The 57671-nt window shown below is 57.8% G+C and carries 50 protein-coding genes and 1 riboswitch (1 of these 51 running past the window's edge); of the genes, 35 read left to right on the top strand and 15 right to left on the bottom strand.

All coding sequences use genetic code 11. The features are described 5' to 3' along the window. A protein-coding gene (locus tag HX773_RS22900; RefSeq protein WP_176973453.1) for an MFS transporter crosses the window boundary here: on the top strand, positions 1–526 show its 3' end. It extends 707 nt beyond the left edge of the window; the window shows 526 of its 1233 coding nt (coding positions 708–1233); its start codon lies beyond the left edge, outside the window; it ends in the stop codon at positions 524–526. Positions 527–743: 217 nt separating this feature from the next. Here the strand turns inward: HX773_RS22900 and HX773_RS22895 are convergent, their stop codons facing one another. After that, positions 744–1619 carry a LysR family transcriptional regulator gene (locus HX773_RS22895; protein ID WP_176973452.1) on the bottom strand — a complete coding sequence of 292 codons (876 nt, stop codon included), beginning with the start codon at positions 1617–1619 and terminating at the stop codon, positions 744–746. Positions 1620–1742: 123 nt separating this feature from the next. On the opposite strand from HX773_RS22895, the gene HX773_RS22890 reads away from it, so the two are divergent. Together HX773_RS22890 and HX773_RS22885 are read left to right on the top strand one after the other, a co-directional pair. Further along, complete coding sequence (locus tag HX773_RS22890; protein ID WP_176973451.1) at positions 1743–2468, top strand: pirin family protein; 726 nt, start codon at positions 1743–1745, stop codon at positions 2466–2468. Between the two features lie 187 nt (positions 2469–2655). After that, complete coding sequence (locus tag HX773_RS22885) at positions 2656–3969, top strand: MFS transporter (RefSeq protein WP_176973450.1); 1314 nt, start codon at positions 2656–2658, stop codon at positions 3967–3969. Between the two features lie 94 nt (positions 3970–4063). Here HX773_RS22885 and HX773_RS22880 read toward each other — a convergent pair whose 3' ends face one another. Further along, the gene (locus tag HX773_RS22880) at positions 4064–4501 is read right to left on the bottom strand and encodes a 6,7-dimethyl-8-ribityllumazine synthase (RefSeq protein WP_101761750.1); all 438 of its coding nucleotides are present in this window, start codon (positions 4499–4501) and stop codon (positions 4064–4066) included. A 187-nt stretch (positions 4502–4688) separates the two neighbouring features. After that, positions 4689–4808, top strand: a riboswitch (TPP riboswitch). Positions 4809–4937: 129 nt separating this feature from the next. On the opposite strand from HX773_RS22880, the gene HX773_RS22875 reads away from it, so the two are divergent. From HX773_RS22875 to fepB, 8 genes are all read left to right on the top strand, one after another. Next, a complete protein-coding gene (locus tag HX773_RS22875) occupies positions 4938–5882 on the top strand; it encodes an FAD-dependent oxidoreductase (RefSeq protein WP_176973449.1) in 945 nt (314 codons plus the stop codon). Further along, the gene (gene thiS, locus HX773_RS22870; protein ID WP_110866723.1) at positions 5866–6063 is read left to right on the top strand and encodes a sulfur carrier protein ThiS; all 198 of its coding nucleotides are present in this window, start codon (positions 5866–5868) and stop codon (positions 6061–6063) included. Before HX773_RS22875 ends, thiS begins: the two co-directional genes overlap by 17 nt. A gap of 3 nt (positions 6064–6066) precedes the next feature. Next, entirely contained in the window at positions 6067–6825 is a 759-nt protein-coding gene (locus HX773_RS22865; protein WP_176973448.1) for a thiazole synthase, read from the top strand. Positions 6826–6836: 11 nt separating this feature from the next. After that, positions 6837–7802, top strand: a complete 966-nt coding sequence (locus HX773_RS22860; RefSeq protein ID WP_176973447.1) for a HesA/MoeB/ThiF family protein — start codon at positions 6837–6839, stop codon at positions 7800–7802. Then, positions 7799–8515, top strand: a complete 717-nt coding sequence (locus HX773_RS22855) for an ABC transporter ATP-binding protein (RefSeq protein ID WP_176973446.1) — start codon at positions 7799–7801, stop codon at positions 8513–8515. The genes HX773_RS22860 and HX773_RS22855 overlap by 4 nt, the downstream gene beginning before the upstream one ends. Continuing rightward, positions 8499–9233, top strand: a complete 735-nt coding sequence (locus HX773_RS22850) for an ABC transporter permease (protein ID WP_176973445.1) — start codon at positions 8499–8501, stop codon at positions 9231–9233. Before HX773_RS22855 ends, HX773_RS22850 begins: the two co-directional genes overlap by 17 nt. 9 nt (positions 9234–9242) lie before the next feature. Beyond that, positions 9243–10172 (top strand): ABC transporter substrate-binding protein, encoded by a 930-nt coding sequence (locus HX773_RS22845; protein WP_176973444.1) that lies wholly within the window; start codon positions 9243–9245, stop codon positions 10170–10172. 211 nt (positions 10173–10383) lie between these two features. Further along, a complete protein-coding gene (fepB, locus tag HX773_RS22840; protein WP_218168338.1) occupies positions 10384–11334 on the top strand; it encodes a Fe2+-enterobactin ABC transporter substrate-binding protein in 951 nt (316 codons plus the stop codon). Here the strand turns inward: fepB and entS are convergent. The 4 genes from entS to fes form a co-directional block, all read right to left on the bottom strand. Continuing rightward, a complete protein-coding gene (gene entS, locus HX773_RS22835) occupies positions 11331–12593 on the bottom strand; it encodes an enterobactin transporter EntS (protein ID WP_176973443.1) in 1263 nt (420 codons plus the stop codon). The two genes, fepB and entS, sit on opposite strands and share 4 nt — an antisense overlap. Before the next feature lie 106 nt (positions 12594–12699). Next, complete coding sequence (locus HX773_RS22830) at positions 12700–21105, bottom strand: non-ribosomal peptide synthetase (protein ID WP_176973442.1); 8406 nt, start codon at positions 21103–21105, stop codon at positions 12700–12702. A 51-nt stretch (positions 21106–21156) separates the two neighbouring features. Continuing rightward, the gene (locus HX773_RS22825) at positions 21157–21378 is read right to left on the bottom strand and encodes an MbtH family protein (protein ID WP_176973441.1); all 222 of its coding nucleotides are present in this window, start codon (positions 21376–21378) and stop codon (positions 21157–21159) included. Next, positions 21371–22729 (bottom strand): enterochelin esterase, encoded by a 1359-nt coding sequence (fes, locus tag HX773_RS22820; protein WP_176973440.1) that lies wholly within the window; start codon positions 22727–22729, stop codon positions 21371–21373. The genes HX773_RS22825 and fes overlap by 8 nt, the downstream gene beginning before the upstream one ends. 278 nt (positions 22730–23007) lie before the next feature. On the opposite strand from fes, the gene HX773_RS22815 reads away from it, so the two are divergent. Beyond that, positions 23008–25194 carry a TonB-dependent siderophore receptor gene (locus HX773_RS22815; RefSeq protein ID WP_176973439.1) on the top strand — a complete coding sequence of 729 codons (2187 nt, stop codon included), beginning with the start codon at positions 23008–23010 and terminating at the stop codon, positions 25192–25194. Between the two features lie 173 nt (positions 25195–25367). Continuing rightward, entirely contained in the window at positions 25368–25853 is a 486-nt protein-coding gene (locus tag HX773_RS22810; RefSeq protein ID WP_176973438.1) for a hypothetical protein, read from the top strand. A gap of 232 nt (positions 25854–26085) precedes the next feature. Here the strand turns inward: HX773_RS22810 and HX773_RS22805 are convergent, their stop codons facing one another. From HX773_RS22805 to HX773_RS22790, 4 genes are all read right to left on the bottom strand, one after another. Beyond that, positions 26086–26715 (bottom strand): LysE family translocator, encoded by a 630-nt coding sequence (locus HX773_RS22805; protein WP_176973437.1) that lies wholly within the window; start codon positions 26713–26715, stop codon positions 26086–26088. 25 nt (positions 26716–26740) lie between these two features. Continuing rightward, a complete protein-coding gene (locus HX773_RS22800; protein ID WP_176973436.1) occupies positions 26741–27277 on the bottom strand; it encodes a GNAT family N-acetyltransferase in 537 nt (178 codons plus the stop codon). Beyond that, a complete protein-coding gene (locus HX773_RS22795; protein ID WP_008110139.1) occupies positions 27258–27569 on the bottom strand; it encodes a DUF1778 domain-containing protein in 312 nt (103 codons plus the stop codon). Before HX773_RS22795 ends, HX773_RS22800 begins: the two co-directional genes overlap by 20 nt. A gap of 217 nt (positions 27570–27786) precedes the next feature. Further along, entirely contained in the window at positions 27787–28098 is a 312-nt protein-coding gene (locus HX773_RS22790) for a PTS lactose/cellobiose transporter subunit IIA (protein ID WP_061719101.1), read from the bottom strand. 167 nt (positions 28099–28265) lie between these two features. Between HX773_RS22790 and HX773_RS22785 the strand changes: the two genes are divergently transcribed. The 11 genes from HX773_RS22785 to HX773_RS22735 all read left to right on the top strand — a co-directional run bounded on the left by HX773_RS22785 (position 28266) and on the right by HX773_RS22735 (position 41167). Continuing rightward, positions 28266–29600, top strand: a complete 1335-nt coding sequence (locus HX773_RS22785) for a PTS sugar transporter subunit IIC (RefSeq protein WP_176973435.1) — start codon at positions 28266–28268, stop codon at positions 29598–29600. A gap of 9 nt (positions 29601–29609) precedes the next feature. Further along, entirely contained in the window at positions 29610–31037 is a 1428-nt protein-coding gene (locus HX773_RS22780; RefSeq protein WP_176973434.1) for a glycoside hydrolase family 1 protein, read from the top strand. Between the two features lie 9 nt (positions 31038–31046). Continuing rightward, entirely contained in the window at positions 31047–31364 is a 318-nt protein-coding gene (locus HX773_RS22775) for a PTS sugar transporter subunit IIB (RefSeq protein WP_176973433.1), read from the top strand. A gap of 78 nt (positions 31365–31442) precedes the next feature. Continuing rightward, positions 31443–32216, top strand: a complete 774-nt coding sequence (locus tag HX773_RS22770) for an FCD domain-containing protein (RefSeq protein ID WP_061719402.1) — start codon at positions 31443–31445, stop codon at positions 32214–32216. Positions 32217–32702: 486 nt separating this feature from the next. Next, positions 32703–33335, top strand: coding sequence for a methyltransferase (locus HX773_RS22765; RefSeq protein WP_061719104.1), 633 nt, complete (start codon positions 32703–32705; stop codon positions 33333–33335). 55 nt (positions 33336–33390) lie between these two features. Beyond that, on the top strand, positions 33391–34731 hold the full coding sequence (locus HX773_RS22760) for an MFS transporter (RefSeq protein ID WP_176973432.1): 1341 nt from the start codon (positions 33391–33393) through the stop codon (positions 34729–34731). 42 nt (positions 34732–34773) lie between these two features. After that, positions 34774–36861: a hydantoinase/oxoprolinase family protein gene (locus HX773_RS22755; protein ID WP_176973431.1), complete on the top strand. Its 2088-nt coding sequence runs from the start codon at positions 34774–34776 to the stop codon at positions 36859–36861. After that, a complete protein-coding gene (locus HX773_RS22750) occupies positions 36861–38543 on the top strand; it encodes a hydantoinase B/oxoprolinase family protein (RefSeq protein ID WP_176973430.1) in 1683 nt (560 codons plus the stop codon). The genes HX773_RS22755 and HX773_RS22750 overlap by 1 nt, the downstream gene beginning before the upstream one ends. A 3-nt stretch (positions 38544–38546) precedes the next feature. Beyond that, positions 38547–39353 carry an SDR family oxidoreductase gene (locus tag HX773_RS22745; protein WP_176973429.1) on the top strand — a complete coding sequence of 269 codons (807 nt, stop codon included), beginning with the start codon at positions 38547–38549 and terminating at the stop codon, positions 39351–39353. 11 nt (positions 39354–39364) lie between these two features. Then, a complete protein-coding gene (locus HX773_RS22740; RefSeq protein WP_176973428.1) occupies positions 39365–40516 on the top strand; it encodes a pyridoxal phosphate-dependent aminotransferase in 1152 nt (383 codons plus the stop codon). A gap of 30 nt (positions 40517–40546) precedes the next feature. Continuing rightward, a complete protein-coding gene (locus HX773_RS22735; RefSeq protein ID WP_176973427.1) occupies positions 40547–41167 on the top strand; it encodes a TetR/AcrR family transcriptional regulator in 621 nt (206 codons plus the stop codon). Positions 41168–41337: 170 nt separating this feature from the next. Here the strand turns inward: HX773_RS22735 and HX773_RS22730 are convergent, their stop codons facing one another. Next, complete coding sequence (locus HX773_RS22730) at positions 41338–42246, bottom strand: LysR family transcriptional regulator (RefSeq protein WP_176973426.1); 909 nt, start codon at positions 42244–42246, stop codon at positions 41338–41340. 142 nt (positions 42247–42388) lie between these two features. On the opposite strand from HX773_RS22730, the gene HX773_RS22725 reads away from it, so the two are divergent. Together HX773_RS22725 and nfsB are read left to right on the top strand one after the other, a co-directional pair. Then, positions 42389–43390, top strand: a complete 1002-nt coding sequence (locus tag HX773_RS22725) for a zinc-binding alcohol dehydrogenase family protein (RefSeq protein ID WP_176973425.1) — start codon at positions 42389–42391, stop codon at positions 43388–43390. A 115-nt stretch (positions 43391–43505) separates the two neighbouring features. Next, positions 43506–44159, top strand: coding sequence for an oxygen-insensitive NAD(P)H nitroreductase (gene nfsB, locus HX773_RS22720; RefSeq protein WP_176973424.1), 654 nt, complete (start codon positions 43506–43508; stop codon positions 44157–44159). A 73-nt stretch (positions 44160–44232) separates the two neighbouring features. Here the strand turns inward: nfsB and HX773_RS22715 are convergent, their stop codons facing one another. Genes HX773_RS22715 through HX773_RS22705 form a run of 3 tightly spaced genes read right to left on the bottom strand, consistent with a single transcriptional unit; the run spans position 44233 to position 47053 of the window. Beyond that, positions 44233–45597 carry a heavy metal sensor histidine kinase gene (locus HX773_RS22715; protein ID WP_176973423.1) on the bottom strand — a complete coding sequence of 455 codons (1365 nt, stop codon included), beginning with the start codon at positions 45595–45597 and terminating at the stop codon, positions 44233–44235. After that, a complete protein-coding gene (locus HX773_RS22710) occupies positions 45594–46268 on the bottom strand; it encodes a heavy metal response regulator transcription factor (protein ID WP_176973422.1) in 675 nt (224 codons plus the stop codon). Before HX773_RS22710 ends, HX773_RS22715 begins: the two co-directional genes overlap by 4 nt. Before the next feature lie 23 nt (positions 46269–46291). Further along, positions 46292–47053 carry an alpha/beta hydrolase gene (locus HX773_RS22705; RefSeq protein ID WP_176973421.1) on the bottom strand — a complete coding sequence of 254 codons (762 nt, stop codon included), beginning with the start codon at positions 47051–47053 and terminating at the stop codon, positions 46292–46294. A 274-nt stretch (positions 47054–47327) separates the two neighbouring features. On the opposite strand from HX773_RS22705, the gene HX773_RS22700 reads away from it, so the two are divergent. The 8 genes from HX773_RS22700 (at position 47328) to HX773_RS22665 (ending at position 55877) form a co-directional block, all read left to right on the top strand. Beyond that, entirely contained in the window at positions 47328–48308 is a 981-nt protein-coding gene (locus HX773_RS22700) for a TIM barrel protein (protein WP_176973420.1), read from the top strand. A 50-nt stretch (positions 48309–48358) separates the two neighbouring features. Continuing rightward, positions 48359–49399 (top strand): substrate-binding domain-containing protein, encoded by a 1041-nt coding sequence (locus HX773_RS22695; RefSeq protein ID WP_176973419.1) that lies wholly within the window; start codon positions 48359–48361, stop codon positions 49397–49399. Between the two features lie 16 nt (positions 49400–49415). After that, positions 49416–50918 carry a sugar ABC transporter ATP-binding protein gene (locus HX773_RS22690; RefSeq protein ID WP_176973418.1) on the top strand — a complete coding sequence of 501 codons (1503 nt, stop codon included), beginning with the start codon at positions 49416–49418 and terminating at the stop codon, positions 50916–50918. Positions 50919–50942: 24 nt separating this feature from the next. Next, on the top strand, positions 50943–51914 hold the full coding sequence (locus HX773_RS22685) for an ABC transporter permease (RefSeq protein WP_176973417.1): 972 nt from the start codon (positions 50943–50945) through the stop codon (positions 51912–51914). Further along, positions 51914–52771, top strand: coding sequence for a MurR/RpiR family transcriptional regulator (locus HX773_RS22680; protein WP_176973416.1), 858 nt, complete (start codon positions 51914–51916; stop codon positions 52769–52771). Before HX773_RS22685 ends, HX773_RS22680 begins: the two co-directional genes overlap by 1 nt. Before the next feature lie 2 nt (positions 52772–52773). Beyond that, the gene (locus tag HX773_RS22675) at positions 52774–53637 is read left to right on the top strand and encodes a PfkB family carbohydrate kinase (RefSeq protein ID WP_176973415.1); all 864 of its coding nucleotides are present in this window, start codon (positions 52774–52776) and stop codon (positions 53635–53637) included. A 173-nt stretch (positions 53638–53810) separates the two neighbouring features. Then, positions 53811–54581, top strand: a complete 771-nt coding sequence (locus tag HX773_RS22670; RefSeq protein ID WP_176973414.1) for a transporter substrate-binding domain-containing protein — start codon at positions 53811–53813, stop codon at positions 54579–54581. Between the two features lie 222 nt (positions 54582–54803). Next, positions 54804–55877 (top strand): DUF2817 domain-containing protein, encoded by a 1074-nt coding sequence (locus tag HX773_RS22665; RefSeq protein ID WP_176973413.1) that lies wholly within the window; start codon positions 54804–54806, stop codon positions 55875–55877. On the opposite strand, the gene HX773_RS22660 is transcribed toward HX773_RS22665, so the two are convergent. Further along, on the bottom strand, positions 55872–56642 hold the full coding sequence (locus tag HX773_RS22660; RefSeq protein ID WP_176973412.1) for a 2OG-Fe(II) oxygenase: 771 nt from the start codon (positions 56640–56642) through the stop codon (positions 55872–55874). The two genes, HX773_RS22665 and HX773_RS22660, sit on opposite strands and share 6 nt — an antisense overlap. 99 nt (positions 56643–56741) lie before the next feature. Between HX773_RS22660 and HX773_RS22655 the strand changes: the two genes are divergently transcribed. Next, positions 56742–57656 carry a LysR substrate-binding domain-containing protein gene (locus HX773_RS22655; RefSeq protein ID WP_176973411.1) on the top strand — a complete coding sequence of 305 codons (915 nt, stop codon included), beginning with the start codon at positions 56742–56744 and terminating at the stop codon, positions 57654–57656. The last annotated feature ends 15 nt before the right edge of the window (positions 57657–57671 follow it).

Raw genomic sequence — 57671 nt, 5'->3', positions numbered from 1 at the left:
GTTCTCAGTGTTTAGCTACGTGAAACCCACCATGACCGAACTGGCGCAGATGCCGGTGAGCTGGATCCCGGCGGTGCTGGCGTTGTTTGGTTTAGGCATGATCATCGGTAACATCGCCGGCGGTCGTCTGGCCGATCGCGGCATTGAAAAGACCATCCGCATCTTGCTGATCTGGTCATTCCTGGTGCTCAGCGCCTTCGTGTTTGCCGCGCACTATGCGCTGGCAGGTGCCATCAACGTGATGCTGGTCGGCACCATGGTGGCGCTGGCGGCGGTGCTGCAGATCCGTTTGATGGATGTCGCCGGTGACGCGCAAACCATGGCGGCGGCGATGAACCATTCGGCGTTTAACCTCGCCAACGCGCTTGGCGCATGGCTGGGCGGCGTGACCATTTCTGCTGGTCTGGGATGGCAATCCACCGGTTGGGTGGGCGCGATTCTGGCGGTGTTGGGTCTGCTGATCCATGCGGTGGCGATGCGCGATGCACGCCGTAAATCGATTACCTTCGCGCACGAAAGTCATTAAAAGGTTGCGGTCGCCATGAATGGCGTAATGCCGATCAGTTAAGCGCCGTATCAAATCACCGCACCTTCCGTAGCGGCGCGATTTATCGCGCAATGAATTGCGCCGCTACAGTGTGTGCTCTCGGTAATTACGGGTTTTCATGTCTTAACTGACGAGCATTACGCCATAAATGGCGACCCTACAAAATCGTGCGATGCGCGATGCGCACCTGGTCCAATCACGCCAACTTCTGCTGCAAAAACGTCATAAACACCCGATTGATCTCACTGCGCTGACGATGTTGCGGATAGAGCGCATTAAGATGCAGCGAGGTCGGCTGCCACTCTTCTAATACCGTCACCAGCTCACCGCTTGCCAGCGCTGGCGCCACAATAAACTCCGGCAGCAGAATCAAACCCAACCCGGCCACCGCCGCGTCGCGCAGCATTTCCCCGTTATTACTCACCATCGGCCCATGCACGCTAATCACTTTGCGCTGGTCGCCGTTAAACAGTTCCCAGCCGGTCTGGCTTTCGCGTCCATAGCGCAGGCACAAATGCTCGCTCAGCTCCTCCGGCGTACGCGGCGCGCCTGCGCCCTGCAGGTATGATGGGCTGCCGCAGATCACGCGGCGAAACTCGCCCAGCCGCTTGGCGATTAAACTCGAATCCGGCAGCGTCCCGATGCGGATCGCCATATCAAATCCTTCGCCAACCATATCGACATGCCGATCCGCCAGCTCAACCTGAAACTGCAAACCCGGATGCTGGCTGAGAAACTCAGCAATAAACGGCGACAGATGGCTGATGCCAAACGACATCGGCACGCTCAGGCGGAAGCTGCCCTGCAGCACCTGTCGACGCCCCGATACCGCCAGCTCGGCTTCCTGCACATCATCGAGAATGCGCTGCGCGTGCTGGGCAAACAGCTGGCCGTTATCGGTCACCGACAGCTTACGCGTGTTGCGATTTAACAGCCGCGCGCCGAGCGACTCCTCCAGCGCGGCGATGCGGCGACTGACATACTGCTTCGACAGCATCAGCTGTTCGGCGGCGGCGGTGAAGTTACCGGCTTTGAACACGGCAACATAAATACGGAGATCTTCAATCTGCATATTGTCTACTTATCGGTGACAGTCATTGTCATTATGACGCATTGTTAGGCAAATCAGTTTACGTATACTTGTTTGCAACGGGAAGGGCAATCGCCCCCCAACAGCAAATTTGAGGAGCAGACCATGATTGAACAACGCCTGTCAGAACAACGCGGAGTGGGTGACCACGGTTGGTTGAATTCGCATCATACGTTCTCTTTCGCCAGTTACTGGGATCCAAAACAAACCGGCTTCTCAGACTTGCTGGTGATCAATGATGACCGCGTCGCACCGGGTCGCGGCTTTGGTGCGCACCCGCACAACAACATGGAGATCATCTCCTATGTGCTGGAAGGCGCGCTGGAGCATAAAGATTCCATGGGCACCGGTTCGGTGATTGTGCCGGGTGATGTGCAGCTGATGAGCGCCGGCAGCGGCGTCACGCACAGCGAGTTTAACCACTCAAAAACGGATAACGTGCACTTCCTGCAGATCTGGATTGTGCCTGGCGAACGTAATTCGCCTCCGGGTTATCAGCAGATTTCGGTGGCGGAAAGTGACAAACGTGGTCAGCTGCGTCTGATTATTTCGCCGGAAGGGGAAAACGGTTCGCTCAGCGTGCGTCAGGACATCCGCATTTATGCCGGACTGTTCGACGGCGTCGAGCAGCAAACCCTCGCGCTGGATACCGATCGTTACGCCTACATTCACGTGGCACGCGGCAGCATCGAAGTGAACGGCGTGACGTTCAAAGAAGGCGACGGCGCACGCGTTCGCAACGAAAGCGCGCTGCAGTTCGCTAACGGTGATGATGCGGAAGTGCTGGTGTTTGATCTGCGTCCGCTGGAAGTGAATCATCCACAGCGTTAATGATTAAAAAGCGGTCAAAGAGCAGTGCGAGCCATCGTGCTGCTTTTTTTTATGCGCGATCACAGCGTATGTAACACTTTTTCTTAACATTAATTGCAGTGATTAAGATCGCAATAATTATTTCCTTACTCTCTTTAATAGTTAGCCAATGAACCTAAGCATCACGGCTTAACATGGAGAGGGCAGCATGCAAGAAAAAATCCCCGGAACGCGCTGGTATCGCGTCATCGCCCCAATTCTTATCACCTGCATTGTCTCATTCATGGATCGCGTCAATATCAGCTTTGCGCTGCCTGGCGGCATGGACCAGGATTTGGCGATCACCAGCCAAATGGCCGGCGTGGTCAGCGGCATCTTCTTTATCGGCTATCTGTTTTTACAGGTGCCGGGTGGACGTATTGCGGTGAATGGCAGCGGCAAACGCTTTATTGCCTGGTCGCTGGCCGCGTGGATGGTAGTCTCCATCGCCACCGGTTTTGTCACCAATCACTATCAGCTGTTGGCGCTGCGTTTCGTGCTGGGGATTTCCGAAGGTGGCATGCTGCCGGTGGTGTTAACCATGGTCAGCAACTGGTTCCCGGAAAAAGAGCTGGGTCGCGCCAATGCCTTTGTCATGATGTTTGCGCCGTTAGGCGGCATGTTTACCGCGCCGATATCGGGTTACATCATTAATGTGCTGGACTGGCGCTGGCTGTTCATTATCGAAGGCCTGCTTTCTGCGGTGGTGCTGCTGGTGTGGTGGCTGGTGATCGCCGATCGTCCAGAGGACGCGCGCTGGTTACCGGCGCGTGAAAAGGAGTATCTGCTGCGCGAACTGGCGCGCGAAAAGGCCCAGCATCTGCAAAAGGCACCGGTCAGCAAAGCGCCGTTGAAAGCGGTGTTTCGCAACTCGGGTTTGATGAAATTAGTGGCGCTCAATTTCTTCTATCAAACCGGTGATTACGGTTACACGCTGTGGCTGCCGAGTATCCTGAAAAATCTCACCGGCACCAATATGGCGGGCGTTGGCCTGCTGGCGGCGATTCCTTTTGTCGCGACGGTGCTCGGCATCTACGCCATTTCATGGTTAAGCGATCGCACCGGCAAGCGCCGTTTGTGGGTGATGGTGTCGCTGTTCTGCTTTGCCGCCGCGTTGCTGGCGTCGGTGGTCTTGCATGACAACGTGGTGGCGGCTTATATCGCGCTGGTGGTGTGCGGCTTCTTCCTTAAAGCGGCAACCAGCCCGTTCTGGTCGATTCCCGGACGTATCGCTGCGCCGGAAGTGGCGGGCAGCGCGCGCGGCGTGATCAATGGCTTGGGTAATCTGGGCGGATTCTGCGGACCGTACTTAGTCGGGATCATGACGCTGCTGTATAGCCAAAACGTGGCGATCTGCTGGCTGGCGGGTTCGCTGGTGATTGCCGGAATCTTTACGCTAATGCTGCCTAAGGAGTGCGATATCAATCCGTCTGAAACGCGCCGAGATATGAAGAGTAATCATTTGATGAGTGTGAAACATTGAATCAAGCGAGGCTGGCACTATTCTGAATATTAACTGTTGAAAGGCATAATTAATAAAAAGGGAGCGCCTGCTGAGGTGCTCCCTTTTTAATGCATCAATCAATTGAAAGATTGTGAATAGCCAGCACCGCGCGCGCCGCTTCTTTGCCTTTCTTAATGAAATGCTCGGTATAGAAGTTTTCGATAACATCAACCGGCTGGAAATTATGTGGGGTTAATGAAACGGAGAACACCGGTACGTTGGTGGTCAGCTGCACATTCATCAGGCCATCAACTACCGCAGCGGCAACGAAATCATGGCGATAGATACCGCCGTCAACCACCAGCGCGGCGCAGACAATCGCATCGTACTTGCCGGTTTCGGCCAGACGCTTTGCCAGCAGCGGCATTTCAAATGCACCAGGCACTTCCAGCACTTTTAATTCCGCTTCAACGGATTGATCGGCTAATTCTTTTTCAAAACCCACCAAGGCATTATGGACAATTTCTTTGTGCCAGCCGGCTTTAATAAATGCAATTTTAATATTGTTCATGGTTATTCCGACATCACCTGTTTATAAAATTAGAGAGAAATCCACTCTCAGCAATAATGTGTTTGTATACCATATGTTACGTTTGTGATCCACAAAGCCCAGGTAGCGATAAATGCCTTGCTGCTTATTTCCCTGTAAACCGTCAGGTTATTCCGCGCTTGACGGCGACCAGCGCCTGCAATACAAATAGACGCGTCGGGGGAGTCTCGCCAAAGAGACTGAGAGGCTAATAGCGCACTGCGCGGCTTAGCGACCCTTTGAACCTGACCCAGTTGATACTGGCGTAGGAAGACTGACAGTCTTTTTCATTGGGCTGTCTGGCGCTCAGGCAAGCTCGATGGATGCGCCATTTCCCTTCTCCTGTATCTGCGGGTCTCAGCTAACACTGAGAGGCCGATGTGAATTCCCCCTGTTTGAACATCCTGGAACCGGCGCTGTGAGCCGCTGGAGCGTACTCGGCTGCGGCGTGGCGGGTTTGTGTGTAGCCACTTTGCTGGCGGAACGCGGCGAAGACGTCGAGGTGATTGGCGATGACGCGCGCCGCCCGGCATCGTGGTTTGCTGGCGGCATGCTCGCGCCCTGGTGTGAAGCCGAAAGTGCACCGCGTGACGTCATCACTCTTGGGCAACATGCTGCCGCATGGTGGCAACAGCGCGTCAGCAGCGTCGAGCATCAGGGCACGTTAGTGGTTGCACCGCCGCGCGATAGCCAGGAACTCAACCGTTTCGCCCGCATGACTGAGCAGCATCAATGGGTCGAACCCGCCGACATCGAACCGGCGCTGGAAGGGCGCTTTGCGCGCGGTCTTTTTTTCGCCGGTGAGGCGCATCTCGATCCGCGTCTGGCGTTGCAGGAGATGCGTGACGCGCTGATCGCGCGCGGCGTGTCATTCAGCAACCACGCACAAGGCGGCCAGATTATCGATTGTCGCGGCATCCACGCTGCGCCGCAACTGCCGCGCCTGCGTGCGGTACGCGGCGAGATGCTGATTCTGCACAGCGATGAAGTGCAGTTTTCCCGCCCGATTCGTCTGCTGCATCCGCGTTTTCCCTGCTATCTGGTGCCGCGTCGCGGCGGCCACTTTATGCTCGGCGCCACCATGATTGAGAGCGACGATGCCAGCGCCATCAGCGCGCGCGCCATGATGGAGCTGCTCAGCGCCGCCTACGCCATTCATCCCGCCTTAGCCGAAGCACGCGTGATTGAGAGCGGCAGCGGGTTGCGTCCGGCTTATCCGGCAAATCTGCCGGAAATCCACTATCACAATCACACCTTTTATCTCAACGGCATGTATCGCCACGGTTTTCTGCTGGCACCCATGTTGGCAGAGCAGCTGATGCAGCGCATTTCTGGGGAACTCAACAATGAATATTCAGCTTAACGGCCGCGCCATCAGCACCCAGGCAACGAGCCTGAGCGAATTGCTGATCGAGCAGCAAATTGATGTGGCCTGCGTCGCCACCGCCTACAACGGTGCGTTTGTGCCAAAAAGTCAGTACGACACGCAGCGGCTGGATGAAGGTTGCCAGCTCGAAGTGCTGTCACCGATGCAGGGAGGTTAAGCGATGTTTTACGATTTTAAACCGCAATCACGCTTTCTGCTCGGCACCGCCGGCTATCCGTCGCCTGCCATTTTGCAGCAGGCGATTGCCGCCTCCGGTACCGACATCATCACCGTTAGTTTACGGCGCGAAGGCGCGGCGGGCGCGGCTTTCCGCGAACTGCTGACCGGACTTAACATCCGTGTGTTACCGAATACCGCCGGTTGTCACACGGTGAAGGAAGCCGTCACTACCGCGCACATGGCGCGCGAACTGTTCAACACCGCGTGGATCAAGCTGGAAGTGATTGGTCACGCCGACACGCTGCAACCGGATCCTTTCGCGCTGGTGGAAGCCGCGCGCATCCTCAGCGCAGAGGGTTTTCAGGTGTTTCCGTACACCACCGAAGATCTGATCGTCGGCGAAAAGCTGCTGGCGGCGGGTTGCGAACTGTTGATGCCGTGGGGCGCGCCGATTGGTTCTGGCCAGGGTTTGCGCAACATCGACGGCCTGCGCGCCATGCGTGCGTGGTTCAGCGATATTCCACTGATCATTGATGCTGGCATTGGCGCGCCGTCGCAGGCGGCTCAGGCGATGGAGATGGGCTTCGATGGCATTCTGCTTAACACCGCCGTCGCCAAAGCCGGCGATCCGATCGGCATGGCCAACGCTTTCCGGCTGGCGATTGAAGCCGGACAGGCCGCGCGCGCTGCCGGACTGATGGAGAAGCGCGATATGGCCGCCGCGTCCACGCCGATCTTCGGCCTGGCAAATCTGAGTTGAGGACGGCAAATATGCAACGTTATCAACGCCAGATGATGCTGGCGGAAATCGGTGAAGCAGGGCAGCAGAAACTGCTTAACGCGCGCGTGCTGGTGGCGGGCGCGGGCGGACTTGGCGCCACGCTCCTGCCGCAGCTGGTGGGCGCAGGCGTCGGCCATATTCGGCTGTATGACGACGATGTGGTGGCGCTGCATAACCTGCATCGGCAAACGCTGTTTACGCAGCAGGATATCGACCAGCCCAAAGTGCTGCGCGCGCAACACGTGTTGCAGCAGCGCAATCCGCAGGTGCACATTGAGGCGCTGCAGCAGTCGCTGAGCGCCAGCAATCTGCAGCAGGCGATCGCGGGATGCGATCTGGTGATCGACGCCGCCGATAACTTTGCCGTCACCTACCAACTTTCCGATGCTTGCATGAAGGCGGGCATTCCGCTGATCAGCGCCTCAGTGCTGGGCCGGCAAGGTTACGTCGGCGGATTCTGTGGCGGCGCGCCGAGCTATCGCGCGCTGTTCCCGCGCTTGCCTTCCTCGGCAGCGAACTGCAACACCGCAGGCGTAATGGGCCCGGCGGTGGCAACGCTCGGCGCGATGCAGGCGCAGATGGCGCTCAGCGTGCTGCTGCAGTTGTCGCCATCGCCGCTCGGTTGTCTGGTGAATTGCGACTTCGTGAACTGGCATTTCCGCCAGTTCCGCTTTGATGATGCTGAAGAGCCGGAACATGCGGTGCCGTTTATCGACCCGCAACAGCTGGCCGCCGATGACTGCATTGTCGAACTGCGCAGCTGTGAAGAAGCGCCGGTTAGCGTGGCGGATGGCGTTGAGCGCATCTTGCCGCAGGAGATTGCGGCGTGGCAGCCGCCCGCCCAGCAGCGCATCGTGCTGGTGTGCGCCAGCGGCATCCGTGCCGCGCAGGCCGCTAACGCGCTGGCGCAGCGCGGATTTCACCAGCTGGCGATTCTGGCGGCCAATCGCCCATGAATCAGGACATTCTCTTTAACGATGTGAGTTTTAGCTGGGGCGATAAACCGCTGTGTCAGCGGCTGAACCTGCAACTGCGCGGCGGCAAAACCACGGTAATGCTGGGACGCAGCGGTATCGGCAAAAGTACGCTGCTGCGGCTGGTGGCCAGTTTACTCCAGCCGCAGCAGGGCGCGGTGCAGGGCTTGAGCGGCAATGTGGCGTGGATGGGCCAGCAGGATCTGCTGTATCCGTGGCTGACGGTGCTCGACAACGTGATGCTGTCGGCGCGGCTCAGCGGCGAAAAACCCGATCGCCTGCGCGCGCTGGCGCTGCTCGAGCAGGTAAAACTCAGCGACGTGGCGCATGCGCCGCCGCATCAACTCTCCGGCGGCATGCGACAACGCGTGGCGCTGGCACGTACGCTCTATGCGCAGCGCGACGTGGTGCTGATGGATGAACCCTTCGCCACGCTGGATGTGATGACCAAACTCAACCTGCAAACGCTGACCGCCGGATTACTACGGGGCAAAACCGTGCTGCTGGTGACGCACGATCCGCTGGAAGCGTGCCGCATGGCCGATGACATTCTGCTGTTGCAAGGCCAGCCGCTGGCGATCGAAAGTTGGCCGGTTCCCGGCGGTGACGCGCCGCGTGCGTTTGATCATCCCGACGTCCTGCAGGCGCAGGCGCAACTCTTCTCCCGACTGAATACGCATGAAAACATTGTTTAGCGCGATCTACCTGATCGCGGTTCTGCTGTGCGGCTGGTTATTGGCACGTCACAGCGGCATACCGACTTTCCTGCTGCCCGCGCCGCAGGCGGTGCTTGAAGCGCTGTGGCTGCATCGTCAACTGCTGTGGCATCACGCGCTCTATACGCTGGCGGAAATTGTGCTGGCGCTGCTGCTGGGCGTCGGCGCGGGCGTGACGCTGGCGGTGCTGATGGCGGCCAGTCCGCTGCTGCGTCGCGTGCTGTTTCCGCTGGTCACCGCCAGCCAGGCGATTCCGGTGTTTGCTCTCGCGCCGCTGCTGGTGCTGTGGCTCGGTTTTGGCATCGCCTCGAAAGTGGTGGTGGCGGCTTTGATCCTCTTCTTCCCGCTGTGCTTATCGCTGTTTGATGGGCTGTGTCGCACGCCCAGCGGCTGGCTGGAACTGGCGCAAACCTCCACGCCATCGCGCTTTCGCATCTTCTGGTGCGTGCGCTGGCCCGCCGCGTTACCGCAATTTTTCTCCGGCCTGCAGATGGCGGTGGTGTTGGCCCCGATTGGCGTGGTGATTGGTGAATGGGTCGGTGCCAGCGAAGGGCTCGGCTATCTGATGATGCAATCCAACGCGCGACTGGAAACCGCCACCAGCTTCGCGGCGCTGCTGCTGTTACTGATTCTGGCGCTGCTGCTTTCGGGCAGCGTGGCGCTGATGCGCAAGAAAATCCTCTGGCAAACCACATAAGGACACACCTTGAACACCCTACGAATCGCATTGACCACGTTGCTGCTGCTGGCGACCGCTAACGTGCAGGCTGCGGAGAAAGTTCGCCTGCTGCTCGACTGGTTTATCAACCCCAACCACGCGGCGATTTTTGCTGCCCAGCACAGCGGCGCGTTTAAGAAAGAGGGGCTTGATGTCGAGATGATCGCGCCCGCCGATTCCGCTTCCGTGCCGCTGCTGCTGGCGGCGGGCAAAGTCGACCTTGCCATTAGCTACCAGCCGCTGCTCTACACGCTGGTGGATAAAGACGTGCCGGTGATTCGCGTCGGTACCTTGATCAATCAGCCGCTGAACACGCTGACCACGGTGTCAGACGATATCCACTCGCTTAAAGATTTCGCCGGCAAAACCATCGGCTATGCGGTGCCAGGCACCGAAGATGTGGCGATCCGCAATATGCTGACTTCGCAGGGCGTTGATGCCGACTCGGTGAAGCTCATCAACCTGAATATGGATGGCACCTCAGCGTTGCTAACGCACAAGATTGATGGCGCGATGACCATCTTCCGCAACTATGAGCTGCTGGATCTGAAAGACAAAGGCGCGAAGCCCACGGTGTTCAAGCCGGAAGATTACGGCGTGCCTGCTTATGATGAGTTGATCATCCTGGCAAACCAGAAAACCGCCGCGCAGGACAAACGCATTCCGGCGTTTTTACGTGGTTTGGATGAAGGTGTGGCGTGGCTGCGCGCGCATCCGCAGGAAGCCTGGCTTGCGTTTATTAAACAGTATCCCGAGCTGAATACGCCGCTCAATCACGAGGCGTGGCAGGCAACGCTGCCATATTTTGCGGAGCATAGCGCGGCGTTTGATCAGGCGCGCTATCAGGCGTTTGGTGAGTATATGAAAGGTAATGGCGTGATTAAGGCTGTGGCGCCGATGGCGCGGTATTCGTTTTAGGTTGGTGCGGGTTGTCCCTCACCCCAACCCTCTCCCGCGCGCGGGAGAGGGAGCCGACCGCGCCCACCTAACCATTCTCTCCACCTAATCATTCCCTCTCCCGCCTGCGGGAGAGGGCTAGGGTGAGGGAAACCACGCACAATTTCCCTTGCACCCGCACTTATTTTTGATAATGATATTTATTCTCAACTATCAAGTGATGGACAACCTGATGCGTTTCCCCGCTCTTTCTCTGCTGCTTAGCCTGTTTTTCATCTGCACCCCTGTACAAGCCGACGCCGCCTGGCCGCGCACTATCGCCACACCGAAAGGCCCATTCACCCTGCAACAGCCGCCGCAGCGCATTGTCTCGACCAGCGTCACGCTGAGTGGCACCTTGCTGGCGATTAACGCGCCGCTGGTCGGCTCTGGCGCCACCAGTCGCAGCAGCAGCGTGTCGGATGCGCAGGGCTTTTTCACGCAATGGAGCGCGGTGGCAAAAGCGCGTCAGGTTAAACCGCTCTACATCTCGCAGCCAAACGCCGAAGCGATTGCCGCCGAAGCGCCAGATTTGATCGTGATTGCCGCCACCGGCGGCGATTCGGCGCTGCGCCTCTACGATCAGCTGCAAACCATCGCACCGGTGTTAGTGATCGACTACGGCGATAAGAGCTGGCAGGCATTGACCTTACAGCTTGGCGAGATTACCGGCCATGAAGCCGATGCCCAAAAGGTGATCGCAGCGTTCGAAAAACGAGTAGAAACGGTGCGTCACAAGATTACGCTGCCGCCGCAGCCGACCTCTGCGCTGGTCTATTACGAAGATGGGCGCGGGATGAACTTGTGGACGCCCGCATCGGCGCAGGGCGCGCTGTTACAGGACTTGGGCTTTACGCTGGCCGCGCCGCCCGCCAGTTTTCAGGGCAGCACCAGCATGGGTAAGCGCAATGACATTATTCAGCTGAACGGTGAAAACATGGCCGATGGCATCACCGGTAACACGCTGTTGCTGTTCGCAGCCGATGAGAAAACCGTGCCGCAGGTGGCGAAGAATCCGTTCCTCGCCCATCTGCCGGCGGTGCAGCAGCACGACATCTTTGCCGTGGGTAACGATACTTTCCGCCTCGATTACTACAGCGCCAGCAATATGCTCAGCAGCATCGAGCGGCAGTTTACCCGTTAAGCATCGGCCGTGGCGGGTTGCGGCGCGTCCGGTTGTTCACCGAGGCGCGCCGTGCGCAGGCCGCGCACTGCCAGCGACAACAGCACCAGCAATCCCGCCGCTAATCCGCCAAACCACAGCACGCTGCTCAGCGGTGCCAGCGCGCGTGCCAGCGCCCCCAAACCCAATGCGCCGACCGAATCGCCGGTGACATCCTGCGCGGTGCCGAGGCTGTTGACGCGTCCCAGCAGCGCATCCGGCGTGTGATGCTGCGTCAGCATAAACTGCAATAGCGAGGCGATGGCGTTGCTGTAGCCGTAACACACCAGCGCCAGCAGCGCGGGCAGAAGATGGCTGTACAGACCGAGCGAGGCGATGCAAGCAAATGCCAGCATTGCACAGCCAATCAGCACCCATCCCGGACGCGTTAACTGCCGCACCCAGCCGCTGGTGAAGGCACCGATCATCGCGCCTAGCGGTACCGCCGAGTACATCAATCCTAATGCGGACGCATCGGCATGGAAGGTTAGCGCCAGCGCCGGGAACAGAATACGCACCGCGCCAACCATGCTGAGCAGCAAACCAACCAGCACCACCGCGCCGACCACTTTATGCTGGCAGACAAACTGAATGCCGCTCGCCAGCGCGCGTAGCGGATGCTCCGGTTCCTGTTGTTCGGGCTTCATCGACGGTAAACGCACCAGCGGAATCAGCGTCGCCAGCGTGCCGATCGCGGCGACCGCAAACGCCCAACCGACACCCGCCGCGACGATGATCATGCCGCCAAGTGCGGGCGACAAAATCGCGCCGAGGCGCACCGTTAGCATGCTGAGCGCACCGGCTTCCGCCAGATGTTCACGTCCAACGATCAGCGGGATCACTGCCATTAACGCGGTCATGCCGAGCGCGCCAAAGAAGCCATCCCAGAAGGCGAGGAAGTAGAGCGCCAGTAATGAAGGCGCAGGGCTGAAGGCGTTGAGGCTGAGCAGCACAAAGCCGATGCCGCAGGTGCCGCGCGCGAACAGGATTAACTTGCGGCGATCGTAGCGATCGGCCAGCACGCCGCCGAGGAGCAGGCCGATAAACATGCCGATGCCGTCGAGCATTACCGCGACGCCAACCTGCAGCGTGGAGCCGGTCATTGCCTGAATTTGTACCGGCACGCCAACCGCCAGCATGCCAAGGGCGAATACCGAGAGCATGCGCGCGCAGAATATCGCGCGGAAGGAGGCGTTGTTTTTGAGCAAACTGAAATCTAAGAATATCGAGGGCTTAGCCATAAATCTCCAACGGTGAATCACATTTGCATCACCCGTAGCGGCGCAATTTATTGCGCGTTTTTTTAAATGAGCGCGATGAATCGCGCCGCTACGGTATGTGCCTTAATTAACGCCGAGCTAACAAACGATTAATCAACGGTCCCAACACCTTTAACGAATCTGCCGAAAGAATATCGGCGTGCTCGCAATCTAGCGGGAAGATCGTCAATTCATCAACGAACGGTGCCCAACTGGCGCGCACATCCATCTCCGGCGGCAGGGTTTTCTCGGCCATAAACAGCGTGGCTTGGCCGGCATAACGCGGCGTGCGCGCTTCGGCGAGGCGTGCGACGGCGTCTTTGTAGTTGGCGACGATAGTGTTAAACATCGCCGCCTTCTCTTCACGCAGCAGCGGGTCGCGCTCATCCTCGGTGGCGGCCATAAATTCGGCCTGTTCGCGTGCCACTTCCTGTTCCGCTTCATCTGCATCCGGCGTGCGCCAGTCCTGACCTTCCGCCGGATAGGTATCCAGCAGGCCAAGAAATGCCACCGTTTCACCCTGCGCCTGCAAACGTGCCGCAATGCCTTGCGCCAGCGTGCCGCCGAGTGAATAGCCGAGCAGGAAATACGGACCGCTCGGCTGCTGCTGGCGAATCGCCTGCAGATGGCGTTCGCTCATCGCCTCCACGCTGTGACACGCGGCAATCACGCCATGTGGACGCGGCGATTGCAGGCCGACAATCGGGAAGTCGCCGTCGAGATAGTGCAGCAGGGCGCTGTATTGCCAGGCGAAGCCGGATGCCGGATGGATGCAGAACAGCGTCGGGCCGTGACCGGCGCGCAGCGGCAGCAGTTCGCCGTTGCCACCGCTTTCACTGTTGGCACCGCCGTCGAGCAGCGCCGCCAGCTTCTCCACGCTGCGCGCGGCGATGATCTGCCCGACGCTGAGCGGCGGCCCTTCACGACGGCGCAGTTCCGCTGCCAGACGCATCGCCAACAGCGAATGACCACCAAGCGCGAAGAAGTCGTCATCGGCAAACACGCTGTCGCAACCGAGCAGCTGCTGGAACAGATCCGCCAGCAGACGTTCATTGGCGCTGTCCGGCAGGCGGCCGCTGCGCGCGCTGAGCTGCGGCATCGGCAGCGCTTTACGATCCAGCTTGCCGTTGGCGCTGAGCGGCAGATGGTCGAGCAGCAGATAGCTGACCGGCTGCATATGCGCTGGCAGACGTTCGCCCAGCTGCTGCTTCACCGTTTCGATATCCAGCGCGACGCCCGCATCGGCCACCAGCCAGCCGAGCAACTGACGGTTATCAACGCCCGCCGTGGCGTGCTGCGTCAGCGCGCGTGCCGCCACCACCGCCTGCGCTACGCCCGGCAGCGCCACTAGCGCCTGTTCGATTTCGCCCGGCTCAATACGCTGTCCGCGCATTTTCAGCTGATCGTCGCTGCGGCCGAGATACTCCACCGCACCGTCGGCGCGCCAGCTGGCGATATCGCCGGTGCGATACATGCGCTCGCCTTCGGCAAACGGCGCGGCGACAAAGCGCTGTGACGTGAGGTCGGCGCGATGCAAATAGCCATCGGCCAGCTGCACGCCGCTGAGATAGAGATCGCCCGGCACGCCAACCGGCACCGGTCGCAGCAGGCTATCGAGAATGTGCAGCTGTGTGTTCCACACCGGACGACCAATCGGCACGCCCGGCCCGTTAAGGCCATCCAGCGCGCTGCCGCTGGCCGGTTGCCAGGTGACATCGACGGCGGCTTCGGTTGGGCCATACAGATTGTGCAGCGGTGCGGCGATCACCTCCTGATAGCTGCGCGCCAGGTCGCACGCCAGCGCTTCACCGCTGCAGAATACGCGGCGCAGCGTTGGGCAAGCCCGATCGGTTTGCGCGGCGAGATGGCCGACAAAGGCCGCCAGCATCGAGGGCACAAAGTGCAGGGTAGTAACGCGATAATCGTCGATCAGCTGCCACAGCGCCTGCGGATCGCGATGCGCTTCCGGCGGTGCCATCATCAGCTGCGCACCGGTCATCAGCGGCCAGAAAAACTCCCACACCGATACATCAAAGCTGCACGGCGTCTTCTGCAACACCACGTCGTCGGCGCGTAGCGGGTAGCTGGCCTGCATCCAGCGCAGGCGGTTGACGATGGCGCGTTGGTTCACCACCACGCCTTTCGGTTTTCCGGTCGAGCCCGAGGTGTAAAGCACGTAAGCCGGGCGATTGGCGTCCGCCTGCGGCAAAGGGTGGCGCGGCTGAATGTGTTCACCGGCTAAGCCATCGAACATCATCAGCGTGCCAAAGGTGGCAAAGCGGGTTTCGAGTGCGGATGCGGTGATCAGCACCCACGGCCGCGCATCTTCCATCATGTAAGCCAGACGTTCATCGGGATAACCGATATCCAGCGGCAAATACGCCGCTCCCGCCTGCAGGATGGCGGTAAGCGCAATGCTGAGGCGCACCGAGCGCGGCAGCGCCACGGCGACGATATCGCCCGGCATCACGCCCGCTTCAATCAGACGATCCGCCAGCAGCGCGGCCTGACGCTGCATTTCGCCGTAGCTCAGACGATGATCCACATCCATCAGCGCCAGCGCGTCCGGCGTGCGCGCCGCCTGCTGGGCAATCGCCTGTTGCAGGGTTTCATTTTCCAGCTGCACGCCGGTGTTATTCACCCAGGCGAGCAGCGATTGCTCGGCCAGCGTTTGCAACTTCCACTGCGTCAGCGGCAGATCCGGCGTGTTGACCAGCTGTTGCAGCAGCAGTAACAGCCGCTCGGCGAGACGTTCCGGCTCGCTGACGCAGTCGCGATACTCCATCAGCAGCGTCAGCTGTTCGCCCGGCAGCACCAGCAGCGTCAGCGGATAGTGCGTGTAACCCCGATTGTGGATCGCTTCGCAGCGCACGGTGGCGTTGGCATCCAGCAGCGTTTGGTTGTCCGGATAGTTCTCCACCACCAGCAAGGTATCGAAAAGCGTACCCGCGCCGACCAACTGCTGAATCTCGGCGAGACCAAGGCAATCCTGCTCAATTAGCTGGATTTGCTGCGCCTGATGATCGGCGAGCTGCGCCAGTAACGGACGTTGATGATCGAAGCGCACGCGCACCGGCAGCGTGTTGCTGAACAGGCCAACGTGCTGATCGATGCCCTCAATCTGGCCAAAACGGCCAGAAACCGGCGCACCAAACACCACGTCTTGCTGGCCGCTGGCGACCGACAGCAGCAAACCCCACAATCCCTGCATCACGGTGTTCAGGGTTAAGCCGCGCGCCCGGCACAGCGCATAGAGTTCCCGCTCCAGCGTGGCATCCAGCGTAATGCGTTTCTCGTTGACCGCGCTGTCGGCGGCCTGCGGATAGAGCAGCGTCGGACGCACCCCTTGCAGGCAAGCTTGCCACTGCTGACGTGCTTCATGGCTGTCGCGCTGGCTGAGCTGACGCACAATGTCGGCGTAGCTGCTGCTGTGCGCAGGCAAGGTTTGCTGGCGCAGCGCGCTGAGCAGATCGTTGAGGATCACCGGCGTTGACCAGCCATCCACCACCAGATGATGCGCGTTGAGCAGTAGCGTCCAGCGCACGCCATCGCGATGGGCGATCAGCGTGGCGTGCAGCATGATTGGCTGGCTAAACAGGTCCTGCGCCAGCGCCTGATGTTCCAGCCCCAGCATCTCCTCTTCCTCGCCCAGCTGATGTAGCGTCAGCGGCCAGTGCAATTCGCCTTCCGGTAACAGCTGTAGCGGCTGCAGGCTAAGTTCGGCGTCGAAGCGCGCCGCCAGCTGCGGATGACGCTGTAACACCGCGTCGAGCGCGGTTTGTACCGCTGCGGCGCTGATGTCGCCACTCAGCGTCAGGCGGGTTAACGAGTTGTAGCTGCCTTGCTGCGCGGTGGTTTGCGCGTGGAACAGCAAACCTTTCTGCAGCGGCAACAGCGGCAGCGCATGGCTAAACGCGCCGTGACGCGCATGCAGCTGTTGCAGCAGCGCATCATCAACGCCTTCCAGCGCCACCTCGGCGGCCACCAGCGTATTGGCGGCGTGCTGCGGCTGCTGCTGGGCCAGCGCGATCAGCGCCTGCGCGGCAGCGGCCATTGCCTGATGTAAATCGGCAATCGCTTCCGCATTCAGCACGCCGTCCGCCCAGCTCCAGTTCAGCGCCAGCTGCGCCGCATGCGGCTGCTCCTCAACGAAGACGTTGAGTTCCAGCGCGTGCTGCAGCGGCAGCGCGTCATCCTGCACTACCGCGAAGGTGTCGCGGAACTGCTGCGCGGTGCGCTGTGGGGTCCAGTCACCGCTGCGCTGCGTAAAGCGTCCAAGGTAGTTGAACAGCACCTGCGGCGCGTGTTGTGCCGCCAGTTTTTCCAGCGTCACGCCGCGATGTGCATCAAGCCAGCGCAGCTGCCCGTAGCCAATGCCGCGATCCGGCACCGCACGCAGCACCGCTTTCACCGCGCGTACGCACTCATTGAGCGGCGCATGTGGATTTTCTGGCAATGGCAGCAGCAGCGGGAATTCTGCCGTCAGCCAGCCGACGGTGCGCGCCAGATCCTGCTGCGCATGCAGTTCGGCACGGCCATGCGACTCCAGCGTGACGCGCTGCTGTGCGCTGCCGTTGAGCTGGCGCAGAGCGAGAGTCAGCAAGGTCAGCAGCAGCTCTTCGCTGGTGGCGCGATAGTGCTGCGGCAGCGTGTTGAGCAGCGCGTGCGTAGTCGATGCATCCAACAGCGTGCGGTGATGCTGTTGGCGATCGCTGGGCTGAATCGCCCGTTGACCGACAAGCGGCAGCGGCTCGGCCAGCATCTGTTGCCAGAACGGTAACTCGCTGGCGCGCGCCGTAAGGTTCGCCAGTAGCGCCGCCGACCAGTCATGCAGCGAGGTTTCCTCGGCGGGGATCACCAGCGGCGTGTTATTGAGCAGCGCGTCACCGGCCTGTTGCAGTTCTTCCAGCAATACGCGCCACGAAACGCCATCGACAATCAGGTGATGCAGCGTCAGCACCAGCCCACAGCTGGCGCCGTCTTGCTGCAGCAGCGTGGCGTGCAGCAGCGCGCCGTTTGCCGGATCGAGCGCCTCAGCATCCTGGCTAAACGCCTGTTCCGCTGCGCGGTCGCGATCCTGCGCGTTAAGCACCCGCACGCGGGCAGGGCGCGATGCCAGCGCTTCGCCGACAATCAGCTGATCGCCGCGCGTAAAGGCGTTGAGCGCCGGATGCGCCTGCGCCAGCTGATCGATCAGCTGTTCTACCTGTGCGAGTTGCAACTGCGGCGGCACCGACAGCAGCACGCCGTGAGCAAAGCGCGCATTGATGCCCGCCTGAGCGTTGAACCAGTGCAGAATCGGCAATCCGCCAATCGCGCCCTGTTGCGCGACGCGCGCGCCGGTGTTGTGTTGTGCCAGCGGCTGCAAACCCCGCGCCATGCGTGCGGCGGTGCGTTCGGCAAAAATTTCGCGTGGACGCAACAGATAGCCAGCGCGCCGCGCGGCGGTGCTGAGCCCCATCGCGGAGATGCTGTCGCCGCCCAGCGCGAAGAAATCATCTTCCGCGCCAACGCTCTCCAGCCCCAGCAGGCTGGCAATCGCGTGGCAAATCAGCTGCTCCTGCGGTGTGCTGGCGGCGCGACTCTGGCTCTGCTGCGCCTGTTGCGGCTTCGACAGCGCCTGACGATCAATCTTGCCGTTAACGTTGAGCGGCAATTCGTCCAGCACCATCAGCACCGCAGGCACCATGTAATCCGGCAGCTGCGTGGCGAGCTGCGCCAGCAAACGGGCGTTAAGATCGGCATCGGCGCGCAGCGCGTCATCCTGCACCGAGCAGTAACCAATCAGGCGATGCGTGGCGCCCATCACCTCGGCGATCACCACGGCGGTGCTGACTTCCGGCAGCGCCACCAGCGCGTTTTCCACTTCACCGAGTTCAACGCGGAAGCCGCGCACTTTAATCTGGTGATCGGTTCGCCCAATAAACGCCAGCTGTCCATCCTGACGCCAGCGCATCAGGTCGCCGCTGCGGTACATCACATCGCCGTCGCGGAAGGGGTTAGCGACAAAGCGTCCGCTGGTGAGATCGGGACGGCGCAGATAACCGCGCGCGATGCCGGTTCCGGCGATATACAGCTCGCCAGCAGAACCAATCGGCACCTGACGCAGCTGGTTATCCAGCAAATAGACTTCGCTGTTCCCCACCGGACGACCAATCACCGGCTGCGGTGACGCCATGACGCTGGCACCCAGCGTATCGATGGTGTATTCCGATGGGCCGTAATAGTTGTGGATCTCCATCTGCTGCTGTTGCTGCATCAGCTTCCACAGCGTTGGCGTGGCTGCTTCACCGCCAATCATCACGAAAGAGGGACGATGGTTGTCGGCTTCCAGCAGGCCGCTGTCGATCATCTGCGAGAAGAACGACGGCGTGATATCCAGAAAATCGACCGGCACCGCGTTCATCTGCTGAATCAGGCCCCACGCATCGCGGCGCAGCTCTTCGTCGAAGATATTCAGCTCGCAGCCCATCAGCATGCAGAACAGCGGTTCCCATGAGGAATCGAACGAGAAGGAAGCGGTGTGACCGGCGCGCATGCGGCGCGGGCTGCTGGCGCTGAAGCGCGCAATCGCCGGGCCGAACAGATGCTCGCGGTGCGACAGGAACAGATTGAGCAAACCCTGATGAGTGCTCATCACGCCTTTCGGGCGGCCGGTCGATCCTGAGGTGTAGATCATGTAAGCCAGATCGTCGCCGCACAGCTGGGTATCTGGTCGTGCGGTGGAAAGGGTGCTCAACGCGATCTGATCAATCAGTAGATGCGTTAACTCCGGCATTTGCGCCAGCGTGCTGAAGTGCGTCAGCAGCAGCTTCGGCTGCGCGTCATCGCACATCAGCGCCAGGCGTTCGCGCGGATAGTCGAGATCGAGCGGCATATAGGCCGCGCCGCTTGCCAGCACGCCGAACATCGCTACCAGAGAATCCACCGAACGCGGAATGCCAATCGCCACCACGTCGTCAGCCTGCAGGCCGTGCCCGATCAGCAGATGCGCCAGTTGCATCGCGCGATCGGCTAACTGGCGATAGCTCAGGCTGCGATCGCCGCACACCACTGCGGTTTGCTCGCCGTATTGCTCAGCGGCTTGCAGCAGGATATCGACGATGGTGTGGGTGGCGGCGGGCGGCACAATGGTCGGTCCGGTCGACCAACGTTGCAGATCGATCTGTTCCTGTGGCGCCAGCAGTGACAGCGCGCCGATTTGCGTGTCAGCATCCGCCGCGAACTGCGTGAGCAGATGGCTGATGCGCTCGGCGTGACGTTGTAGCGTGTGCGCATCGTAGCGGCGCGGGTTTGCCACCAGCGTCAGCTGCAATGCGCCATCGCGGAAGCCAACTTCAAACTCCAGATCGTCGACCGGGCCCATCGCCAGCGTGTGCGTTGGGGCTACATGGCCATCGAAGTGCAGATCGTCGTGGTAAACCTTGACGTTAATCACCGGACCATACAGCGCCTGGCTGCTGCCGACCAGACCAAGATCGCGGCGCAGCTGTTCAGCTTCATAACGCTGATGACGGCGCGCTTTGCGGACTTCGCTCTGCACCTGCTGCACCAGCATCGGCAAGGTCATCTCATCGCTGACGCTGAAAATCAGCGGCAATACGTTGACCACCGGGCCGAGGGTAGAAATCGCCGCCGAACCCATGCGGCGCATAAACGGGAAGCCAATCGACAAACGTTGGCTGTTGCTGAAGCGCGCCAGATAGGCCACCAACAGCGCGCTGACGATATCGCCTTCGCTGCTGTCGGCCAGTTGTTGCTGCTGACGCAGCGTGGCCAGTTGCGGCAGCGTGACCTGACAGCTGATCGGGCGATCGGCGGGATCGCTGACGTTTTCACTGGAAAGCGTCAGCGTCTCTGGCAGTTCCGCCGCGTAGCTTTGCCAGTGGCTGGCGGAGCGGGCAAAAGCCGGCGAATCCTGCCACTGCTGAATCTCTTCAATCACCGTGGTGAACGGGGTAAACGGCGAGGGCGCGTGCGATTCGCCGGCGCAAAGGGCGGCATAGATCGCCGCGACGCGTTGGGTCAGTGCTTCAAAGCTGAAGCCATCCACCAGCAAATGGTGATAGCGCTGATACCACAGCCAGCTGCCGTCGCCGATGCGCATCAGCGCGTGACGATAGAGCGGTTTGTCGCCGTCGGCGGGCAGCTCGGCGGCGAGATCGGCCTGCATCAGTTTGTGCGCGTGGCGGGTGGCATCGGCGCGCTGGCTGAAATCGTGCCATTCCGGCGCGACCGGCGCTTGTGCACCAAACCACTGCGCCGGATTGCCATTATCGTCCAGGCCGAAGCGCGCCTGAACGGTATCGGCTTCCGCCATCGCCTGCTGAATGGCGCTGTCCAGCGCCACGCGATTGATGTCGCCGTGCAGCACGCTGTAGTGCGCCACGGTAAATTGATTGTGCTGCTGCGCAATGCTGTCAGCGATCCAGATGCCGGGCTGCGCCGCGACTAAAGGATAGGCCGCTGAAGGGGCCTTATTAAACGTTGCCAAGAGACAATTCCTGTCGAGAAAAACAATTTAAAAAAGAGAAAGTTAAAAAAATTAATGCGCGGTAGACGACGTCTGTTGCGTCGCTGGCCGCATGTCGTGCCAGTTTGCTTCGATAAACTCAATGGCGGCGCTGCGCGTCAGCGGTCCCGCCACGTTATGCCAACCTGCCGGAACCGGGGCAAAAGCGGGCCACAGGCTGTACTGCTGGCGCGCGTTAAGCAGCACCAGAAAATCGAGTGCGTCGTTATCAAACGGATTCTGTTGTTCAGACATGGTGGTTACCTTCAGAGGTTGATGTAGGGGAGAGAAAATCGGCCAGCAGCCAGCGGCAGCCGTCGATCAAACCGCCACGCCAGCACAACGCATCGTGCCCTCCGGCGAAGCGGCGAAAATGTAATTCATGGCCTGCGGCCTGTAGCGCCGGGACGATCTGCTGGTTGACGTACACCATATCCGCCTCGCGATCGCCCACTTCCTGGAAAATCTTCAGCTTGCCCGGCGGTAAGTCGCCCTGTTGCAGCCGCTGTAAAAGCAAGCCGGGCGCGTGCTGCTCGCGGTTGGCGTAGTCGCGGATGTATTGCAGATGCGGCCACCAGAAGGAGCCGGATTGCGTGAGAATGCGGCCAAAACGCTGTGGCCAGTGCAAACCGGCATAGAGCGCGGCGAGTCCGCCGTAGCTTTGCCCGGCCACCAGCGTGCGGTCGGCGTCGCTGCTGAACGCCGCGTGCTGGCGCGCCAGCGGCAACAGTTCCTGCTGCACCGCTTGCCAGAAGGTTTCATTGCACGGCAATTCGGCTTCGCGATGCTGGCTGTCGATGACATCGATAAACAGCCAGCAGGCGGGCGGCAGTTCGCCGTCGGCGGTGACCTGATCCAGCGCGCTGAAAATCGGTTGGCCGTAAACCCAGTTTTGTCCGTCGAGCAGGATTGCCAGCGGACGCTGTTCGGGCTGAGCGGTTTTTCCGGTGCTGTAAAGCCAGACGTTGCGCGTGACGTTGAGCAACGCGCTGTGCCACTGCAAGGTTTGCAGCGTATCCGGCCAGGTTTCCGCCATGCCGGCATCCAGCGCGCGCCAGGCCGATTGATCCGGCGCATCCGGCATGTGCGCGTTGCTCAGAGCAAAACGGCGGCTGCTGAGGAATGGCGGCGTGGGATTGAATTTGTCGGGGATTGCCAGCGGCATCAGCGAGATCCACCATTTACGCTGCAGCGCGCGGCATTCGGCATCATCGCCGCAAAACAGCGGCGGTAACTGCTGCGCGGTGGCGGGGATCAGGCTGTAACTGCCGCGCCAGTCGGATTCAATGGCGGTCGACCAATGCCAGACGTTGCTGTCGCCGACGCGCACCAGACTTTCTGGCGCTTCGCTGTGGTGATCGGTGACGCCGTTAATATCGACATAAACCCGTTCAGTGGAAGAAAGTGCGGAATGCCCTTCGGGATCGCGCCAGAAGAAGTGCATGGTCGTTTGACCACGTTCGTCACGCTCCACCAGCGGCGTACCGGCCGCGTAAAGCCGCTGCCACCAGCCTTCGCTTCCCATATCGGCCTGCTGCAACCATTGTGCAACTGTCCCAGCGGGCAACCACGTCTGCGTCGTTTTTTCTGCGCTTGTTAGAAACATCCTGCAACCCATCTCCACATTTTGTTCACTGTCTTTACTTAATCAAAGCTAATGCAAATGCTATTGATAACGATTTACATTTGCAATATGATTTTTCGCGCCTAATAAACCTTCGGATTTTCAGTGGATTATTTTGTGAAGGACGTCACGCAGGGAGATTAGGACCGTAAATAACGCAAGCGAGTAATATTTCAATCCGTTACAACCATTGTCGTTGGGCGAGGGCGACTGAACGGATTATTTCATCTACAAGGCAGTTTGAAATAGAGATGGCAACTATGTCCGTTAAAGCAAAAAATTCAGCAATACCTGCTGTGGCACGTCAGTTCAGATTCAATCCTCTGTACCTTTCTCTGGCCTCAATTCTGTTAGTGGCTCCGGCCGCCTTCAGCGTGGCCGCCGAAGAGACCATTACCGTCAACGCCGATACGCGTGAAAGCGTGACTTCGCCGCTGCAAGGCTACGTGGCGAAAGAGAGCGCGGCAGGCACCAAAACCGCGACGCCGCTGCGCAAAACCCCGCAATCCATTTCGGTGATTACCCGTGAGCAGATGGACGATCAAGCGGCGGCCTCCGTCGCGGATGCGCTGAGCTACAGCAGCGGCGTGTTGACCAACTATCGCGGTAACTCCAACCGTAATGATGAGATCATCGCGCGCGGTTTCCGCTATGCGCCGAAATTCCTTGATGGCCTGAGCTACGGTTTATCCGGCCAGGCGGGCGCAGCGGGGCAGATCGATCCCTGGTTGCTGGAGCGCGTAGAGATGATCCACGGCCCAGCTTCTGTGCTGTACGGCCAGGTGAATCCAGGCGGCATCGTGGCGATGACCAGCAAGCGCCCAACCGCGCAGAGCATTCACAAAGTGCAGCTCAGCACCGGCAACCAGCATTTGGGTGAAGCGGCGTTTGATTTTGGCGGCAAGCTGAATGATGACAACACGCTGTTCTACCGCCTGAACGGTATCGCCAGCACCAAACATGAGTTCGTTAAGGACAACAAACAGCAGCGCATGGCAATTGCGCCAGCGATTACCTGGCTGCCGAACGCGGACACCAGTTTCACGCTGCTGACGATGTATCAAAATGAGCCGAAAGCGGGATACCGTAACTTCCTGCCGGCCAGCGGTACGCTGAAAGAGAGCAGCGCGGGTTACATTCCTTACGATTTTAACGTCAGCGATCCGAGCTTCAACGAAGCCAAGCGTGAACAGACCTCGATTGGCTATATCTTCGAGCACAATTTAAGCGATAACGTCAGCTTCACGCAGAATCTGCGCTACAGCAACATGGATGAATCGTACAAATATCTGGTGTATACCTTTGATGCCGATAACGATCACTCCATCAATCGTCGTCCGCAGCATGACAAGATCAAGTCGAAAGAGTTGGGCCTGGATAACCAGCTGAAAGCCACCTTTGAAACCGGCAACATCGCGCACACCGTGCTCGGCGGGCTCGATTACAAGTGGAGCGACGTCGATAACAAACTGTGGCGCGACAGCGGCGATCAGTACATTCTCGACTGGGCGAATCCGACACGGATCAGCATCAACGAGAGCGATTTGACGCTCACCACCAGCACGCGCAAGAAGCTCGATCAGGTGGGCGTTTATCTGCAGGATCAGCTGGAGTGGAATCAGTGGAACCTGCTGCTCTCCGGACGTCACGACTGGAGCGAAGTGCGCACGCAGGATCGCACCGACGACAGCCAAACCCAGCAGAATGACGACAAGTTCACCGGCCGCGCGGGTCTGCTGTATGCGTTTGATAACGGCATTTCACCGTACGTCAGCTACAGCACTTCCTTCGAGCCAAACCTCAACAGCGGCGCGCCAGGCACCGATCCGTTCAAACCGACCACCGGCGAACAGACCGAAGTGGGCGTGAAGTATCAGCCGGTGGGTTGGGATGCGGTGTTTACCGTGTCAGCGTTTGATATTACGCAGAAAAACATCACCGCTTATAACAGCGTGACCGGTTACAACGAGCAGATTGGTAAAGTGCGTTCGAAAGGGATTGAAACCGAAGCGCATGCGCAGATTACGCCAGAGATCAAACTGTTAGCGGCCTATACCTATACGGATGCGGTGACCAAAGAGAGCAGCATCACGCAGCGCATCGGCCATTCACCGTCGAGCATTCCGCGTCATGCGGCGTCGGCGTGGGGCAGTTATACCTTCCTCGATGGCGTGCTGAGCGGCTTTACGCTGGGCAGCGGCGTGCGTTACACCGGCACCGCGCCAGCGGATGAAATTGGCGTCGACAAAGTACCGCACTACACGCTGTATGATGCGATGGCCAAGTATGAGCTGGGCGAAGCGGCGAACTCGCTGCGCGGCACCACGCTGCAACTGAACGTCAACAACATCGCGGATAAGCACTACGTGGCGTCATGCAGTAATGAAAGCGCCTGCTTCTACGGCAGCGGTCGCACCATTGTGGCTTCCGTCAGCTACAGCTGGTAATTCGCTCCGGCGGCCTGCGTGGCCGCCGTTTCGTTTCGCATTCCGTGCGACGCGCTTTCCAGTCAGACATTTGTTGAGCTGTTTTCGGAAAATACTGTATTTGTGTGACTGTCATCACTCTGCAAGGCACGTTAAAATGAACGCTTCTCATTTAGCAGGGGTTTTTCGTCACGATGTTATCGCGCTTCACTTTAGCCACTTTGATGGCAACAATCATGCTCACCGGCTGCGCCCGCCTTGCCGCCGTTACTGGTACATCTCATGACAGCACTGCGACTGCGGACGCGTCCGCCGCTCAGCCTGCAACCGGCGCGCCAATCGACAATAACGATTCGCCTTCTCCGTTCGAGAGCGGCCCAACGGTGATCAACGTTTCGCACTTGGTTACGCGTACCGATGACGGTTCTTCTGTCTATGTGACGGTAGATGGTCAGGATGCGGGTTTGCTGAAGAAGGGTGAGAAACGAGAAATTCGCGTCGCGCCAGGTAAACACCAGATTGGTGGTTACGTGCAGACGCTGTTTGGTTTCGGCAAAGTGACCATCGCATCCGTGGATGTCACCACCGATCCGAACAGCCCGAAAAACGTGGTCTATTCTGTAACGCGCCAGAAGCCCGCCTTCAGCGAAACCGACGCCACGCCGCCGAATAATTCGTGATTTTTCCAGGTGCGCATGAATGCGCACCCTACGAAAGACTGGCACGGTTTTGTAGGGTCGCCATTTATGGCGTAATGCCGATCAGTTAAGCGCCGTATCAAATCACCGCACCTTCCGTAGCGGCGCGATTTATCGCGCAATGAATTGCGCCGCTACAATGTGTGCTCTCGGTAATTAGGGTTTTCATGTCTTAACTGACGAGCATTACGCCATTTATGGCGACCTTCCCACATCAACTCCGGCTAAACACCAGCTTCAATCCCGCAACCGTAAAGCAGCAAGCCAGCAGCGCATCCAGCCCACGACGGATACGGCGATAAAATGCCGCCATCACCGCAGTGGAAAACAGCACCGCGTAACCGCCAAACACCAGCACGCAAATCGCCGCGCAGCCTGCAATAATCATCGGCAAGGTTGATGCCGCCGCACCCGGTTTTAACGCCACCGACATGATCGCCACCCACGTCAAAATCGCTTTTGGATTGCCGACGTGCATCAAAATGCCCTGACGAAACATTCTGCCGAAGCGCGCTTTTTCGCTGACCGGTGCGAATTCACTGGCATCGGGCCGACGCAGCGCCGATTTCCCCGCCTTAAATGCCAGCCACAGCAGATACAACCCGCCGCCAATCTTCAGCACAATCAGTAACTGCGCAAAGGTGGCCAGCACGGTGAGAACCCCGCACGCCGCCAGCAGCGCCCACATCATTGAACCGCCAATCACGCCGCTCGCTAATGCCAGCGCCGCGCCGCGTCCCTGTTTCATCGCCGTGCCCATAATTGCCATATTGCTCGGACCGGGACTGGCGGTCGCCACGAAATAGGTGGTGTAGATCAGAATCAGTTCATGTGACAACGCCATAGGATCCTCTGTTAATCATGATGGATTACGCCGCGAGAATGTGCTGAATCGCCAGAAACATCGGGATTGCGCCAAATACATTGGGCGGCTCATGCAATGCCATAAATCCCAGGCGGGTGTAAAAATTCACGGCTTGGGGTTCAGCGTCAAGATAAACGCCTTTCACAGGTAAAGCGTCATGAATTATTTTGACGTGTTCGAAGAATTCACCCAACAAATCCTGACCATAACCCTTGTTTTGTTCCCTGACGGCGACTCCCAGCATAACCAGGCGCACCACGCCGACTTCGGCTGGCATTGAACCGGATAACACGCCAGTGAGCTTTTGTTTTAACAGGGAATAGGCGCTGAAGGTACAGATTCCCAGCAGTTCGCCGGTATTGGCGTCAATCAACGCCTTCGCTGCACAGTTTCCCTCTTTGACGCTTTTTTTAAGCGAGTTGCGTACAAAGGCGTTAATAATTGCGTTGCCGCAATCGAAGTGCTTATTACCGGGATAGGTGATATCAGCCTGATAAGCGCACACCATAACGTCAGCGCTGTTATTCCTTGAATTTTCCATCTGCTCTTTTCCTTCGCATCAACGCTTGTAACGCCAGCGTCGGAGCTGCAGGTTCAGACATGAGCTGATTCACTTGCTGCCAACTCTCTTCAGAAAGCTGGCGACGTCGCTGATTATCCAAAACGGTTTCTGCACGCTCAAGCGCCGCATTTAAGATAAAGGCACTCAAATCTAATCCTGCAGCGGTTGCTGCTTCCTTTAAAACTTCTTTGAGATTCGAACTGGTTTTTAACTCTACGCGCGCATCTTTAACGGCGCGCGTATCGGTGGAAAGTGCGGGTACTTTTGGCATAGCGAGAGCCTCGTTGAGTAAAAACGCCTCCTGTTGACGTCAGTCCTTAAACTTATGCAGTGTTGCAATGTGAGTGAAGTCTTTCATTTCAGTTAGCTTGGTACGGCTAATAACCGTATGCGGATAATGTAAACCCTGTCGCTCTGATAAGTCAACGCGTACGGTTAATAGCCGTATAACATTAGATATCGGTTAAATTTACCTTGCTGTTGCGCCACTATTTACCGTGCAACTCCTTCCTCAACAGCACCAACTCGCCCGCCAGATCGCGGCACAGCATCGCCGTCATCAGATGATCCTGCGCATGCACCAAAATCAGTGTGACCGGCACTTTGCCGCAGCCTTCATCGGCGCCAATTAACGCGGTCTGGATTTTATGCGCCGCTTTTGCCGCCTCGTCGGATGCGGCTAATGCCTCATCGGCACCTTGCCAGTCAGCTTTACGCGCCTGCTGGATCGCCATCATGGCTTGCGATCGCGCCTCACCGGCATTAATCAGCAACTCCATCATCGTTTGTTCAAAATCCATATCCGTCTCACTTATTGGTATGCCAAATTGGTGATAACGATGCTACCGGAATACCAAAAAAGAGTTCCGCGAGCATGATCACAGAAATTAACGGCGGATATCGCCATTTTGGTATGCCACGAACCATCAAGCTGATGCATAAACCTAAAACCGCTGAGGGTTGACCAATGTCTCTACAGGAACGTCTTATCGATTCACTGGGTAGCTTTGCCACACGCTTCAACAGCTACCGCTACATCATGGCGATCAAAGCCTCGTTTATTACGCTGATGCCGGTGATCATCGTCGGCGCGTTTTCGGTGCTGATTTCCAACATGGTGCTGGACCCAAAAAATGGCCTCGCCAGTTTCTCGGCACTGTCGTTTCTTGCCGATCTGAAACCGATCACCAGCAGCATTAACTACGCCACGCTGAGCTTTCTGAATATCGGCGCGGTGTTTCTGATTGGTATCGAACTGGGTCGCATCAACGGCATTAAAACGCTGTTTCCCGGCCTGCTGGCGATCATTTGCTTCATCTCGGTGACGCCCACCACGCTGCAAATGCTGGTGGATGGCCAGATGCATGTGGTGACCGATGTGCTGGCGAAACAGTTCTCCGATACCAAAAGTCTGTTCCTCGGCATGTTTATCGCCATTCTGTCGGTGGAGATTTACTGCCGGCTGGAGCAGGTTGAACGGCTGAAAATCAAAATGCCGGATACCGTGCCGCCGAACGTTGCCGCGTCATTTTCTGCGCTGATTCCGTCGATCATCACCGTCACGCTGGTCGCCACCTTTGGCTTTATCTTCCATCAGATCACCGGCATGTACCTGTACGACGCGGTGTACAAAGTGGTGCAGCAGCCGCTGGAATCGGTGGTGCAGAGCTTGTGGGGCATTCTGCTGCTGATGTTTGTTGCTCAACTGTTCTGGGTGATTGGTATTCACGGTAACCAGATGGTGAAACCGATTCGTGAGCCGCTGCTGCTGGGGGCGATTCTGGTCAACATGAACGCCTTCGAGCAGGGCAAGGAAGCGCCAAACATCATCACCATGCCATTCTGGGACGTGTACATGAGCATCGGCGGTTCCGGCCTGACTATCGGGCTGTTAACCGCAGTGATGATTGCCACCAAACGCAAAGAGATGCGTGAAATCGCCAAACTGTCGTTTGGACCTGGCTTATTCAACATCAATGAGCCGGTGATTTTTGGTATGCCGATCATGCTCAACCCCATTCTCGCCATTCCCTTCATCATCACGCCGCTGGTAACCGGTTCGATTGGCTATTTCGCCACGGTGATGGGCTTTGCCGGTAAAGCGGTGGTGATGGTTCCCTGGACTACGCCGCCGATCATCAATGCGTGGCTTTCTACCGCCGGTTCGATGGGCGCGGTGGTGACGCAAATCATCTGCATCGTGGTTTCAGTATTGATTTATCTGCCTTTTGTCAAAGTGGCTGCACGTCGCGCCGAAGCGGCGGAAGCGAAAAATCTGCAGACCGAACTGGCACAAAATTAAGGAGAATCTATGAGTAAGCACACCATTGCGCTGCCGCAGGGCTTTATCCTCGGCGCGGCGGCATCGGCCTGGCAAACCGAAGGTTGGAGCGGCAAAAAAGCCGGGCAGGATTCGTATCTGGATGCCTGGTATCAGCAGGATCGCCATGTCTGGCATAACGGCTATGGACCGGCTGTGGCGACGGATTTTATCAACCGCTTCCGCGAAGACGTGGCGTTGATGAAAGCAGCGGGGCTGACGCACTATCGCACCTCGATTAACTGGTCACGTTTTCTCACCGACTATGAAAATGCGGTGGTTGATGAAGAGTACGCGGCCTATTACGACCAGCTGATTGATGAGATGCAGCGTCAGGGCATTGAACTGATGTTGTGCCTCGAACATTACGAACTGCCGCTGCAGTTGCTGGAAGAGTACGGCGGCTGGCAATCAAAACATGTGGTCGAGCTTTTTACCCGCTATGCCGAAAAGGTGTTTGCCCGCTACGCCGGAAAAGTGACGCGCTGGTTTGTTTTCAATGAGCCGATTGTGGTGCAGACGCGCGTCTATCTTGATGCGCTGCGCTGGCCATATGAGCAGAACACCCATAAGTGGATGCAGTGGAATCACCATAAAAATCTCGCCACGGCGAAGGTGGTTAAGCTGTTCCGCCAGCAGGGTTACGCCGGAACGGTGGGCACCATTCTCAATCCGGAAGTGACCTATCCGCGCTCTTCGGCGGCGCACGATGTTAAAGCCGCAAAAATCTACGATCTGTTTTACAACCGGGTGTTTCTCGATCCGGCGATCAAAGGCGTTTATCCGGCGGAACTGCTGCAATTGCTAGATAAACATGAAGTGCAGTGGGACGTCACCGAGGAGGAGCTGGCGATCATCGCCGCCAACACCGTCGATGAAGTGGGGCTCAATCTTTACTATCCGCATCGTGTTAAAGCGCCGTCACGCGCCTGGCATCCGGAGACGCCGTTCCATCCCGCTTTTTACTACGAACATTTTGAGCTGCCGGGCCGCCGCATGAACAGTTCGCGCGGTTGGGAAATTCAGCCGCGCATTGTTTTCGACATGGCGCAGCGCATGAAAGAGGAGTACGGCAATCTGCCGTGGTTTGTGGCCGAGAGCGGCATGGGCATTGAGAATGAAGCGCAGTTTAAGGATGCGCAGGGCGAAATTCAGGACGACTACCGCATCAACTTTATTGCTGAACATCTTTACCAGGCGGTGCGCGCGCGTGAAGCGGGCAGCAACTGTCAGGGCTACATGCTGTGGGCGTTTACCGACAACGTTTCACCCATGAACGCGTTTAAAAACCGCTACGGACTGATCGAGATCGACCTCGATAACCAGCGGCAGCGACGGATGAAGAAATCCGCGCACTGGTTCCGTCAGTTGCGCGATACCCAGCAATTGACCCTCAACATTGACGATGAAGCCAAATAAGGACCACCTATGAAACGCATTATTCTGGCCTGCGCGGCAGGCATGTCGACTTCGATGTTAGTCACCCGCATTGAGAAAGAGGCGGTGGCACGCGGTCTTGAGTTCCAGATCTACGCCATCCCGGAACAGAACCTGCGTGAAGAGTTACAAAATTACGGTCAGGACGTGGTGGTGGTGCTGCTGGGACCGCAGGTGCGCTTTAAGCTGGAGGAGAATAAAAAGCTGACCGACAGCTATCAGCTGCCGATTGCGGTGATCGATACCGTGGCATACGGCACGTTGAATGGTGCAAAGGTACTCGATCAGGCGCTGGCTTTGGTACACTAGCGCCCAGATAGCAGTCAGGTTCCGGCTCGCACAGGACGCGGCCGGGCCGAATGCACCATGATGCAAAAGGGTGAGAGCGTGGAAAAAGCCGAAGCGCCACAAGAGAAAAAGCAGTATCAGGAAATTGGTCAGCATCTGCGTCAGCAAATCCTCGATGGCAATTACCCGGTAGGTTCAAGACTGCCGCCTGAACGTCAATTGGCGGAAACCTGGGGCGTGAGCCGTACCATCGTGCGTGAAGCGTTGCTGATGCTGGAGCTGGAAGGCACGGTGGATATTCGTCAAAGTTCCGGCGTTTACGTGATGCGTATTCCTTCGGAAAGCGAGGATGCGGAAGAGGCCTTTTTCCGCAGCGATGTTGGCCCGTTCGAGATGTTGCAGGCGCGTCAGCTGCTGGAGAGCAACATCGCGGCCTTCGCCGCCAAAATGGCCACCAAAGCCGATATCGAAAACCTGCGCCGCACGCTGGAGCAGGAGCAGCGCGCCATCGCGCTCAACGACAGCAGCCAGGATAACGACAAGTTGTTTCATTTGCTGCTGGCAGGCGCGACGCAAAATCAGATGTTGCTCGATACGGTGACCAGCGTCTGGCGTCATCACGAAGCCAGCCCGCTCTGGCAGCAGCTGCGACCGCAGTATGAAACCCGCGCCTATCGCCTGAAGTGGCTGGGCGATCATCAAACGATTCTGGCCGCGCTGCGCCGCCGTGATGTGATGGGATCCTGGCAGGCGATGTGGCAGCACCTGGAAAACGTCAAGAACACGCTGCTGGAGTTATCCGATGCCGATGCGCCAGACTTTGATGGCTATCTGTTCGAATCGGTGCCGATTTTCCAGGGTAAGTTGATGTGATGAGGGCGCCATGAATGTCGTAGGGTCGCCATTCATGGCGACCATGTGCGCGTTTATGCGCACCGCCACGGTGCAATGTAACATCGCGTCTAATTATTTAACCGCTGAAAACTGAAGCCTTTATTTATTTGCTTATGGCTCCGCATTAATTACTGCACCATATTGTGACGCGCATCGCTCTATTTAATCATTAATGCACTTAATTTGTGCCTCTCCTCATAAAACCGACATAAGAAAACACTATATCAGCGGGAAAACCGATTTATCCCAATATATGGCTGGTCCGCGCGCTAAAGCTTATGTTTAAAATTTGATTTTTAATCATGGCCTTACATTCATGGCTCCTGTATTAACCCTCCATCATTTCGTTAATTTAAAACCTCGCACCTGTCATATTCATGTAAAAAAGACGTTGCACACCCAATTTTTAAAATGATAAAAGTTTCTCACTTGATAATGCTTTTTCATTTTAAAAGGTGACCAATAATGGCTCTTGAAACGGCTGAAGTGCGTATTTCGACATCCTGGCAGCGCCCGGAAAATAAATGGCTGGCGGCATTTGCCGAATTTCCGGTTGCCAACATTGGCGATGCGATGGAAAGGCTGAATATGTGTGATGGCGGCATTGTTCCGGTCTCCTCCAACACGGCGTTTGTCGGCTTTGCCTTTCCGGTTCAGGTCACGGCTGGCGACAACGCGGCGGTGATCCGCGCGCTGGATCACATCCAACCGGGCGACGTGATGATGATTAACGGCCAGGGTCACATCGATCGGGCGCTGGTGGGCGAGCAGCTGACGCAGCGCTTTCAGCATGCCGGTGCGGTGGCGCAGGTTATCGACGGTGCAGTTCGCGATCGCAGCGTGATTGAATCCACCGGTTTACCCACGTTCTGTCGCGGCACCACGCCAGCAGGTCCGTTCAAAAACGGTCCGGGTGTGATCGGTGAGCCGGTGGCGATTGGCGGCGTGGTGTGCTGCGCGGGTGACATCGTGGTCGGCGACGATGACGGCGTGATCATCATTCCCTTCTGGCGCGCCGAAGCCGTGCTAGCGGCGGTGCAGGAAGTGGCGCGCCGTGAAGCAGAAATGACGGCAGAAGTGACGCGTCAGTATAAATAAGCCGCTGGATTAGCGCATTCCGGGGATGTTTTCACCACACTTTCAGGGCAAACCAATGACGAAATCACATGCGGTAACAATGGATTACGCTTTGCCGAAGGACGGAACAACCAAAAATAACGTCGTACGCCGCGCTTCTCTCGCGGGCGGCGTCGGATCCTTTGTCGAGTGGTATGACTACGGCATTTACGGCTTATTGGTCAGTTCACTGGTGCTGGTGTTTTCCGCCAGCGAGATGAGCACCAGCGATTCCGGCCTGATGCTGACCTACCTCGGCTTCACCGTGAGCTTCTTCGTGCGCCCGTTTGGCGGCGTGATCTGCGGCTATCTCGGCGACAAAATGGGCCGCCAGAAGCTTCTCGCCATTCTCCTGCTGATGATCTCGCTGGCGACGGCGGCGATTGGTCTGCTGCCCAGCTACGCCAGCATTGGCTGGGCGGCTCCGGCGCTGCTGATTTTGCTGCGCATCGTGCAGGGATTTTCCGCCGGAGGCGAAGTTTCAGGTGCCGGTTCGTTCGTGGCGGAATATGCCGAAGATCATCGCCGCGCGGTGGTGATGTCGCCGCTGGTGATGGGTTCGTTTATCGCGTTGCTGTTTGGCAGCCTGCTGATCAGCGGATTGATCAACGTGTTTGGCACCGAGGCGATGACCGCCTGGGTGTGGCGCGTGCCGTTCCTGCTGGCGATCCCAATGGCCTTGATTGGCGTCTACATCCGCACCCGCATTGAGGACACGCCTCATTTTCAGATGGTAAAAGCCAACAAGCGCGTGGTGCGCAATCCACTGCGTGAAGTGCTTTCCTCAAAGCGCCATCTGAAAGCGATTGGACTGGCGATCACGCTGCCTGCGGTCAACGGTCCGGGCTATTACATCCTGTTTGTCTACATGCCGACCTACCTGAACAAAGTGATGCACTTCCAGCAGATTCAAAGCCTGATGGTCACCGCCTGCGGCTTAATCACGATTATCGGCGCGATTCCGATGATGGCGTGGCTGTCGGATCGTCTGGGACGCAAGCCGCTGCTGGTGGCGTCGGCCATTGCCATGGCGCTGCTGGCGTGGCCCTGTTTCTGGCTGCTGACGCTCGGCATGTTCCCGCTGGCGTGCATGGCGGCAATTCTGCTGGCCTTTGCCTTCGCCGGACATGCCGGTGTGATTCAGGCGACGCTGGCCGAAATGTTCCCCACCAACGTGCGTTACAGCGCCTACAGCATCGGCTTCAACCTCTCAACGGTGATCTTTGGCGGCTCCGCGCCGTTACTGATGACGTGGTTGATTGGCCTGACCGGCATCGCCAGCATTCCCAGTTATATGGTGATTTTCACCGCCGCGCTGACGCTCATCAGCACGCTGTATCTGAAAGAAACCGCCGGTAAGCCACTCGCTGCCGAGTGAACGCCGTAGCAATCAGCCCACATTCTGGATTTCGAGGTCACTATGAAAAACGCGTCACCCTGGCGGATAGGGTTTGATATTGGCGGCACTTTCACCGATCTGGTGCTGTTGAATGATATCTCTGGCGAGGCGATTCGGCATAAAACCCTGACCACGCCGGAGGATCCTTCGGAAGGGGCGTACACCGGCTTAACCCAGCTGGTGGAGCTGGCCGGGCTCAAAGCCAGCGACATTCACACCATCACGCACGGCACCACGCTGGCCATCAACGCGCTGCTGGAGCGTCGTGGCGCGAAAACCGCCTTCGTGGTGACGCGCGGTTTCCGTGACGTTCTGGTGCTGGGACGTGAATACCGTTATGACATCTACGATCTGAATGGCGCACCGGCGCAGCCGCTGCTGCCGCGTTCACAGTCGTATGAGATCAGCGAACGCGTCACGGCGCGCGGCGAAGTGATTACGCCGCTCGATGAAGCCGAAGTGGTGCGGCTGGCCGCTGAGCTGCGCGATAAAGGCTATGAGGCCGTTGCCGTGCTGTGCATGCATGCTTATGCGTGGCCGGAACATGAAAACCGCATCGAGGCGATTTTCAGCCGCGAGCTGCCGGGCGTGTCGATTTCGGTGTCGCACAAAGTGTCGCGTGAAATTCGTGAATACGATCGCGGCGTGTTAACCGCCATGAATGCCTTTGTGCAGCCGAAAGCGCGCCGCTATATGGCGCGGCTGGAGCACAAACTGCGCGAGGGCGGCTTCACCTGCGACTGGCTGGTGATGGGATCGAACGGTGGCCTGATGGCACCGCAGGTGGCGGCCGATTATCCCACGCGCATCATTGAATCCGGCCCGGCAGGCGGCATCGTCGCCACCGCCGCCTTCGCGCGAAAAAACGCCGAGCGTCAGGTGCTGGCATTTGATATGGGCGGCACCACCGCCAAGGCGTGCGTGGTGCGCGATGGCGAACCCTCTATCACTATCGATTACGAAGTGGGGCGCGCGGATCGTCTGCTGAAAGGCAGCGGTTTGCCGGTTAAGTTGCCGGTGGTGGACATGATTGAGATTGGCGCGGGCGGCGGCAGTATTGCGCGCGTCGATTCCCTTGGCCTGCTGGAAATTGGCCCGGAAAGTGCCAGCGCCTGGCCGGGACCGGCCTGCTACGCGCGCGGCGGCGAACAGCCGACGGTTACTGACGCCAATCTGGTGCTGGGATTGCTCGATCCCGACGCTTTTCTCGGTGGCCGCATGCCGCTCGACGTTGAAGCCGCGCGTCAGGCGATTCGCCGCGTCGCTGAGCCGCTGGGGCTAAGCATCGAAGACGCAGCATGGGGCATTCACGAAGTTGCCAACAGCAAAATGTCCGAGGCGCTGCGCACCCATTCGGTGGAGAAAAACGTCAGCCCGTCGCAAATGACCATGCTGGCGTTTGGCGGTGCGGGCCCAAGTCACGCCTGGTCGCTGGCGAAACAGCTCAGCGTTAAGCGCGTCTACTTCCCGAACGGAGCGGGCGTTTACTCCGCCTTCGGCCTGCTGACCGCGCCGCCCAGCGCTGACTTTGTACGCAGCGACCGCTGCTGCCTGCAGCCCGGCATTGATGTGAAACGCATCGCGGCGCTGTTCGCGGAAGGCTTTGACGAAGCGATCACCACGCTGGCGGCGGCGAACGCCGATCCCAACAGCGCGATTCAGCAGAAGCTTGCGGGTGTGCGCTATGTCGGCCAGGGTTCGGAGTTGACCGTCACGCTGCCGGAAAGCTTCCTTGCGCAGGGCGATATTCAGGCCTTGATCGACAGCTTTGAAGCCGCCCATCTGGCGCGCTTTGGTCGCACCTTGCCGGGACAGGGCGTGGAAGTGGTGAACTGGCGCGGCCGCGTGCAAACCACGCCGCCCACGCTGAATACCACCGATCAGCTCAGCCATCCTGAACCCGACGCGTGCGAGAAGCGTTTGCAGGTCTATCTGGGCCGTGAGCAGGGCTTCAGCGCCTGCCGCGTGATCCCACGCAGCTTACTGATCACCGGCGAAGCGATTAACGGCCCGGCGCTGCTGCAGGAAAAAGAGTGCGCGATTTATGTGGGTCCCGGCGCATCTGCGCAGCTGGACGCGCAAGGCAATATTTTGATGGAGCTGAACTGATGAGTGCGACAACCCCCGAACATCTGCGTTTTCTCGACGATCCCATTAGCCTGCGCATCACCTGGGATCGCCTGGTCAGCATCTCGGAAGAGGCGGCGGCCACGCTGGTTAACATGGCGTTCTCCAGCATTATCCGCGAAGTGGGCGATTACTCGTGCCTGCTGATGGACGCCAGCGGCAGCTCGCTGGCACAACCAAAAACCAGCGTGCCGGTGTTTATCGGCACGCTGCCCGCTACGGTGCGCCATCTGCTGGCGAAATTCCCGGCGGACACGCTGCAACCCGGCGATGCGCTGATCACCAACGATCCCTGGCTCGGCACCGGCCACCTCAATGACGTGACGGTGGTGACGCCGGTGTTCCGCGCCGGCAAGCTGGTGGCCTTTACCGGCGCGGCGGCGCACATGTCCGATATTGGCGGCTCGCTGAATATGGGCTCATCGCGCGACATGTTTGAAGAGGGATTCCTGATTCCGCCGAGCAAACTGATGATCGCCGGCGAGGTGAATCAGCAGTTGCTGGACCTGTTCCTTGCCAACGTGCGCTCGCCGGATCAGGTCGAGGGCGATCTGCACGCCATGCTGGCGGCCAATCAGATTGGCGCTAACGGCCTGCTCGGTTTGATGGAGGATTTGCAGCTGGAATCGGTGACGCCGCTGGCGGAGAAGATTCACTCGCTGACTGAAATCGCCATGCGCAAAGCGATTGAGGCGGTGCCGGATGGTCGCTATGAAGCGGCGGTGGATATTGGCGATTACGAAGGGGATATCCATCTCAACGTGGCGGTGATTGTCGCTGGCAGCAACATCACCATCGACTATGCCGGTTCCTCGGCGGAGTCGCTGTTTGGCAGTAACTGCCCAATGTCATTCACCTATGCCTACAGCGTCTATCCGCTGAAATGTCTGCTTGAACCGCATCTGCCGAACAACGAAGGCTGTTTCAAATCCATCACCGTCACCGCGCCGGAAGGTTCGATTGCCAATGCGCGTCCGCCTTGTGCGGTGGAGATGCGTAACCGCGTCGGACACATGGCGCACGCGGCTATTTTCAGCGCGCTGGCCGACATCATGCCGGATCGTGTGATGGGCCATTCGGGCAGCGCGCCGGTCACCTGTGACGTGTTCGCCGGACAGTTTGATGACGGACGCCGCTTTGTCGAAAGCCTGTGCGTGAATGGCGGCACCGGCGCGCGTCCCGCCGCAGACGGTATTGTGACCGGCTTTCCTGGCAATATGTCCTCCACGCCGGTTGAGCTGATTGAATCCGCCACACCGCTGCTGTTCCTGCAGAAATCCATCGTGCCCGATTCGGGCGGTGCCGGGCGCTATCGCGGCGGCGTGGCGCAGCGCATGGTGATTCGCAACACCAGCAAATATCCGCTGTCGCACAGCATGTTCTATTCGCGGCAAAAACACGCGGCAGAAGGCGTGTTAGGCGCGGCGGCGGGTGCGCCTAACTTCGTGGCAATTAACGGCGCATCGCTGGCGAAACCGGTTGGACGCCATGATGTGTTACCCGGCGACGAAGTCACCATTCAAATGCCGGGCGGCGGCGGCAAGATGCTGGTGGCGGAGCGCGATCTCAACGCCATCCTGTGGGATGTGCAGGAAGGTTACATCACTGAAGCGGGCGCGTTGCGTGATTACGGCGTGAACCTGCATGACCTTAAAAGAGGCTAAAACATGGACAGACTAACGGGAAAAGTGGTGCTGATTACCGGCGCGGGCAGCGGAATTGGTAAAGCGGCGGCGGCCGGTTTTGCCGCACGCGGTGCGCATGTGATTTTGGTTGGACGTCGTCAGGCGGTGCTGGATGAGGTAGCGGCAAGCCTGCTCGCGCAGGGCGGTAAAGTCTCAGCGTATGCGGCGGACATCGCGCAAAAAACCGAGGTTGAGGCGCTGGTAGCGTGGGCGATAGCCGAACTGGGCCACGTCGATATTCTGGTCAACAACGCCGGCAGCGCCAGTAAGACGCTCAATGCGCGCTGGATTGCCGAAGATGAGTGGGATCAGGTGCAGGACGTCAACATGAAAGCGGTATTCCTGCTGACGCAGGCGCTGCTGCCAGACATGCTGGCACGCAAAAACGGCACCATCATCACCGTTTCCTCACTGGCGGCGCTGCGGCCAAACCTGCTGGGTGGCGCGGCCTACGGCGCAGCGAAAGCGGCGGTGCGCAACTTTATGACCTATCTGCACAACACCTTCCGCAACGACGGCATCCGCTCAACCTGCATTTTACCGGGTGAAGTGAACACGCCGATCATGGATAACCGCGCCAATCCACCGGATCAGTCGATTCGTGATGGCATGGTGCAGCCGGAAGATGTGGCCGAAGCCATTCTGCTGTGCGCCAGCTTACCGGCGCGCACCGTGGTGGAAGAACTGATTGTCGCGCCGACGGTTCTGCGCGATCTCTCTGGCGATCTGGAGATCAGCCGCTGGAAAAATGCCCCGGCAGCGTGCCAGGCCGAACGTGAAAAATCTTAATAGGAATTCTTATGTCGAGCCAAAATTTTAAAGCCGCCGAGGCGGTATTACGTGTAGAGCGCAGCTCGCTGCGCGTGCAGCAACCGGCGTCGAGCGGCGATATGGTTTCTCTGGCGATGGGCGAACCGGATTTCGACACGCCGCCGCGCATCGTGCAGGCGGCGGTGGACGCGCTGCAAGCCGGTTACACCCATTACGCGCCGCTGCTGGGTGACAAAGCGTTGTGCAGCGCGCTGGCGGACGACGTGTCCGCGCAGAGCGGCAATGCGGTGAAAGCCGGTGAAATTCTGGTCACACATGGCGGCACCGCCGGTCTGGCGGCGGCGATTCTCTCCATCGTCAATCCGGGCGATCGCGTCGTTATCCCCGATCCGACCTATTCGCTGTATGCGGATTTAGTCAATATGGCCGGCGGCATTTGCGTGCCGATGCCGTGCCGGGCAGATTTGCATTGGGATCTGGATCGGCTGGACAGCGCGCTCGACGGCGCCAAACTGTTTGTGTTCTGCAATCCCGGCAATCCCACCGGCATTGTGCACAGCCGCGCAGAAATTGAAGCGCTCGGCCAACTGGTGAATCAGCACGATACGCTGGTGATCGCCGATGAAGCTTATAGCGATCTGGTGTTTACCGATCGTCCCTTTACCTCGGTGCTGCACATTCCCGCTTTTGCCGGACGCACGCTGTTCTGTCAGACTTTCTCCAAAAGTTACGCCATGACCGGCTGGCGCGTGGGTTATCTGGCGGGACCAGCGGAGATGATCGCCGCCGCCGCGCGCGTACACAATACGGTGAACGGATCGGTGAACAGCGCGGTGCAGCGTGCGGCGCTGGTCGCGCTGACGCAGTGTAAAGATGACGTAAAACGTATGTATGATGTCTACCGCCAGCGTCGCGTGCTGATGATGGAAGGGTTATCCGCCATTCCCGAGCTGAAACTGAATCAACCCGAAGGCGCGTTTTACTGCTTCCCGGCCTATTCGTTGCCGATTCCGGCGATTGATATGGTGTCGCTACTGCGCGAGCAGGGCATCGCGGTGCGGCCTGGCAGTGAATTTGGCGCGGCGGGCGAAGGGCATTTGCGCCTCTCTTACGCTGCCAGCAGTGAAGCCATTACTGAAGGTGTGCGCCGTTTGAAGCGCGGCCTGGCCAGTTTCAAGTAACATCAGCACGTTTAAGGAAGCACACCCACAATGACGGGAAAACCGATGCGCAGTGATACCGAAAGAAACCGCAAGAACCTGATTCAGGCAGCTGCCCGCTTGTTCGAGCGCTCCGAAACCCCGATAAGCATGACGGAAATTGCCGCGGAAGCGGGCGTCTCCGTGGCCACCGCCTATCGTCAGTTTACGTCGGTAGAAGAGGTGCTGAATGCGTATCGTCAGGACGTGGGGCAACTGCTGCTGGATTACAGTCTCGAGCAACGCTGCAGCGGCTTACTGAAGCTGGAGAAAGTCAGCCGTTACTGGATCAAACTGGTGCGCGAGCGCGGCGCGGCGATGGTGCCAATGCGTAACCGTCGCGGCTATCTGGAACGTTTATGGGAAGGCGCGGAGTACCTGTTAGTGCAGGCCGACGCGCTGCGCCCGGCGTTACGTGAAGCGATGGAGGAGATGGCGCTACCGGACATCGGCGATAAGGCGGTGTTCTTGTGGAATATCCTGTTCGATCCGCGCGAAATCTTTGATCTGCTCGACACGGTAGGACTGACGGAAAAACAGGTCGGCACGCAGCTGATGTCGGTTCTGGTCGGCGGTTTACGCGGCTTCGCCACCGCGAATGAATTCACCGCCGAAGCCAGCCGCAGTAAATAGTCTGTGTGCCAGGTCGCCATAAATGGCGACCCTACAAAGGATTGGCGCGTTTTTCGTAGGGTGCGCATTCATGCGCACCTTCATACATATGCAAACTAATGCTTAACTGAGCGGCATTACGCCATAAATGGCGACCCTACAAAATCCGCTATTTACGGCATTGACTGGCATTACAGCTTCGCGGTTAACGCACGCAGCGGCGTGCGCAGCACCTCATGTAGCGCGCGGATCGCTGGAGAGAACTGTTTGCGATGCGGGCAGATAAGGTGCAGCGGCGTGCTTTCGCCCGGCATCTCTGGCATTACGCGCTCCAGCCTGCCGGCCAGCACATCGTCACACACATCAATCCACGATTTATAGGCGATGCCCATGCCGGCGATGGCCCAGCGGCGCGCCACTTCGGCGTCATCACACAGCATGCGGCTTTTCACCGTGATCTGGCGGCGCATGCCATCCTGCGGAAAGGTCCATTTGTCGTAAACATGGCCGCCCATAATAAACAGCAGGCCATGATGCTGCTGGGCGATCTCCTCCAGCTTTTGCGGGCGACCGTGACGATCAAGGTAATCCGGCGATGCCACCATCACGCGGCGATTGTCCTCCGCCAGCGGCAACGCCACGTAGCTGCTGTCTTCCAGCTTGCCGTAACGAATGGCGATATCCACCGGATCGCGGAATACATCGCTGATCTGATCGGAAAAGGAGAGCCGCACCGCCAGCGCCGGATGCGCGCGGCAAAAGTCGGTGATCAGCGGCAGCAAGATATTGCGACCAATATCCGACGGCAGCGCGATTTTTAGCTCGCCGCTCAGCGCATCTTCATCGCTCTGCAAGCTGTCGGCACCGGCATGCATCAGCGTCAGCATCTCCTGCGCATAGGGCAGATACTTTTCTCCTTCGGCGGTTAAGCGCAGGCTGCGGGTGGAACGAGCAAACAAGCGGCGATCCAATTCCCGCTCCAGCCGCTGAATCGCCGCGCTGACCTGTCCAGGCAGCAAATTCACCTCGCGCGCCGCGCGTGAAAAGCTGCCGAGTGCGGCGGAACGCACAAACAGGGTGACATCTTCCAGTCGGATCATCTTCTTATTCATCGTGGTAGTCGGCAGGGATTTTCACTCTAAGAGTGAAAGTGTTCACCTGCAACTGGCATTTTTCATTGCGCTGCGGACCGCTATGCTGAGTTCACTTCACCAAACCTGCTGATGAATAAGGATCTGCCTGATGAAAGCCATTGTTTATAGCCAAAACGGTTTACCGATTTCCGATGAAAATGCGTTGTATGAGCTGGAGGTTGATAAGCCAACGCCGGGCGCGCGCGATCTGCTGGTAAAAATCCACGCCATTGCGGTGAATCCGGTGGACACCAAAGTGCGCGCCGGTGCGCCAACCGATAAGCCGCGCATTCTGGGTTGGGATGCGGTGGGCGTGGTGGAAGCGGTGGGCGCAGACGTCACGCTGTTCCAGCCGGGCGACGAGGTGTTTTACGCCGGTGATATTACGCGCGCCGGCAGCTATGCCGAATATGGGCTGGTGGATGAACGCATCGCCGGGCACAAACCGCGTTCGCTGAACGACGCCGATGCCGCCGCGCTGCCGCTGACCTCGCTGACCGCGTGGGAACTGCTGTTTGATCGTCTTGAGGTACAAGCCGATGACAACGCCGCGCTGCTGATTATTGGCGCAGGCGGCGGCGTCGGTTCCATGCTGACGCAGCTCGCCAGCAAGCTAACCAAGCTGACGGTGATCGGCACCGCATCGCGCCCGGAAACGGCGGATTGGGTGCGTTCGCTGGGCGCGCATCATGTGATTGATCATTCTCAACCGTTGGGTGAACAGCTGGCGGCGATTGGGCATAAAGAGGTGCGCTATGTCGCCTCATTGACGCATACCGACAGCTATTACGATCAGCTGATTGATGCGCTCGCGCCGCAGGGCAAGCTGGCGTTGATCGACGATCCCGAGACGCTGGATGCGGTGCCGCTGAAGCGCAAAGCGATTTCACTGCACTGGGAATTGATGTTCACCCGTTCGCTGTTCCATACCGCCGATATGCAGCGCCAGCATGAGATCCTGCAGCGCGTGAGCCAGTTGATTGATGACCAAACGCTGCAAACCACCGCCGGCGAACATCACGGCGTCATCAATGCTGCCAATTTGCGCAAAGCGCATGCGCTGATAGAGAGCGGTCGCGCACGCGGTAAGATTGTGTTGAGCGGGTTTTAACCAAATTAGCGCAATAAATGATGCAAACCACGCGCAATAAATTGCGCCGCTACGGATATCCGCACGCTTCTGTAGCGGCGCGATTTATCGCGCTAAAACGAATAAGGAATATGCCATGACACTCAATGATGCCGTCGCCCGTCGTCACACCGTCAAAGCGTTTGAAGGCGGTAAAAGTCTGCCGCAGGATGAAATCGAAACCCTGCTGAACGTGCTGCGCAACAGTCCGTCATCGGTGAACTCCCAGCCGTGGCATTTTGTGGTGGCGTCTACCGCCGCCGGTCGCGAGCAGATGGCAAAATCCACCGAAGGCGCGTTCGTCTACAACAACCCGAAAGTGCTGAACGCGTCGCACGTTATCGCGCTGTGTATGCGTACCGATCTCGACGAAGCGCACTTACAGAACGTGCTGGCGCAGGAAGAGGAAGATGGTCGTTTCGCCAAACCAGAAGGCAAAGCGGGGCAGGATAAAAGCCGTCGCAGCTACGTGGATATGCATCGTTACGAGCAGCGCGATGTGCCGCAGTGGATGGAAAAACAGGTTTACCTGGCGCTGGGTGGATTGCTGCTAGGCGCGGCGATGTTAGGCATTGACGCCACGCCGATGGAAGGTTTTGACCCGCGCGCGCTGGATCAGGCGCTGGGCCTGCGCGAGAAGGGCTTTACCAGCGTGGTGCTGGTGTCGCTGGGTTATCGCAGCGACGCGGATTTCAACGCCGGACTGCCGAAATCACGTTTGCCGCGTGACGAGATTTTTACCTTTATTTAAATATTTCGCGCAATAAATTGCGCCGCTACGGATGCGCGCACGTTTCTGTAGCGGCGCGATTTATCGCGCAAGATCAATACGGAAACCGCAAGGTAAAACGGTTAACGCCGTGCTCGCTGTGCACCTCACAACTTCCCTGATGCAGCCGCATAATGCTGCGCACAATCGACAATCCTAAACCGCTGCTGCCCTGATGACGTGACGCATCGGCGCGCCAGAAGCGATCAAAGATCCGTGCCTGCTGTTCGGCACTTAGCGCCGGACCCTGATTCTCCACCATCAAAGTGCTGCCCTGATTGAAAATGCGTACGGTGGAATCTCGATCGCCGTAGCGCAAAGCGTTCGCCATCAGATTGGCCAGTGCGCGTTGCAGCAGTTGCGGATCGGCGCGCAGTTCGCCGTGCAGCGCCATCTCCAGCCGCATCGACTGCTCTTCCGCCATGCCGTCAAAGTAGTCCTGCAACTTTTCGCCGAGTAGCGCCAGATCGATGTCCTGCAAATCCATTACCTGGCTGGCATCTTCCGCTTTGGCAAGAAACAGCATGTTGTCGATCATCTTCGCCAGCCGTTCCAGCTCCTCGTAATTGGAGCCGAGCAGCGCCTGATAATCGCCAACGCTGCGTGTCTGACTCAGCGCCACTTCGGTTTGGCCGATCAACGTACTAATCGGCGTGCGCAGATCGTGCGCCATATCGGCAGAAACCTGGCTCAACTGCTGATAACCCCGTTCAAGGCGACTCAGCATCTGATTAAACGCCGCCACCAGCGGCTGCAATTCCGCCGCTGCCTGTTCAGGCATGCGCTGCGACAAATGGCGCACGTCAATTGCATCCGCCTGCGCCGCCAAACGACGCAGCGGGGTTAAAGCGCGCCGCACCAGCCAGATGCTGATTGCCGCCACCAGCAAAGCCGCCAGCGCGGTGGCGAGGATGATTTGATCGCGATAACTGTTGAGCGTTTGCGTGCGGTCGCTCATCAGGCGGCCGGTGATGATCTCAATCTGACCGTTGCCATCGCGTGTTGGTGCCAGCGCCGCAGCGGAGATAAACGGCGTGCCGTCATCGCTCAGCAGATGATGCACCGACGAAAGCGCAAGCGGTTGATCGGCGGCAACCGGCGTAATCGCAGGAATCGGGCGCTGGCCGGGATTGACCACAATCAGCGGCGGCTGGCCGGGGAAACGCAGCACCAGCAGCGACTCGGTGTTGCCGAGCATGTTGGCAAACAAGCGTGGCTTTTGTTGAATCAGCGTGATGGCGTCTTCATCGCGCAGCAGCGTGCGAATCTGATCGATACGCGTTAGCAGCGCCGCATCATCACGCACGCCAATTTGCGTGGCTAACGAGTGATAAAGTGTGAATCCGCTGAGGGAAAAAATCACGATGACGGCGAGGCCCAACCACAGTGAAAGGCGCGCGGCGAAGGAATGGGTTTTCATGATTCGGCTTCGCAGCGATAGCCCACGCCGTGCACGGTATGTATTAGCGGCTGGGCAAACGGGCCATCAATTTTCTGCCGCAGGCGTTTCACTGCCACATCCACCACGTTGGTGTCGCTGTCGAAATTCATATCCCACACGCGCGAGGCAATCACGGTGCGCGTCAGCACTTCGCCGGGATGCAGCAGGAATAAGTGCAGCAGGTTGAACTCTTTGTTGGTGAGATCAATGCGCTGACCGCCGCGCTCAACGCGACGTTTCAGGATATCCAGTTGCAGATCGGCCAGATGGAGAAGATCCGGCAACTTCTGCTGACCGCCGCGCCGCAGTTGGGTGCGCACCCGCGCCAGCAGTTCCGCGAACGAAAAGGGCTTGACCAGATAATCATCAGCGCCCAACTCCAGCCCTTTGATGCGATCCTCCAGCGTGCCTTTGGCGGTGAGGAAAATCACCGGCGTGTGGATCTGCTTATCCAGCGCCGCCATCACTTGCCAGCCGTCCATGCCGGGCATCATTACGTCGAGCAGAATCAAATCGTAATGATGCTCCTGCGCATAGAACAAGCCATCCTGACCGTTTTCCGCCACATCAACGATAAATCCCGCTTCGGTCAATCCTTTGCGCATGTAATCGCGCGCTTTGGCTTCATCTTCAATCACCAAAATTTTCATGCGCTTCTCCGCGGGATGGGGTTTCAGGGCTGTGCGTGTAACGCGGCTTGCTCGATCAACTTCGCGACGTCATCAGGATGCGATTGGTACACCGAATGGCTGGCGCCGGCAATCTCCACCGTGTGACTGTGCGCGCGTTTGGCGTACATGCGCTCCAAATCGGGACTGATGATTTTGTCAGCTTTCGCCACCATGTACCAGCTAGGCTTGGTCTTCCACGCCGGGTCAGGAATGTTGGCGGTGAACACGGCTGAGTTTGTAGGCATCTGCGCGTGCGCTTCAAAATCGGCCTGCGCCGCGGGTAAATCGGCAGCGAAATCGCTGTGATAATTTTCCGGCGCGATGGTCAGATAACCGTCGCTGGATTTAGCAAACGAATGCGCGCTGTTGGGGAATTTCTTGCCGTTGCTGGCTTCGGTTTCGCCGTTATCCAGCGCATGCGCCGCGATGTAAACCAGCCCAGCGACTTTGCTGTCGTTACCGGCTTCACTGATGATCGCGCCGCCGTAGCTGTGACCAACCAGAATCACCGGCCCATTTTGCTGATCGATAATGCGGCGCGTCGCCGTCACATCTTCCGGGAAGCCGGTGAGCGGCTCCTGAACCAGCGTCACTTTATAGCCGTCACGCGTCAAACGGTCATAAACCGGACGCCAGCCCGCACCGCCGACGAACGCGCCGTGCACCAGCACAATATTCTTAACCGGCTGCGCCTGAACCTGCGCCGCGCCGCCTGCGATAGCCAGCAACATGCCCGCTGCAAGGGTGAGTTTGTTCAATTTCATCGTAATGCTCCTGATTGCAAGGTAGGCCATCAGGATATGCAATCGGCTCTGACATCAGCGTGAGCGAGTTATGACAAAAGAATGACATCAGCCGAAACAGGCCTGTCGCTCCACCGCAACAGCGCAAAAATTTCGTGAACATCCTCTCAATTTGAATAGTTCCAGAGCGGCACTGCTTGCCAAAATCCGCTGTGCGTGTAATTTATTCTATAACTTCACAAATAATCGTGAAGAAGGAAAGTACATTACAACTTGTCACGAAGGATCCTTCCTCATGTCCGAATTAAAGTTTGCTACACGTTTGAACTCTTTCGCCTCCGGGGCGCATCTTTACTGGCCAGATCTGCAGGGAAAACCTTCTGTTTTACAGATGATTGCGCGTGCGGGAAAAGTGGCCGGATTAACGCATCTTGACCTCAATTATCCGCAGCACATCACCACCGACATCACAACCATGCGTCAGGCGATTGAAGATGCCGGTTTAGCAGTTAACGGCATGCAGATGCGTTGGGACGCGCCGCAGTTCAAAATCGGCGCTTTTACCAATCCAGATCCAAAGATTCGTCGCGAAGCGATTGAACTGACAAAACGCGGGATTGATGCCGGTCGCGAGTTTGGCTCCAGCCTGATGACCTTGTGGATGGGGCAGGACGGCTTCGATTACTGCTTCCAGGCCGACTATAAAAAGATGTGGGAAGACGCGGTGAGCGCGGTGCGCGAAGTGGCTGAATATGCGCCAGATATCGACGTCAGCATCGAGTACAAACCGAACGAACCGCGTGCTTACAGCATCTTCCCGAATGCCACCACCTGTTTGCTGGCGGTGGAAGAGGCCGGTTGCGCCAACCTCGGTATCACGCTGGACTTCGCGCACGTGCTGTTTGCCAACGAAATTCCGGCCTTCGCGGCGGCGATGGTGGCACGCCGTTCGCGTCTGCTGGGGCTGGATCTCAATGATGGCTGGGGCAAACGCGACGACGGTTTGATGGCTGGCTCAGTGAATCCGCGTGCCACGCTGGAATTCCTCTGGCAGATGCAACGCGATGGTTACCAGGGCGCGTACTACTTCGATACCTTCCCGGATGCCAGCGGTCTCGATCCGATCCGCGAAGCGGAAATCAATATCGCGACTGTGACCCGCCTGCTGAAATTGTGCGAGAAACTCAATAATAATCCGGCACTGGAAGAGGCGATCAGTCGTCAGGATGCGGTGGCATCGCAGCAAATCGTGAATGACATCATGCTTGCCCGTTAAACAAACCACCAACACCAACGGTCCGCTACAACTATAAAAAGGCTATCACCATGAAAAAGCTCTTACTCTCTGCCCTTACCTCCGCGTTGCTGTGCTCCAGCGTCTATGCGGCCACGTTGCCACCGCTGAAATCGGATTCCGAGCCCGATCGCACTGACTGGACGCAGCTGGAAAGCAAATACGGCGCGATGCCAAAAGTCGATGCCAAACTGAAAATTGGTGGCGTGTCGAAAACGCTGACCAATGAATACTGGCGTTCGCTGGGCGAAGGCTATCAAAACATCGCGAAAAAATATGGCTTCACCGTGGCGTATCAGGCGGCGGCGAATGAGGACGATCAGCTCGGTCAGTTGTCGATTGCTGAAACGCTGATCGCGCAGGGCTTTAACGGCTTGCTGGTCTCGCCGCAAACCGATATCAACCTCGAACCCGCGCTAGAAAGTGCCAGCAGTAAAGGCATTCCGGTAGTGAACGTTAACGATGCCGTGGTGCCTAGCGCGCAGTATTACGTGGGCAACGTGCAGAAAGATAACGGCGTACGCGTGGCGAAATGGTTTATTCAGCACCATCCGCAAGGCGGCAAAGTGGCGGTGATTGAAGGCCAGCCGGGCGTGTATGCTGCCGGCCAGCGCACCGCCGGATTCAAAGAAACCCTGCAAGCCAACGGCAAATTCAACATCGTGGCAAGCGTGCCGGCTAACTGGAGCCGCGAGCAGGCGTTCAACGCCGCCTCGACCATTCTTCAGCAGCATCCGGATCTGATCGGTTTCTACGCCAACAACGACACCATGGCGCTGGGCGTGGTGGAAGCGGTGAGTTCACAGAATAAGGCCAAACAAACCGCGGTATTTGGCACCGACGGCATTTCAGATGCGTATGCCTCAATCAAGCGCGGTGAATTGACCGGTACGGTGGACAGCTTCCCGGTGCTGACTGGCGAAGTGGCGACAGAAGTGATCCTGCGTTTGATCGCTGGTCAGAAACTGTCGCGCGTGGTGACCACGCCGCAGGCGCTGATTACCAAAGACAACGCTGAGGCGTTCTCGACCAAAGACAACAACAAACTGCGTCAGTTGCTGGCACAGCAGTAAAACAGGCGGAGAGCGTATGGAACAGTATCGCTTAATGATGCGCGGCATCACAAAAACCTACGGCAGCGCTGCGGCGCTGCAAGAGGTGGATTTTATGGTGCGGCCAGGTGAAGTACACGCGCTGATCGGGGAGAACGGGGCGGGCAAATCGACGCTGCTGAACATTCTTTCCGGTGTGCGTCCAGCCGACAGCGGCGAGATCCACGTCAACGGACAACAGGTGCAGATGAAGAATCCGTTGAGCGCACGCCATGCTGGCATCGCGATGATTCATCAGGAGTTACAGCATGTTCCAGAGCTCTCCGTAGCCCAGAATATGTTTCTGGGTCGTCCACTCACCACCCTGAATGGTTTATTTGTGGACAAGCGTGCGCAGTTAGCGCGGGCGGTGCACATTCTTAAGCAGCTCGATCCCAGTATCAATCCGGCTGAGCCGATTAAGAACCTCAAGGTGTCACAGCAGCAGATCGTCGAGATTGCGCGTGCGCTGCTGGATGAAGCCAAGATCATCGCTATGGATGAGCCAACGTCGAGCCTGACGCCGCGTGAATTTGAGCGCCTGGCCGAGCTGATCGCGGATTTGAAATCCACCGGTGTGTCGTTGATTTACGTGTCGCACAAGATGAACGAGATTTTCCAGGTGTGCGATCGCGCCACCATCATGCGCGATGGCCGCCAGGTCGGCGTGGTGAACATTTGCGACGAAACCGAAGAGAGCATCGTCGCCAAAATGGTCGGGCGCAAAATCGAGAAGCTGGAACATCACTCGTGGGCCACCGATCGTCAGGTGCTGCAGGTGGAAAATGTGGCGCGCGGCAACGAAATTAAACCGGCCAGTTTCACTGTCTGCGCCGGGGAAGTGCTTGGCATTGCCGGTTTGGTTGGCGCCGGTCGTACCGAACTGCTGAAGCTGATTGCCGGTATCGATAAGCGCAGCGCCGGGGAAGTGCGCGTCAACGGCAAAGCGGTGCGCAATCATAACGTCAGTGCCGCCATTCGCGCGGGCATCGGTTTGGTGCCGGAAGATCGTAAGAAAGAGGGCATCATCAAGGCGCGCGCAGTGAAAATGAACATGGCGTTGCCCTCGATGCGTAACTTCACGCTGGGTGGCGTGATTCGTAAAACCAAACTTAATCAGGTGGCGCAAGAGGTGATGTCGGATCTCAAACTGCGTCCGCTGAATATTGAAAAACCGATCGGCACGCTAAGCGGCGGTAATCAGCAGAAGGTGATTATCGGACGTTGGGTGGCGGCGGATGCAGAAGTATTTTTGTTTGATGAACCAACCCGGGGAATTGATATCGGTGCCAAATCAGAAATTTATAATCTGATTGAGAAACTGGCACAGCAAGGTAAAGCCATTGTGGTGGTCTCTTCGGAAATGACGGAGATATTAAGGGTGTCCGATCGCGTATTAGTCATGCGTGAAGGCAAAATTACCCGCGAGCTGCAGGGCGCAGAAATTACCGAAGAGAACATCGCTTATTACGCCATAAGTGCAATTAAAGAAGCCGTTTAACGCTTATTCTATCAAGGCTAAATTATGATGACGCAAAGTACCACTCAGTCCACGACTGCGCCGTCGGCGCTGCTCAAATTTAATCTGCGCGACGCGGGCACGTTAATCGGTCTGATTATTATCGTCGTAACTTTTTCATTCCTATCGCCGGTGTTTTTTACCGTGCCAAACTTGCTGAATATTTTGCAGCAGTCTTCGATCAACGCCTTAATTGCGTTGGGCATGACGCTGGTGATTATTTCAGGCGGCATCGACCTTTCAGTGGGTCCGACGGCGGCGCTGTCAGCGGTATTAGGCGCCACCATGATGGTAGCAGGCGTGCCGGTACCGGTGGCCATTATGGCAACATTAGGTATTGGCGCACTGTGTGGCGTATTTAGCGGCTCATTAATTGCCTACGCTGGATTACAGCCGTTTATTGTTACGCTCGGCGGATTATCGTTATTCCGCGCCATCGCGCTGATTTATACCGGCGGAAATCCGGTGTTTGGGATTCCTATGGAATTTCGCAGCATCATTAACAGTGCGGTATTTGGCGTGCCGACGCCGATTGTGATTGTGGCGGTTATTGCTCTGGTATTATGGGTCGTCATGAATAAAACCCCGCTGGGCGAATATATTCTGGCCGTCGGCGGTAACGAAGAGGCGGCGCGCGTGGCCGGTGTACCGGTAAAACGCACTAAAGTGACGGTGTATATTATTTCCGGAACGCTGGCGTCACTGGCTTCGTTAATTCTGATTGGTCGCTTAGGGGCCGCGGAACCTACCATCGGCAATTTGTGGGAACTGGATGCCATTGCCGCCGCAGCGATTGGTGGCGCATCACTGATGGGCGGTAAAGGCAGCATCGTGGGAACCCTGATTGGGGCGATTATTCTCGGCGCACTGCGTAATGGCTTGACTCTGCTAAATATTCAGGCTTTTTATCAATTGCTTGCTACAGGCCTAATCATTATCATAGCGATGTTGATTGACCGGGCGACAAGAGGCAGGTAATGAAGCAAGATCCGCGAGCCATTGGCGCTCAAATTCGCATGCGCTTACCGCAACTGACGCCGCTAGAAAGACGCGTAGCAGAAGCGATTATCGCCAGAACCGACATTAATGAACAAACATCACTGCAAGAGATCGCTGAGGAAAATGGTGTCTCTCAGGCGATGATTGTGAAAATTACCAAGAAGCTTAACTTTACCGGCTTTCGTAATTTTCGTACCGGACTGATTTATTATAATCAGTCGGAAGTGGCCGGTTTGCATGCGGAAATTGAGCCGGATGATTCGTCGGAACAATTGCTGGCGAAAGTTTTCAGAACCTCGATTCAGGCGATAGAAGAAACCTTATCGATTCTGGATATTTCGCAATTTAACCGCGCGGCAGATATTTTATTTAAAGCACGTCATATTGATCTTTACGCGGTAGGTGGCTCCGCCACGGTAGCACGCGATTTATCGCATAAGCTGCTAAAGATTGGTATTAAATCGACGGCCTATGATGATGCCCATATTATGCTGATGTCGGCAGCGGTATTGTCTGATAATGATGTTGTGATCGCCATCAGTCATTCCGGTGCCACGCGCGCGGTAAACGATCCTATAAAGCTGGCGGCACGTAACGGCGCAAAAATAATTGCCATTACGAATTATGCCGAGTCGCCTATTGCGCGCATTGCGCATGTGGTTCTTACATCAACTTCTCAGGGATCGCATCTGCTTGGCGAAAATGCCGCGTCGCGTATCGCGCAGTTAAATATTCTCGATGCGTTATTTGTGGCGATCGCCAAAAAAGATCTTAAGCTGGCAGAAACTAATCTGATGAAAACCCAGCGTGCGGTTCAGGACCTGCGAGACTTTTAGCCATGAACAAAATTATTGTTGCCGGCAGTTTGCACTACGACATTATGCTGGCGGCTCATCATCGCCCGGAAAAAGGCGAAACGGTGATGGGGAGCGGCTGCAGTTATAAATTTGGCGGTAAAGGCGGCAATCAGGCCGTTGCCGCAGCGCGAGCCGGCGCACCAGTAAGTTTTATCGGCGCGGTGGGCGATGATGCGCAGGGCACTTTCTTACTCGATGCGCTGCGTGACGCGGGCGTTGATACGCAGGCGGTGACGATTTTAACCGGCGTGCCGTCTGGTATGAGCGTGGCGATCAGCGATGCAGAAGGGGATTACGGCGCGGTGGTGGTGTCGAATGCCAATCTGCATATTGACGCTGCGGCAACAAACGATGCGCTGTGGCGCGATGCGGGATTGCTGGTGCTGCAAAATGAAGTGCCGCCGGGCGTCAATCTGCAACTGGCGCAGCAGGCCAAACAGCGCGGCATTGCGGTGTGTATCAATGCCGCACCGGCGCGCCATATCGAACCGGAACTGGCCGCTTGCGTGCAACTGCTGATCGTCAACGCCGTTGAAGCGCGCGATATGTGTCAGATTGCGGTCACCGATCTGGCTTCGGCTTGCGAAGCAGCGCAGGTGCTGGCGCAGCGTTTCCCGCAGGTGATTGTCACCGCAGGCGAGCACGGACTGGCATTCTGTGAAACGGGCGGCACGGCAAGTTACATCGCCGCCATTCCAGTGAAACTGGTGAGTACGCACGGTGCCGGTGATTGTTTCGTCGGTGTGCTGAGCCAGTCGCTGCTGGCGGGCCTCAGTTTGGTGGATGCGGCTGAGAAAGCCAATCATGCTGCCGCCGAGCATGTATCACGTCCGTTATCGGCTTAACCGCTATCTCCGGCATTAAGTTTCTCTTACTGCCGGAGATAAAATCGCTTAACTCCTTCTGTTTAATAAGAATATCCTCTGCACTAAATCCACTTTTTTAGTGGTGGCAATGTGTCCACCATGTTATTAACTCTGCATGTCGTTGTGAATTTATCTGCCTGCCGGAGTTAATAATGAAGAAAAGTTTGTCCTTCGCGTTACTGCTTTCACTCACCGCGTTCAGCCATGCGGCGCTTGCCCAGCAAACCTTGCGTTTCGGCGTCGATCCGACGTTTCCGCCGTTTGAATCCAAAGCCAGTGACGGTTCGCTGCAAGGCTTTGATATCGATCTCGGCAACGCGATTTGCGCCCAGGCCAAAGTGAAGTGCCAATGGGTGCAGATCGGTTTTGATGGCAGCATTCCGGCGCTGCAGGCGAGAAAATTTGATGCGATTCTTTCGGCGATGTCGATGACGGAGAAACGCCGCGAGCAGGTGGCCTTCAGCGACATGCTTTATGTCACTCCGAGCGCGTTGCTCACACCGGCAAAAAGCCCACTGTCGGGCGACATTGCTGCGCTGCGCGGCAAAAGAATCGGCGTCGCGCAGGGCACCATTCAGGAAACCTACGCGAAAGCGCAGTGGGCAACCAAGGGAGTGAGTGTGGTTTCTTACCCCAATCAAATGGAGATCTATCCGGATTTAGTGGCGGGACGGCTCGACGCCAGCCTGGCGAATGCGGTTTCGGCAGAACAAGGTTTTCTTAACACGCCAGCCGGCAAAGACTATGTCATTAGCGCCACGCTGGTGGATAAAGAGGTGTTAGGCAATGGCGTTGGCATTGGATTGCGTAAAGATGATGCGGCCAATCTGAAGTTGATCAACACCGCGCTGGCCGAACTGCACAGCAACGGCACTTACGATCAGCTGGCGAAGAAGTACTTCAAATTTAAGGTCTATCCGTAAAAGTCATATGCACGTAGGGTCGCCATTTATGGCGTAATGCTCGTCAGTTAAGAGATAAAAACACAAATTACTGCGCGCACAAATCGTAGCGGCGCAATTCATTGCGCGATAAATCACGCCGCTACGAAATGTGCCGTGATGTGATGCGGTGCTTAACTGATCGGCATTACGCCATTTATGGCGACCTTGCCCATCAACCGTCCCCACACTTACTCAAAAATCATGACAAACTTACCTCACTACCCAACTCAACGCGCCCGCTTTCTCGCCGCCGTTAAACGGCAAAACGGCGCATTAACTTCCTACGCGCATCCGTTACCCGGCCCGCAGGGCGAGGAGCTTTTTACCGATGTGGCGGTAATCGGCGATGCCAACGCATCACGGCTGATGCTGGTGATCTCCGGCACGCACGGCGTGGAAGGCTATTACGGCTCCGATTGCCAGATCGCCTGGCTGGACACCTTCAATCTCACGGCGCTGCCCGCGGATACCGCCATCGTGATGCTGCATCTGCTTAATCCGTGGGGCGCGGCGCATTTACGCCGCGTCAATGAAGACAACATCGACCTCAATCGTAACTTCATCGATTTTTCCCAGCCCGCGCCCGCCAATCCTGCTTACGCCGCGTGGCATGGCATTTATCACGGCGACCGCGCCAGCGCCGATAAGCTGTTAGTTGACGCGCTGAACAGCGCCGGTTGGCCGGCGATAAAACGCGTGGTGGAAGCGGGGCAATATGGCGCGGCGGACGGTTTCTTCTTCGGCGGCCAACAGCCAAGCTGGTCGTATCGCACGCTGCAAACCATCATCGACAATCACTTGTCGCAGGCCAAAACCATCATCAGCTTCGATCTGCATACCGGCGCGGGCGCGTGGGGACATCCGATGCTGCTGTCGATTGCCGAGCAGCGTTTTGCCGCGCATGACTGGGGCAAGGAGATTTATGCAGAATGGTTAACGCTGCTGTTCACCGGCGCGGGACGCGACAGCGAAACCGGCGTAACCGCGACGGCCACCGGCTATGTGTCGCAATTCCTGCTGACATCGCTATCAAACACACAGATTTTGCCGCTGGTGGTGGAGTGCGGCACCTATCCCGGCGAGGAGATGCATCGCCGCGTGCGCGACGATCACTGGCTGCATCTGCAAGGCGATCCAGCCAGTGAAAGCGGGCAGGCGATAAAGCAGGAACTGGTGGAAGGATTCTGGCCCGCCGACGCTGACTGGCGCGCGCTGGTGGCTTTTCGCACCCAGCAGATTTTTGTGCGCGGCTGGCGGGCGTTGATCGATTTATAAGCGTCCGTAAAAGGTCATGCGCGCGGTTTCGGACAGCGCAATGCCCGGCTCGGTGTTATACGCCAGCACCGCCAGCATGCGGGTGATTTCGCCTTCAGTTGGCGTAACGCGATGCAGCGAATTGCGGCCACGGAACAGCACCAAATCCCCGGCATCAATCGCCAGCGCTTCCACCGGCTGGCGCTGATCCAGCACCGCCGCTACGCCGTCGAAATTCATCTCGCCGGCATCTGCATCGCGCAGATCCTTCACATACTGGAACACGGCACCGGCGCGCGGTTTTTGCACCAGCAGCGTGATGGCGAACGACGAGTTATCAAAGTGCCAGCCAAGTTCCTGACCGTCGGGCGCGTAGTGCAGATTGATCGACGAGAGCGGATCGGCATACGGATAGAGCGCCTCTTCACCCAACACATCGCACAGGAAGCTTTTAAACAGTTCATCGTTGTAGAGCTGACGCAGCGGCGAATCGGCGGCAATCACATCATCGGTGATGCAGCCTTTGGTGCTGATGACATCGCGATTACGCGGATGATCGGCGCTTAAAGCCTCATCTTTTTTCATCAGATACACGTTGTGCTTGCTGGCGGTGTGATACGCCAGATGGCGCTGCGCATCACCTTCGGCAATGATGGCCTGCAGCGCAGCAGGTTGCAGGAACTGACGCAAAACCAATGCGCCGTGCTGATTAAGTTGCTCACGGCAGGTGCGACGCCAGTCGGCGTCGGCCAGCGGATGCAGATCGAAACGAATCAAGGCAGACATAGTTTTACTTCTCATGTGTTACAGGTGTGTAAAGACTGTAACTCGCTGATATGTTAATACGTAACGATAAAAATTTAACACCTTGCTAAGGAAACCTTAATGCCCGCGCCATCACCGCGTTTGCCGAAAATAAGCGTCATCCAATCGTTCAAAGTGGCGGCGGAACTGGGCAGTCTGGCGAAAGCGGCTGCGCAGCTGGCGTTAACGCCCGCCGCTGTGAGCCAGCAAATTCGCCAGCTGGAAGAGCAGTTGGGCAGCACGCTGTTTGTGCGCACGCAAAGCGGCGTGATGCTGACGGAGATGGGCAAAGAGTATCTGCGTTATGTCACCGAGGCGTTCGACATTCTGCACCTCGGCCAGCAAAACCTGCGCCATGCGGCGTCGGTGCCGCGATTAACCCTCTATTCGCTGCCAGCACTGGCCTCAAAATGGCTGCTGCCGAATATTGCGCAGTGGCGAGCGCATTGTCCGGAGATCGATTTATCGTTGCACGGCACCCATACGCAGGTGGATTTCAACGCCACGCCTGCCGATTTTGTTATCTGCTTCGGCGAAGATCGCTATCCTCAGCTGGATAAGCAGTTGCTGTTTCTCGATGAGGTGCTGCCGGTGGCGAGCCCGGCGCAGCTGCAACGTTTTGCCGGTCAGGATGTGTTGCAGCATGCGCCGCTGATTCACCTCGACTGGGGCAACGAAGGGCGTTTCTTACCTGACTGGCGCAGCTGGTTTCAGGCGAAGGGCATTGACGATGCGCCGCCGCAGCCGTCGTTCAGCTTCAATCTCACCTCGCTGGCGATTGATGCCGCCGTGGCAGGCGCGGGCTTGCTGCTCGGTCAGCGGCGATTAATTGCCAACGAACTGGCGCGCGGCGATCTGGTGGTTGTCGATCCGCTTAGCTTGCCGCTCAGCAAACCTTATTTCCTCGCCTGGCCGCAGCGTTCGCTCAGCCAGCCAGGCAGCGCTGCGCTAATCCACTGGCTGTCGCAGCTGGCGGGTTTACGCACCAACTCGTAGGGCTGATGAATCCCC

Origin of the sequence: Pantoea sp. B9002, assembly GCF_013385945.1 — a bacterium.
Taxonomy (GTDB): domain Bacteria; phylum Pseudomonadota; class Gammaproteobacteria; order Enterobacterales; family Enterobacteriaceae; genus Pantoea.
The sequence above is the reverse complement of the archived record's forward strand: the minus strand, read 5'-3'. Positions and strand labels throughout refer to the sequence as shown.

What these genes read in the sequence shown, in the direction of transcription:
- HX773_RS22895 (WP_176973452.1), bottom strand. Translation starts at nt 1,619, where the DNA reads ATGCAGATTGAAGATCTCCGTATTTATGTTGCCGTGTTCAAAGCCGGT.
- HX773_RS22890 (WP_176973451.1), top strand. Translation starts at nt 1,743, where the DNA reads ATGATTGAACAACGCCTGTCAGAACAACGCGGAGTGGGTGACCACGGT.
- HX773_RS22885 (WP_176973450.1), top strand. Translation starts at nt 2,656, where the DNA reads ATGCAAGAAAAAATCCCCGGAACGCGCTGGTATCGCGTCATCGCCCCA.
- HX773_RS22880 (WP_101761750.1), bottom strand. Translation starts at nt 4,501, where the DNA reads ATGAACAATATTAAAATTGCATTTATTAAAGCCGGCTGGCACAAAGAA.
- thiS (WP_110866723.1), top strand. Translation starts at nt 5,866, where the DNA reads ATGAATATTCAGCTTAACGGCCGCGCCATCAGCACCCAGGCAACGAGC.
- HX773_RS22865 (WP_176973448.1), top strand. Translation starts at nt 6,067, where the DNA reads ATGTTTTACGATTTTAAACCGCAATCACGCTTTCTGCTCGGCACCGCC.
- HX773_RS22860 (WP_176973447.1), top strand. Translation starts at nt 6,837, where the DNA reads ATGCAACGTTATCAACGCCAGATGATGCTGGCGGAAATCGGTGAAGCA.
- HX773_RS22855 (WP_176973446.1), top strand. Translation starts at nt 7,799, where the DNA reads ATGAATCAGGACATTCTCTTTAACGATGTGAGTTTTAGCTGGGGCGAT.
- HX773_RS22850 (WP_176973445.1), top strand. Translation starts at nt 8,499, where the DNA reads ATGAAAACATTGTTTAGCGCGATCTACCTGATCGCGGTTCTGCTGTGC.
- fepB (WP_218168338.1), top strand. Translation starts at nt 10,384, where the DNA reads ATGCGTTTCCCCGCTCTTTCTCTGCTGCTTAGCCTGTTTTTCATCTGC.
- entS (WP_176973443.1), bottom strand. Translation starts at nt 12,593, where the DNA reads ATGGCTAAGCCCTCGATATTCTTAGATTTCAGTTTGCTCAAAAACAAC.
- HX773_RS22825 (WP_176973441.1), bottom strand. Translation starts at nt 21,378, where the DNA reads ATGTCTGAACAACAGAATCCGTTTGATAACGACGCACTCGATTTTCTG.
- fes (WP_176973440.1), bottom strand. Translation starts at nt 22,729, where the DNA reads ATGTTTCTAACAAGCGCAGAAAAAACGACGCAGACGTGGTTGCCCGCT.
- HX773_RS22815 (WP_176973439.1), top strand. Translation starts at nt 23,008, where the DNA reads ATGTCCGTTAAAGCAAAAAATTCAGCAATACCTGCTGTGGCACGTCAG.
- HX773_RS22810 (WP_176973438.1), top strand. Translation starts at nt 25,368, where the DNA reads ATGTTATCGCGCTTCACTTTAGCCACTTTGATGGCAACAATCATGCTC.
- HX773_RS22805 (WP_176973437.1), bottom strand. Translation starts at nt 26,715, where the DNA reads ATGGCGTTGTCACATGAACTGATTCTGATCTACACCACCTATTTCGTG.
- HX773_RS22800 (WP_176973436.1), bottom strand. Translation starts at nt 27,277, where the DNA reads ATGGAAAATTCAAGGAATAACAGCGCTGACGTTATGGTGTGCGCTTAT.
- HX773_RS22795 (WP_008110139.1), bottom strand. Translation starts at nt 27,569, where the DNA reads ATGCCAAAAGTACCCGCACTTTCCACCGATACGCGCGCCGTTAAAGAT.
- HX773_RS22790 (WP_061719101.1), bottom strand. Translation starts at nt 28,098, where the DNA reads ATGGATTTTGAACAAACGATGATGGAGTTGCTGATTAATGCCGGTGAG.
- HX773_RS22785 (WP_176973435.1), top strand. Translation starts at nt 28,266, where the DNA reads ATGTCTCTACAGGAACGTCTTATCGATTCACTGGGTAGCTTTGCCACA.
- HX773_RS22780 (WP_176973434.1), top strand. Translation starts at nt 29,610, where the DNA reads ATGAGTAAGCACACCATTGCGCTGCCGCAGGGCTTTATCCTCGGCGCG.
- HX773_RS22775 (WP_176973433.1), top strand. Translation starts at nt 31,047, where the DNA reads ATGAAACGCATTATTCTGGCCTGCGCGGCAGGCATGTCGACTTCGATG.
- HX773_RS22765 (WP_061719104.1), top strand. Translation starts at nt 32,703, where the DNA reads ATGGCTCTTGAAACGGCTGAAGTGCGTATTTCGACATCCTGGCAGCGC.
- HX773_RS22760 (WP_176973432.1), top strand. Translation starts at nt 33,391, where the DNA reads ATGACGAAATCACATGCGGTAACAATGGATTACGCTTTGCCGAAGGAC.
- HX773_RS22755 (WP_176973431.1), top strand. Translation starts at nt 34,774, where the DNA reads ATGAAAAACGCGTCACCCTGGCGGATAGGGTTTGATATTGGCGGCACT.
- HX773_RS22750 (WP_176973430.1), top strand. Translation starts at nt 36,861, where the DNA reads ATGAGTGCGACAACCCCCGAACATCTGCGTTTTCTCGACGATCCCATT.
- HX773_RS22745 (WP_176973429.1), top strand. Translation starts at nt 38,547, where the DNA reads ATGGACAGACTAACGGGAAAAGTGGTGCTGATTACCGGCGCGGGCAGC.
- HX773_RS22740 (WP_176973428.1), top strand. Translation starts at nt 39,365, where the DNA reads ATGTCGAGCCAAAATTTTAAAGCCGCCGAGGCGGTATTACGTGTAGAG.
- HX773_RS22735 (WP_176973427.1), top strand. Translation starts at nt 40,547, where the DNA reads ATGACGGGAAAACCGATGCGCAGTGATACCGAAAGAAACCGCAAGAAC.
- HX773_RS22730 (WP_176973426.1), bottom strand. Translation starts at nt 42,246, where the DNA reads ATGATCCGACTGGAAGATGTCACCCTGTTTGTGCGTTCCGCCGCACTC.
- HX773_RS22725 (WP_176973425.1), top strand. Translation starts at nt 42,389, where the DNA reads ATGAAAGCCATTGTTTATAGCCAAAACGGTTTACCGATTTCCGATGAA.
- nfsB (WP_176973424.1), top strand. Translation starts at nt 43,506, where the DNA reads ATGACACTCAATGATGCCGTCGCCCGTCGTCACACCGTCAAAGCGTTT.
- HX773_RS22715 (WP_176973423.1), bottom strand. Translation starts at nt 45,597, where the DNA reads ATGAAAACCCATTCCTTCGCCGCGCGCCTTTCACTGTGGTTGGGCCTC.
- HX773_RS22710 (WP_176973422.1), bottom strand. Translation starts at nt 46,268, where the DNA reads ATGAAAATTTTGGTGATTGAAGATGAAGCCAAAGCGCGCGATTACATG.
- HX773_RS22705 (WP_176973421.1), bottom strand. Translation starts at nt 47,053, where the DNA reads ATGAAATTGAACAAACTCACCCTTGCAGCGGGCATGTTGCTGGCTATC.
- HX773_RS22700 (WP_176973420.1), top strand. Translation starts at nt 47,328, where the DNA reads ATGTCCGAATTAAAGTTTGCTACACGTTTGAACTCTTTCGCCTCCGGG.
- HX773_RS22695 (WP_176973419.1), top strand. Translation starts at nt 48,359, where the DNA reads ATGAAAAAGCTCTTACTCTCTGCCCTTACCTCCGCGTTGCTGTGCTCC.
- HX773_RS22690 (WP_176973418.1), top strand. Translation starts at nt 49,416, where the DNA reads ATGGAACAGTATCGCTTAATGATGCGCGGCATCACAAAAACCTACGGC.
- HX773_RS22685 (WP_176973417.1), top strand. Translation starts at nt 50,943, where the DNA reads ATGATGACGCAAAGTACCACTCAGTCCACGACTGCGCCGTCGGCGCTG.
- HX773_RS22680 (WP_176973416.1), top strand. Translation starts at nt 51,914, where the DNA reads ATGAAGCAAGATCCGCGAGCCATTGGCGCTCAAATTCGCATGCGCTTA.
- HX773_RS22675 (WP_176973415.1), top strand. Translation starts at nt 52,774, where the DNA reads ATGAACAAAATTATTGTTGCCGGCAGTTTGCACTACGACATTATGCTG.
- HX773_RS22670 (WP_176973414.1), top strand. Translation starts at nt 53,811, where the DNA reads ATGAAGAAAAGTTTGTCCTTCGCGTTACTGCTTTCACTCACCGCGTTC.
- HX773_RS22665 (WP_176973413.1), top strand. Translation starts at nt 54,804, where the DNA reads ATGACAAACTTACCTCACTACCCAACTCAACGCGCCCGCTTTCTCGCC.
- HX773_RS22660 (WP_176973412.1), bottom strand. Translation starts at nt 56,642, where the DNA reads ATGTCTGCCTTGATTCGTTTCGATCTGCATCCGCTGGCCGACGCCGAC.
- HX773_RS22655 (WP_176973411.1), top strand. Translation starts at nt 56,742, where the DNA reads ATGCCCGCGCCATCACCGCGTTTGCCGAAAATAAGCGTCATCCAATCG.